This window comes from Streptomyces africanus (assembly GCF_002150735.1).
Lineage (GTDB): Bacteria > Actinomycetota > Actinomycetes > Streptomycetales > Streptomycetaceae > Streptomyces > Streptomyces africanus.
This window is the reverse complement of the sequence record NZ_MUKA01000057.1, coordinates 1-52368: the sequence shown is the minus strand read 5'-3', so window position 1 is coordinate 52368 and position 52368 is coordinate 1. Positions and strand designations below refer to the sequence as shown.

General features: G+C 68.8%; 52 protein-coding genes and 2 pseudogenes. 32 read left to right on the top strand and 22 right to left on the bottom strand.

The features are described from left to right. Positions 1–283: 283 nt before the first annotated feature. Positions 284–502 (bottom strand): annotated as a pseudogene (locus tag CCL05_RS47680) (DUF7848 domain-containing protein); the annotation flags it as partial. A gap of 24 nt (positions 503–526) precedes the next feature. Then, positions 527–889, bottom strand: a pseudogene (locus CCL05_RS46020) (hypothetical protein); the annotation flags it as partial. A gap of 105 nt (positions 890–994) precedes the next feature. Here CCL05_RS46020 and CCL05_RS08400 point away from each other — a divergent pair. Beyond that, positions 995–1954, top strand: a complete 960-nt coding sequence (locus CCL05_RS08400) for a helix-turn-helix domain-containing protein (RefSeq protein ID WP_208641419.1) — start codon at positions 995–997, stop codon at positions 1952–1954. Next, positions 1902–2015, top strand: a complete 114-nt coding sequence (locus CCL05_RS46015; protein ID WP_244204215.1) for a DUF397 domain-containing protein — start codon at positions 1902–1904, stop codon at positions 2013–2015. Before CCL05_RS08400 ends, CCL05_RS46015 begins: the two co-directional genes overlap by 53 nt. Positions 2016–2025: 10 nt before the next feature. Here CCL05_RS46015 and CCL05_RS08390 read toward each other — a convergent pair whose 3' ends face one another. Both CCL05_RS08390 and CCL05_RS08385 read right to left on the bottom strand, forming a co-directional pair. Further along, entirely contained in the window at positions 2026–2373 is a 348-nt protein-coding gene (locus CCL05_RS08390) for a hypothetical protein (RefSeq protein ID WP_086559858.1), read from the bottom strand. Continuing rightward, entirely contained in the window at positions 2370–2951 is a 582-nt protein-coding gene (locus CCL05_RS08385; RefSeq protein WP_208641418.1) for a DUF6232 family protein, read from the bottom strand. The genes CCL05_RS08390 and CCL05_RS08385 overlap by 4 nt, the downstream gene beginning before the upstream one ends. Positions 2952–3208: 257 nt before the next feature. Here CCL05_RS08385 and CCL05_RS08380 point away from each other — a divergent pair, with 257 nt between their 5' ends. From CCL05_RS08380 to CCL05_RS08365, 4 genes are read left to right on the top strand one after another with little or no spacing between them, the layout of a single operon-like run. Next, positions 3209–3724, top strand: coding sequence for a hypothetical protein (locus CCL05_RS08380; protein WP_244204214.1), 516 nt, complete (start codon positions 3209–3211; stop codon positions 3722–3724). Between the two features lie 14 nt (positions 3725–3738). Continuing rightward, complete coding sequence (locus tag CCL05_RS08375) at positions 3739–4752, top strand: hypothetical protein (protein WP_086559856.1); 1014 nt, start codon at positions 3739–3741, stop codon at positions 4750–4752. Then, positions 4749–5219: a hypothetical protein gene (locus CCL05_RS08370; RefSeq protein WP_086559855.1), complete on the top strand. Its 471-nt coding sequence runs from the start codon at positions 4749–4751 to the stop codon at positions 5217–5219. Before CCL05_RS08375 ends, CCL05_RS08370 begins: the two co-directional genes overlap by 4 nt. Before the next feature lie 46 nt (positions 5220–5265). Further along, positions 5266–9708: a golvesin C-terminal-like domain-containing protein gene (locus tag CCL05_RS08365; RefSeq protein WP_086559854.1), complete on the top strand. Its 4443-nt coding sequence runs from the start codon at positions 5266–5268 to the stop codon at positions 9706–9708. A gap of 64 nt (positions 9709–9772) precedes the next feature. On the opposite strand, the gene CCL05_RS08360 is transcribed toward CCL05_RS08365, so the two are convergent. Further along, positions 9773–10357, bottom strand: coding sequence for an SMI1/KNR4 family protein (locus CCL05_RS08360; protein WP_086559853.1), 585 nt, complete (start codon positions 10355–10357; stop codon positions 9773–9775). A gap of 33 nt (positions 10358–10390) precedes the next feature. Continuing rightward, positions 10391–10690, bottom strand: a complete 300-nt coding sequence (locus tag CCL05_RS08355) for a PLD nuclease N-terminal domain-containing protein (RefSeq protein WP_086559852.1) — start codon at positions 10688–10690, stop codon at positions 10391–10393. A gap of 68 nt (positions 10691–10758) precedes the next feature. Here CCL05_RS08355 and CCL05_RS08350 point away from each other — a divergent pair, with 68 nt between their 5' ends. Next, a complete protein-coding gene (locus CCL05_RS08350) occupies positions 10759–12210 on the top strand; it encodes a menaquinone biosynthesis decarboxylase (RefSeq protein ID WP_086559851.1) in 1452 nt (483 codons plus the stop codon). Beyond that, entirely contained in the window at positions 12207–13109 is a 903-nt protein-coding gene (gene mqnP, locus CCL05_RS08345; protein ID WP_086559850.1) for a menaquinone biosynthesis prenyltransferase MqnP, read from the top strand. Before CCL05_RS08350 ends, mqnP begins: the two co-directional genes overlap by 4 nt. Here mqnP and CCL05_RS08340 read toward each other — a convergent pair. Further along, positions 13099–13704: a rhomboid family intramembrane serine protease gene (locus CCL05_RS08340; RefSeq protein WP_086559849.1), complete on the bottom strand. Its 606-nt coding sequence runs from the start codon at positions 13702–13704 to the stop codon at positions 13099–13101. The genes mqnP and CCL05_RS08340 overlap by 11 nt on opposite strands. Positions 13705–13794: 90 nt before the next feature. Between CCL05_RS08340 and CCL05_RS08335 the strand changes: the two genes are divergently transcribed. The 9 genes from CCL05_RS08335 (at position 13795) to CCL05_RS08300 (ending at position 20289) form a co-directional block, all read left to right on the top strand. Then, positions 13795–14481, top strand: a complete 687-nt coding sequence (locus CCL05_RS08335) for a UbiX family flavin prenyltransferase (protein WP_086559848.1) — start codon at positions 13795–13797, stop codon at positions 14479–14481. A 79-nt stretch (positions 14482–14560) separates the two neighbouring features. Further along, complete coding sequence (locus CCL05_RS08330; protein ID WP_020270479.1) at positions 14561–15016, top strand: Lrp/AsnC family transcriptional regulator; 456 nt, start codon at positions 14561–14563, stop codon at positions 15014–15016. Between the two features lie 38 nt (positions 15017–15054). Next, positions 15055–16218 carry an aminofutalosine synthase MqnE gene (gene mqnE / locus CCL05_RS08325; protein WP_086559847.1) on the top strand — a complete coding sequence of 388 codons (1164 nt, stop codon included), beginning with the start codon at positions 15055–15057 and terminating at the stop codon, positions 16216–16218. Positions 16219–16315: 97 nt separating this feature from the next. Further along, positions 16316–16966: a UdgX family uracil-DNA binding protein gene (locus tag CCL05_RS08320; RefSeq protein WP_086559863.1), complete on the top strand. Its 651-nt coding sequence runs from the start codon at positions 16316–16318 to the stop codon at positions 16964–16966. A gap of 16 nt (positions 16967–16982) precedes the next feature. Beyond that, the gene (locus CCL05_RS08315; protein ID WP_086559846.1) at positions 16983–17507 is read left to right on the top strand and encodes a GNAT family N-acetyltransferase; all 525 of its coding nucleotides are present in this window, start codon (positions 16983–16985) and stop codon (positions 17505–17507) included. 107 nt (positions 17508–17614) lie between these two features. Next, positions 17615–17914, top strand: a complete 300-nt coding sequence (locus tag CCL05_RS08310) for a DUF4229 domain-containing protein (RefSeq protein ID WP_086559845.1) — start codon at positions 17615–17617, stop codon at positions 17912–17914. Between the two features lie 141 nt (positions 17915–18055). After that, positions 18056–18157 (top strand): putative leader peptide, encoded by a 102-nt coding sequence (locus tag CCL05_RS47245; RefSeq protein ID WP_425275900.1) that lies wholly within the window; start codon positions 18056–18058, stop codon positions 18155–18157. A 63-nt stretch (positions 18158–18220) separates the two neighbouring features. Then, positions 18221–19522 carry a dicarboxylate/amino acid:cation symporter gene (locus CCL05_RS08305; protein ID WP_086559844.1) on the top strand — a complete coding sequence of 434 codons (1302 nt, stop codon included), beginning with the start codon at positions 18221–18223 and terminating at the stop codon, positions 19520–19522. 77 nt (positions 19523–19599) lie between these two features. Next, entirely contained in the window at positions 19600–20289 is a 690-nt protein-coding gene (locus CCL05_RS08300) for a TetR/AcrR family transcriptional regulator (RefSeq protein WP_086559843.1), read from the top strand. On the opposite strand, the gene CCL05_RS08295 is transcribed toward CCL05_RS08300, so the two are convergent. Both CCL05_RS08295 and CCL05_RS08290 read right to left on the bottom strand, forming a co-directional pair. Beyond that, on the bottom strand, positions 20277–21248 hold the full coding sequence (locus CCL05_RS08295) for a MaoC/PaaZ C-terminal domain-containing protein (protein ID WP_086559842.1): 972 nt from the start codon (positions 21246–21248) through the stop codon (positions 20277–20279). The genes CCL05_RS08300 and CCL05_RS08295 overlap by 13 nt on opposite strands. Continuing rightward, a complete protein-coding gene (locus tag CCL05_RS08290; protein ID WP_086559841.1) occupies positions 21248–22585 on the bottom strand; it encodes a 3-oxoacyl-ACP reductase in 1338 nt (445 codons plus the stop codon). The genes CCL05_RS08295 and CCL05_RS08290 overlap by 1 nt, the downstream gene beginning before the upstream one ends. Positions 22586–22679: 94 nt before the next feature. Here CCL05_RS08290 and CCL05_RS08285 point away from each other — a divergent pair, with 94 nt between their 5' ends. The 6 genes from CCL05_RS08285 (at position 22680) to kstD (ending at position 31179) form a co-directional block, all read left to right on the top strand. Further along, complete coding sequence (locus CCL05_RS08285) at positions 22680–23963, top strand: acetyl-CoA C-acetyltransferase (protein WP_086559840.1); 1284 nt, start codon at positions 22680–22682, stop codon at positions 23961–23963. Between the two features lie 232 nt (positions 23964–24195). Continuing rightward, the gene (locus CCL05_RS08280; protein ID WP_086559839.1) at positions 24196–26115 is read left to right on the top strand and encodes an AMP-dependent synthetase/ligase; all 1920 of its coding nucleotides are present in this window, start codon (positions 24196–24198) and stop codon (positions 26113–26115) included. Between the two features lie 135 nt (positions 26116–26250). Next, positions 26251–27342 (top strand): sugar ABC transporter substrate-binding protein, encoded by a 1092-nt coding sequence (locus CCL05_RS08275; RefSeq protein ID WP_086559838.1) that lies wholly within the window; start codon positions 26251–26253, stop codon positions 27340–27342. Between the two features lie 63 nt (positions 27343–27405). Next, on the top strand, positions 27406–28005 hold the full coding sequence (locus CCL05_RS08270; RefSeq protein WP_086559837.1) for a TetR/AcrR family transcriptional regulator: 600 nt from the start codon (positions 27406–27408) through the stop codon (positions 28003–28005). A 91-nt stretch (positions 28006–28096) separates the two neighbouring features. After that, on the top strand, positions 28097–29308 hold the full coding sequence (locus CCL05_RS08265; protein WP_086559836.1) for an MFS transporter: 1212 nt from the start codon (positions 28097–28099) through the stop codon (positions 29306–29308). Positions 29309–29397: 89 nt separating this feature from the next. Beyond that, the gene (kstD, locus tag CCL05_RS08260; protein WP_086559835.1) at positions 29398–31179 is read left to right on the top strand and encodes a 3-oxosteroid 1-dehydrogenase; all 1782 of its coding nucleotides are present in this window, start codon (positions 29398–29400) and stop codon (positions 31177–31179) included. A gap of 10 nt (positions 31180–31189) precedes the next feature. Here kstD and CCL05_RS08255 read toward each other — a convergent pair whose 3' ends face one another. From CCL05_RS08255 to CCL05_RS08245, 3 genes are all read right to left on the bottom strand, one after another. Next, positions 31190–31849 carry a class I SAM-dependent methyltransferase gene (locus CCL05_RS08255; protein WP_086559834.1) on the bottom strand — a complete coding sequence of 220 codons (660 nt, stop codon included), beginning with the start codon at positions 31847–31849 and terminating at the stop codon, positions 31190–31192. A gap of 41 nt (positions 31850–31890) precedes the next feature. After that, positions 31891–32139 carry a glycine zipper domain-containing protein gene (locus tag CCL05_RS08250; RefSeq protein WP_086559833.1) on the bottom strand — a complete coding sequence of 83 codons (249 nt, stop codon included), beginning with the start codon at positions 32137–32139 and terminating at the stop codon, positions 31891–31893. 127 nt (positions 32140–32266) lie between these two features. Then, complete coding sequence (locus CCL05_RS08245; RefSeq protein WP_003992177.1) at positions 32267–32470, bottom strand: cold-shock protein; 204 nt, start codon at positions 32468–32470, stop codon at positions 32267–32269. 321 nt (positions 32471–32791) lie between these two features. On the opposite strand from CCL05_RS08245, the gene CCL05_RS08240 reads away from it, so the two are divergent. Both CCL05_RS08240 and CCL05_RS08235 read left to right on the top strand, forming a co-directional pair. Further along, positions 32792–33640 carry a menaquinone biosynthetic enzyme MqnA/MqnD family protein gene (locus CCL05_RS08240; RefSeq protein ID WP_086559832.1) on the top strand — a complete coding sequence of 283 codons (849 nt, stop codon included), beginning with the start codon at positions 32792–32794 and terminating at the stop codon, positions 33638–33640. 92 nt (positions 33641–33732) lie between these two features. Further along, entirely contained in the window at positions 33733–35514 is a 1782-nt protein-coding gene (locus tag CCL05_RS08235) for a serine/threonine-protein kinase (protein WP_086559831.1), read from the top strand. On the opposite strand, the gene CCL05_RS08230 is transcribed toward CCL05_RS08235, so the two are convergent. Together CCL05_RS08230 and CCL05_RS08225 are read right to left on the bottom strand one after the other, a co-directional pair. Next, entirely contained in the window at positions 35429–36094 is a 666-nt protein-coding gene (locus CCL05_RS08230) for a hypothetical protein (RefSeq protein ID WP_086559830.1), read from the bottom strand. The two genes, CCL05_RS08235 and CCL05_RS08230, sit on opposite strands and share 86 nt — an antisense overlap. A 4-nt stretch (positions 36095–36098) precedes the next feature. Then, a complete protein-coding gene (locus CCL05_RS08225; protein ID WP_086559829.1) occupies positions 36099–40751 on the bottom strand; it encodes an FtsK/SpoIIIE domain-containing protein in 4653 nt (1550 codons plus the stop codon). Between the two features lie 356 nt (positions 40752–41107). Between CCL05_RS08225 and CCL05_RS08220 the strand changes: the two genes are divergently transcribed. After that, positions 41108–41407: a WXG100 family type VII secretion target gene (locus tag CCL05_RS08220; protein WP_208641417.1), complete on the top strand. Its 300-nt coding sequence runs from the start codon at positions 41108–41110 to the stop codon at positions 41405–41407. A 72-nt stretch (positions 41408–41479) separates the two neighbouring features. On the opposite strand, the gene CCL05_RS08215 is transcribed toward CCL05_RS08220, so the two are convergent. Then, positions 41480–42160 (bottom strand): hypothetical protein, encoded by a 681-nt coding sequence (locus tag CCL05_RS08215; protein ID WP_086559827.1) that lies wholly within the window; start codon positions 42158–42160, stop codon positions 41480–41482. Positions 42161–42304: 144 nt separating this feature from the next. Between CCL05_RS08215 and CCL05_RS08210 the strand changes: the two genes are divergently transcribed. Genes CCL05_RS08210 through CCL05_RS08185 form a run of 6 tightly spaced genes read left to right on the top strand, consistent with a single transcriptional unit; the run spans position 42305 to position 46263 of the window. Further along, positions 42305–42616 carry a WXG100 family type VII secretion target gene (locus tag CCL05_RS08210; RefSeq protein ID WP_086559826.1) on the top strand — a complete coding sequence of 104 codons (312 nt, stop codon included), beginning with the start codon at positions 42305–42307 and terminating at the stop codon, positions 42614–42616. Beyond that, positions 42613–43863 (top strand): putative T7SS-secreted protein, encoded by a 1251-nt coding sequence (locus tag CCL05_RS08205; RefSeq protein ID WP_086559825.1) that lies wholly within the window; start codon positions 42613–42615, stop codon positions 43861–43863. Before CCL05_RS08210 ends, CCL05_RS08205 begins: the two co-directional genes overlap by 4 nt. A 34-nt stretch (positions 43864–43897) precedes the next feature. Then, positions 43898–44491, top strand: a complete 594-nt coding sequence (locus CCL05_RS08200; protein ID WP_086559824.1) for a hypothetical protein — start codon at positions 43898–43900, stop codon at positions 44489–44491. After that, on the top strand, positions 44481–45149 hold the full coding sequence (locus tag CCL05_RS08195; RefSeq protein ID WP_086559823.1) for a hypothetical protein: 669 nt from the start codon (positions 44481–44483) through the stop codon (positions 45147–45149). Before CCL05_RS08200 ends, CCL05_RS08195 begins: the two co-directional genes overlap by 11 nt. Positions 45150–45181: 32 nt before the next feature. Next, the gene (locus tag CCL05_RS08190; protein WP_167409533.1) at positions 45182–45724 is read left to right on the top strand and encodes a hypothetical protein; all 543 of its coding nucleotides are present in this window, start codon (positions 45182–45184) and stop codon (positions 45722–45724) included. Further along, a complete protein-coding gene (locus tag CCL05_RS08185; protein ID WP_143589835.1) occupies positions 45721–46263 on the top strand; it encodes a hypothetical protein in 543 nt (180 codons plus the stop codon). Before CCL05_RS08190 ends, CCL05_RS08185 begins: the two co-directional genes overlap by 4 nt. An 81-nt stretch (positions 46264–46344) precedes the next feature. On the opposite strand, the gene CCL05_RS08180 is transcribed toward CCL05_RS08185, so the two are convergent. The 7 genes from CCL05_RS08180 to CCL05_RS08150 all read right to left on the bottom strand — a co-directional run bounded on the left by CCL05_RS08180 (position 46345) and on the right by CCL05_RS08150 (position 51608). Continuing rightward, positions 46345–47226: a hypothetical protein gene (locus tag CCL05_RS08180; RefSeq protein ID WP_086559861.1), complete on the bottom strand. Its 882-nt coding sequence runs from the start codon at positions 47224–47226 to the stop codon at positions 46345–46347. 137 nt (positions 47227–47363) lie between these two features. Beyond that, positions 47364–48020, bottom strand: a complete 657-nt coding sequence (locus CCL05_RS08175) for a hypothetical protein (RefSeq protein ID WP_086559821.1) — start codon at positions 48018–48020, stop codon at positions 47364–47366. 227 nt (positions 48021–48247) lie between these two features. Beyond that, a complete protein-coding gene (locus tag CCL05_RS08170; protein ID WP_244204213.1) occupies positions 48248–48865 on the bottom strand; it encodes a hypothetical protein in 618 nt (205 codons plus the stop codon). Next, positions 48862–49527: a hypothetical protein gene (locus tag CCL05_RS08165; RefSeq protein WP_086559819.1), complete on the bottom strand. Its 666-nt coding sequence runs from the start codon at positions 49525–49527 to the stop codon at positions 48862–48864. Before CCL05_RS08165 ends, CCL05_RS08170 begins: the two co-directional genes overlap by 4 nt. Next, complete coding sequence (locus CCL05_RS08160) at positions 49517–49945, bottom strand: hypothetical protein (protein ID WP_143589834.1); 429 nt, start codon at positions 49943–49945, stop codon at positions 49517–49519. Before CCL05_RS08160 ends, CCL05_RS08165 begins: the two co-directional genes overlap by 11 nt. Then, positions 49942–51192, bottom strand: a complete 1251-nt coding sequence (locus tag CCL05_RS08155; protein WP_244204212.1) for a hypothetical protein — start codon at positions 51190–51192, stop codon at positions 49942–49944. The genes CCL05_RS08160 and CCL05_RS08155 overlap by 4 nt, the downstream gene beginning before the upstream one ends. Before the next feature lie 131 nt (positions 51193–51323). Further along, positions 51324–51608 (bottom strand): hypothetical protein, encoded by a 285-nt coding sequence (locus CCL05_RS08150; RefSeq protein WP_086559816.1) that lies wholly within the window; start codon positions 51606–51608, stop codon positions 51324–51326. Positions 51609–52368: the final 760 nt, after the last annotated feature.

The following is a 52368-nucleotide window of genomic DNA, read 5'->3' as shown; positions in this document are numbered from 1 at the left end:
ACCCACGCACCGATCGCCGCCAATCCCACCCGGCGTGCTGGCGAGGCGGGAGCGCGTCCCTCATCGCCGAGCGGCCTCGCAGTCGGCCGGAGGGGACGGCTTGCCTGGCCACCGCCTTTCCGGGCCGCTCGCTCGCTTCTCTCCCGTGCTGGAACGGGCTGGGTCAAGGGGCGGCCGCAGGCCGATCGCCGAAGGCGACGCGAAGCGCCCTTGACGCAGGCCGTGGAAGCACGACACTGGCAAAGAAGCGGGCGGCCCCGACAGTTGCTCTCGATCGCCCTCGTCAGCCCTGCCTCTCCAGCACCGCGTAGTCGGCGAAGCTGCGGCGGTAGCGCAGGTGCCGGGTCTCCTGGGTGTGCCTGCGCTGCCACTCCTCCACCTCGGCCGGGGCCTGGCACGGCCCCGAACTTGCCCCGCAGTCCTCCTCCTCTCCCGAGACGCAGTACGCCTGGTACTCCGGCAGCGCCGACGCGTCCTGCACGATCGAGTACGGCACGTACCGGAAGAGCCGCCGCCCCGCCGGTTCCCCGCCGTGCTCCTGCCGCTGGTGCTGGCGCAGGAGCACGTTCGCGTCCGTCACGGCACTCCCGTCGAACGCGGCCCGCGCCTTGTCCCGGCGGACGGCGAGTTCCTCACACGTCGCGCATCCCGGCACGGGCACGGGTGGCCGGCTCGGATCGGCCGACAGCCCGTCCCTGGAACGGTCGTTGGCCGCGCGTACGCCCGCGCTGAGCCGTTCCTCCGGTGTCGCCACCCGGATCCGCTCCGGGTCCGCCTGCCACTCCCGGCCGCCGCCGACCGGGCGCAGCATCACATACGGGCCGGTCCTGTCCTGGTACTCGCCGACCTTGCGCGTCGCAGGGTCGTAGACGAGCGTTCCCGGTTCCATTCCGTGCACCTCCGTAACTCTGGGTGTACCGAGCGTTGCGCAGGGGAACAGTCCGGTTCAATGCTTGGCGTGTGACACCGGTGCACTGTCACGGAGGGGGATGCCGTGAGCCGACGGAACGGCGGGGCGGAGTCAGGGGCGAGCACGGCGGCCGTGTTCGGAGAGGTGCTGCGGCATTTCCGCGAGGCGGCGCTGCTCACGCAGGAGGGTTTGGCGAGGCAGATCCCGTGCGACCGCTCGCACGTGGCGCGGGTGGAGGCGGGCACGAGGGTTCCCCAGGAGAGTTTCGCCAAGAAGTGCGACGAACTTCTTGGCACGGGTGGGGTGTTGCTGCGGTTGTGGGGGCGGATCGACTGGTATCCGCAGGTGGAGCATCCGGATTGGTTTCGGCGGCGGGCCGAGATGGACGCCCAAGCAGTCAAGCTGTACGAGTACCAGGGCATGGTCATGCCGGGCTTGTTGCAGACAGCGGATTATGCACGGGCGTTGCTCTCCCAGAAGGCCAGTGGCGAACTACTCGAAGAGCGGGTGCGGGCTCGCCTGAGTCGACAGCAACGCTTCCTGGCAGAGGACGGCCCGATGTACGTCGCCGTGCTGGACGAGAGCTGTCTGCGTCCTGTGGGTGATGCCGTCGTGATGCGTGATCAGTGCGCGCACCTGCTGAGCCTCGGGCAGCGCCCCAACATCCGCATCCAGGTGGCCCCGGACAGCCGCTTCGACCTGGTCCGCCCCAACAGCGCCATGTCGCTGATCACGTTGCCCAACGGGGAGCAGTGGGTCTACTCGGAGTCGCTGAGTCACGGCTACTTCAACAATGATCCACACGCCTACGCACAACAGAGCCAGGCCTATGATGTGCTCAGGGCTGACGCTCCGTCTGCCCCGGAATCTGCCGCCTTGATCAGGGAGGCGATGGAAGGGTATGGGCGGGACCATGAACAGTCGCGACCTCGGCGCAGTCCCCTGGATCAAGAGCAGCTACAGCGGCAACGACGCCGGCAACTGCGTGGAAATAGCCCCCGTTTTCCCCGACACCGTCCCCGTCCGCGACAGCAAAAGCCCTGACGGACCGGTCCTGCTCGTCACCCGGTCCGCCTGGTCCGCTTTCCTCTCCGGCGTGCGCTGAGGGCGCTGAACTACTGCCCGCCCAGCATCTGCAGGATCCGGTTGGCCGCCTCCGCCACCGGCTGGCCCACGGCCCCGACGGCCGCGGCGATCGCGGCGACAGCCATCAGCGCACGGTGCCGTTCCTCGGGAGGCGCGGCGTCAGCCGACAGCACCGGCAGGGAGTCGTCGATGAGCTGCGCGCTGGGCTGCGGAAGCTGGTCGCGCAACTCCCGGACGCCCTGAAGCAGTTCGGCGATGGCCAGCCGCAGGGTGGGATCCATCGAGTCGCCGGTCGCGCCGTTCTTCACGATGCCCGTGTTGCCGCTGCCGCCGTGCATGTTGACGTTGTCGCCGTAGTAGTAGTTGTTGCCGCTCATGCCGCGATCCCCACGTTCCCGCTGCCGCCGTACATGTTCACGTTGTCGCCGAAGTGGTAGTTGGTGGGCGAGTTGATGGTGAGCTGCTCCACCGTCACCTGGAACTCGGTGTCGGGGTTCTCCAGTGCGCCCGCCACGTAGCCCACGAGCTGGTCGAGGTGTTCCGGGGTCCGGCTGGTGACCATGGCGGTGGACGGGCCGGCCGTCTCGATGGCGAGGACGTAGTGGGACGGCGCCGTGACCACGGAGAGCATGTCGACGAAGAAGTAGATCAGCGCCGCACCGGAGCAGATCCATACGAAGATGATCAGTCCACCGCCGCTGGACGAACTACCACCTTCGTACGGGGACATCCCGCTGTCGCCGGCCTCGTTCGCGAGGGAGATCAGGCCGCCGATGATCGACAGGCCGATGGCCACGGCCAGGATGATCCCGGTGCGTGCGAGGAAGCGGAAGACCGCCTCCTTGCGCTTCGGGCGGAGGGTGAACGTGTACACCCGCGCGATGTTCCGCAGGGGGTAGGCCGCTGCGCCGACCCATAACAGCCGCTTGCTGACGCGCAGTTCGATGTCCGTCATGGCACGTGGCGGGGTGGCGGGCGGGGGTGGGACGTCCCACTGCCCCGGTGGCTGCCCTGTTTCCATGAAGTCCCCCTGGGAGTCGGCGAGTTCCGAGTGACAGCGGTAACTGTCCGAAGACCATTGACGACCATGCGTTGCCCGAGAGCAAGTCGTTTCACCGGGCTCAGCAGGTCTCGATCAGGCAACGTTCATGGTCATGACATCTACTTGGTGTGAAGATCCTCCTCGCATGTGTGACCGATCGAGGAGATGTGATGAGGGGTATCCCCTTCAAGACGAAGATGGCCGCCTGTGCCACCTCATTCGCGGCGGTGGCGGCGGTGATGGCGACCGCCGGTCCGGCGAATGCGGCGGAGTTCACCGTCACGGACAACTGTGACGTTCCGTGGATCAACTGCTCGTACGGCGACTTGTGGCTGTTCTACAACTCGAAGGACATTGCCATCCAGGGCGGCTACATCAAGTCGGCGTACACGACGTTCTACGGCAACGTGTCCGACCACTGGGGTACGAGCCAGTACCAGGGTTCGTCACTGTCGACCTACCGGTACGTGTTCGGCAACGGCGGTAATGGCAACGGCCAGTACATGAAGAACAATTCGGCGTCCGTGCAGAACTGCGCCCGGGACGACAACTACCGCGTGTACTTCAACTCCGGCTACGGCGGCACGTCTCAGTACTTCGCGAAGAACGGCCCTTACGGAGACTGCAACATCACCGACCTGATCTCCGCCCTGAAGAACAACAACGCGTCTTCGCACTTCGCCTGAGAAGGAAGCCCCCCGTGAAGCACATCAAGCAGACAGCCACCGCAGTAGCCCTGGCCGCTTCAGCTCTTCTGATCAGTGCCTGTTCCTCCGGCACGACTCCCGACACCGCGCAGAACGCGGCTGACGGCAGACCGATCGTGAACAAGGAGCACTGGCCCAAGAAGGTCCCCACCAGTGGTCTGGTCAAGGATCTGACCCTTCCGCTGGAGACGTACATGGCCTCCTACGAGGACCAGGTCACCGTCGAGCAGGCCGCCAACGATCTCCAGCAGTCCTGCATGAAGGACTACGGCATCGACCTGACCCTGCCGAAGGCGGGCGCCAACCCGCCTCCCAGCGACAACGACGCCAACATCGAACGCCGTTACGGCATCACCGACCGGGCCGAGGCCGAGAAGTACGGCTACGAGCTCCCTCCGGCGCTGCGGGAGCACACCCAGCAGCCCATGCGTGATCTGTCCGGTGTCGAGGTGGAGGTCCTGACCGGCCACACCAAGCCCGAACTGCCCCAGGCCCCCGAGGGAGTCAAGACGGGAGCGGCGTTCTCCGGCCCCGGCCGGACGAAGCCCGCCCGGGCGGAGTACAACGGCAAGAAGGTGAAGACGGGCGGCTGCATCGGCTGGTCCAAGCAACAGCTCGGCGTGCAGGAGGCCGACCCGATCACCGTGGCGCAGCTCGCCGGGGACAGCCTGGTGCAGTCGATGAAGGACGACAAGGTCGTCAAGGCCATCGCCGCGTGGTCCGCGTGCATGGACGGCAAGGGACACAAGGGACTTGCCGATCCGTACAAGGCGATGGACCAGGGCGTCACCAACGACCAGGAGCCCACGCAGGAGTCCATCGCTCTGGCGGTCGACGACATCGACTGCAAGAAGCAGACGGACCTGGTGAAGATCTGGTCTGGCGTGGAGTCCGCGATCCAGGAGCAGCAGATCGCCGACAACAAGAGCCGCCTGACCCTCATCAAGGAGCAGCACGGCAAGGAAATCGCTGCCGCGCGCCAGCAGATGGCCGCTTCCACCCAGTGAAGGCCGCCGGTGCAGCACTGTGGCTGATGGCGGCGTGTGTGCTGGCCGCCGGGTGCACGAACGACGCCGCCGACAAGGCCCCCGCCTCGCAGCGGCCGGCGACTCCGAGCGCCGAGCAGAGCAGTCCGCAAGCGCGTCCCTCGCCTGTGCCTTCGGTGCACTCCGAAGGCCGCACGCGTGTCCTGGAGTACGGAGACCTGACCGTACGTGCCACGCCGGAAAAGAGCGGTGTGCGTACCGAGATCCAGGTGGCCAACACCAACGAGCGGAAAGCGACGTACTCGGTCCAGATCAGCATCGCGGACGGTAAGGGCTGGACCGCGCACAACCGGTTCTGGCTTCAGGATGTCCCTCCCGGAAAGAGCGGACGGGACGATGCGGTGATCGGCTCGGCAGACATGGGCCCGGTGCCGCAGGTTCCGAAGATCTACGTGGATGAGTTCACCCCCCTCGTCGACCGAAAATAGAAGAGAGAACACCTCTACTGTGCGTATAAGACAAAGACAACGCGCGGTGGTGATAGCGGCAGCGACTGCGCTTCTCGCCTCGTCGCTGTCCATCTCCGCTCAGGCTCAGGGACCGGAGGTCCCCGACAACGCCGTGCAAGGCGGAAAGAGCCTGCCGAAAACTACGAGCAGGCCCCACGAGGTCGGTAAGAAGGACCGCGCCGCCGTCCTGGGTGACAACCACTCTTCTTCCAAGGATGTGGCCCTGTCCACGTCCGGCGACGGCACCGGTTTCCATGTCCTGACAGGCAAGGAGAAAGACGGCTACAAGTTCACCGCTGTAGCCACCTTGCGTGAGGACGGATTCGACGCGGACTCCTGGATCGGTAACGCGTGCGTGACCGGGTCCGGGAAGTACGCGGCCATCGCCTACGCACCCCGGACGTTCACCAACAGGCCCGAGCTGATGGTGCGCGGCGCGTTCACCGCCGTCGTCGACCTGGGCAGCGGCAAGGTCACCAAGCTGCCGTTCACCGCGTCGCTGGCCTACTTCTCCCCGGGCTGCGGCACCGGGGACGACGCGGTGTTCACCCAGCTGAGCCACGACGGGGACGAGGAGCAGAAGACCCGTCTGATCACTGTCGACGCGGCCACCGGCAAACAGTCCAAGCCGGTCGCCTTCCCCGGTCAGGTCACCTCTGCTGTCCCGACCCCGCACGGCATCGTGGCCGGCCACGGCAACAGGCTCGTCCGCATCAACGGGCGGAAGGAAACCGTCCTCGCCGCGACGAAGCATGTGCCCTTCCAGATCGCGGCCGACGGCGGCGGCGGCGTGACCTTCATCGACCGGGGAACCGACTCGAAGAAGACCAAGGCGAAGTCCTGGGCCAAGCGCCTGGACGCGGCCCAGGTCAAGGGCAGGAAGACCACCCCGAGGACGGTGGCCGAAGGACGGCTGAGCGACTGGGACCTGTCCGCCACCCCCGGCGGCACGGTGTTCCTCACGGGCAAGGTCAAGAACACGGGCACGCTGCCGGGACCCGTGAAGAACCCGGGGCATCTCGCCAAGGGTGCCCGCATGTCGAGCCTGGGCCACGCGGGTGTGTCCACCTCGTGGGCGGACGGCAAGACCAGCCTGATCACACCCGAGGACGGCAAGCAGGTCCGCGATGCGCGGATCACCCTGGACGTGGTCGCCACCGGCAAACACATCGAACTCGACGCCACACCCCGGCTGTCCGCCGAGCGGGCGGAGGCCGGAAGCCGGCTCTCCCCGGCTCTGGGCGTCCCGACGGGGAAGGACTCCTCCGCGAAGCCGTCGGTCAGCGGTGACGGCGAGGGCCTGTCCGCGCAGACGCTGCGCACCCAGGCTCTGGCGGCGTCGCCGACCGGTCCGAGCGAGGGCACCGACGAACGCTACTGCGCGGTCGCCCGCAACGACGTCAAGAAGCAGGCGTTCCAGCCCACTCCCCGGCAGGTGGAATGGGCCGTGGACCAGGCCGTCGTCGGCGAGCTGAACTTCTACCGCTCGCCGGACTGGAAGAACACCGGCATGGGCGGCTACCAGCCCCAGGGCCTGTTCCCGCCGGTCCTGCTGGCCGGCGACCCCAACGGCACCCTCGACAACGAGGACCCCGACGTCACCGACCGCTGGCACATACCCTCGCAGGTGATGCTCGGCGTCACCGCGCAGGAATCCAACATGTGGCAGGCCACCCGGTTCGCCGTCCCCGGTGTCACCGCCAACAGCCTCATCGGCAACTACTACGGCACCCAGTACACCGCCGACGGTACCCAGGCCGACCCGTGGCGCATCAACTTCTCCGAGGCCGACTGCGGTTACGGCATCACCCAGGCCACCGACGGCATGCGACTGGCCGGCAAGGAGAAGAAGGGCGAGACGGCCCTGTCCCCGCTCACCCAGGATGCCGTCGCGCTGGACTACACCGCCAACATCGCCTACGGCGTGCAGATCCTCTCCGACAAGTGGAACCAGACCTACCGGGCCGGCATGAAGGTCAACGACGGCCATCCGCAGTGGATCGAGAACTGGTTCTTCGCCCTGTGGGCCTACAACTCCGGCTTCTACGAGACGGCGGACTCCGCCGGGCACAAGGGACTGGGCTGGACCAACAACCCGGCCAACCCGTTGTGGAAGGCCAACCGGATCCCCTTCCTGCAAAGCGCCGCCGACCCGTCCAAGGACGATTACAGCCATGCCGCGCACCCGCAGGACTGGCCCTATGAGGAGAAGGTCCTCGGCTGGGCCGCCCGCCCGATCTCGGCGATGTTCGCTCCCGGCGACTTCAAGCCGGGCTACCTGGCCGCCTGGTGGAACAGCAACGCCTACCGCAGCACCGTCAAGCCGCCGATCGACACGTTCTGCGACGCGTCCAACGACTGCGACCCGTCCAAGATCAGCGACAGTGACTCCAACGACCCCGGCATGGGCGCCTGCAAGCTCGACGCGGGCGACTCCGACACCAATGCGCACTGGCTGCACTGCTGGTGGGACAAGTCGGCCCAGTGGAAGGAGTGCGACCGGCTGGCCGAGTGCGGCCACCAGGTCCACCGCTTCAACACGTCGTACCCGGAACAGCCGGACGCCAACTCCTACCCGCCGCGCTGCAGCAGCGGCCTGCCCTCGAACGCCCTGATCGTCGACGACGTGCCCAACGGCACCACGCCGGCAGGATCCGCTTCACGCGGCTGCGGAGCGGTGAAGTCCGACGGCACGTTCACACTCACCTATCAGCCCAGCGACATCATCGATGCCGAAACCGGCCAGACGATCACCACCTACCCGGGGAAGATCGACACCCACCAGATCGGCGCGGCCTACGGCAACCACTTCTGGTTCACCCACACCCGCTCTCCCGAATCCTTCCCGGCGCCCGGCGACCGGATGAAGGTCACCGGCACCTGGAAGCTCGGCCAGAAGATCACCGAGTACAGCGGCCAGGCCAAGGTCTACGCGCACATCCCCGACCACGGGGCGCAGACCTCCAAGGCCGAGTACCGCATCAAGCACGCACACGGCACCACCGTCAAGGCGATCTCCCAGGACGCCAACCAGTCCAACAAATGGGTCGACCTGGGCGCCTACCGGTTCAACGACAACGTGCCGGAAGTCAGCCTGGACAACTTCAACGGTGGCGACGGCACCAAGGACATCGCCTTCGACGCCATCGCGTTCGTGCCCGGGGACTACGACGATCTGAACGACATCATCTTCCCCGAGGCGGACCCGAACGCGCCCGACGTCGACTTCGTGGCCGCTCAGGACGCCAAGGAAGTCCCGGCGGGCGCCACTCTGAAGGCTTCGGCGGCCGCCGAGCCGGGGAAGCAGACATGCGCGACCGGTCGCGACGGGATCAGCTGGTGCGGCTCCTACGTCCCGTTGGACGAGAAGAAGGCCAAGTCCTCGAAAACGCCCATGAGCGCCACTGCGGCAGCGACCGCGGGTCCCGTCGGATGGTGCTCGAACGTCAATGGCGCGGCCATGCAGACCAGGACGCAAGGATGTCTGCGCGGTCTGCTTCCGCTGACCGCGACACGCGACGGCGTCCCCGTCGGCACCGCGACGATGAAGGTCATCCAGGAGATCAACCTCGACCCCAAGTCCAACCAGTTCACCACGTGGACCGAGCTGTCTCTGGTCAACATGACGGATCTTCCCTCCACCACGCTCACGTCGTTCGCGGAGGAGTGCTGGCCCACCACCGACTGCACCGAAAGCACCGGCCCCTGGACCGGCAGCACCACCTGGACCCGCGGTGACACACACGTCGCCACCCGGACCAACACCTACACCTGGAACAAGACCACGGGAGGCGAAGCGAAGCTGGACTTCACCTGGGACACCACCTGGTCCACACCCAGCGCCGGAGTCCAGGCCGTCCCGAAGTGGAGCAACAGGGCCTTCGATGTCCGCTGCGACAACAAGGTGGGCGGCAACACCGGATGCGTGTTCCCCGACTACACCCCGACGCTTCAACTGAACACGAAGAAGTACCCGGCCGCTGCCGCGTACTACTGGGTGATCATGGAGAAGCTCGCCTCCCACCCCGGTAGCGAGCAGCACAACAAGCCGCTGCACCGCCTGGCGGACGAGGCGAAGGCCAAGGACAACCGGGACAAGATGTGCATGCTCGCGGTCGCGGAGTGGAACCCCCACCCGAACGCGGACGGCACCAGCTGCGACGAGTACCCGTTCGCGAAATCCCGTGAGAGCGGCGGGATGACGCTGACCTCGGGCAAGTACTGCGCGCAGTTCTACGCGGACAAGCAGTCGAACGGCAGCTGGATGCTGGAGCTCGACAACAACTACCCGTATCCGACATGGAACGAGATCTGCGGTCGTGCCGCGGTCCCGGCCAGGCAGAACACGGATGCCGGTGGCGACCTCGGGCGGTTCACGTCCGAGATCCGCCTGCTCGACAATGACGCGTACTTCGTCCAGACCGGGTTCGAGTACTGCGACATCAAGTCGGTCTGCAACATCTCCTGACAGCGGGTCCCACAGCGAAGCGTCCTGCCGGATCACGATCCGGCAGGACGCTTCGTTTCGCGGGTCAGCCCGTGACCCACTCCAGCATGCGCCCTTCATGGACCGACGGGCGACGGCGCGCGGTCGGCAGCCGCAGCGATGCCTCCACCGCTTCGCACAGGTCGGTCAGCATCAGAGTCATGGACGGCCAGAGCCGCAGGTACTCGGGATCGCCGAACGAGATCTCGCCGACCTCTCCGTAGTGGTCCGTACGGTGGTCGACGAACAGCAGATCACCGGTGAGGGCCTGAGCGAAGGGAACCCACCGGGTGTGTGCGGTGCGCCCGACCACTTCTTCCTCGTAGCCTTCCTCGACCGCTTCGTGCGCCATGGAGGAAAGGTTCTGATGCCATTCCAGGATTCCTTCGGTATCCAGAAGGCTGTACCCGAGAAGAAAGGCGCCGGGCGCCATGCTGGATCTGCGCGGCGTGACACCGTCGTGTTCCGAGAGAAGCGACTTCAGGTCACCGTGGAGCGGGAAACCAACTCCGCTCTCCAGCCTGGAGATAGCGACGTCCGACGCTCCTGGGCGGAGCGTGGAATAATCCCCGGGCGCGTTCTGCCGAAGCCACTGTTCAAATCGGCGCCACGGTTCCCGCATGCTGTCCATCCTTGGTGGATCCTCACTGGACGTCGGCGACCCTCAGGGCTCGTCCCGCCTGGGATCGTCGTCCCGCTTCTCCTCGTCGAGGGACTTCAGGAAGTCGGGGTTGTCGTCGGGCGCCACCCACTGCCGGGGCCGCGGACGGCCCCCCGCCGCGGCACCCCGCTTCTTGCCGGCGATCAGCCAGGAGATCGAGCCGACGAGCGGGAACAGCAGCACGAGGATCGCCCACAACGGCTTGGGCATGTGCCGGATCTCGTCGTCCTTCGTGCTGATGCAGTCGATGAACGCGTACACGCTCAGCGCCAGCGGCACGAGGAACATCAGTACCCGGAGCATGCGCGGCCTCTCAGCAAAGCGGGTGGGCGGTTCAGGGCCAGGGTAGCCGCTCGGGGATACTGGACCGCATGGCTTACGACGATCTTCGCTCCCTGCTCAGGGCTCTGGAGCGCGAGGGCGACCTCAAGCGCATCAAGGCCGAGGTCGACCCGTATCTGGAGGTCGGGGAGATCGTCGACCGGGTGCAGAAGGCCGGCGGTCCCGCCCTGCTCTTCGAGAACGTACGCGGGTCGCGCATGCCGCTCGCGATGAACGTGTACGGCACGGACCGGCGCCTGCTGAAGGCGCTGGGCCTGAAGTCGTACGGCGAGATCTCGGAGCGGATCGGCGGACTGCTGAAGCCCGAGCTGCCGCACGGGTTCGTCGGCGTGCGCGAGGCCTTCGGGAAGCTCGGCGCGATGACGCACGTACCGCCGAAGAAGGTGAAGGACGGCCCGGTGCAGGAGGTCGTCCTGACCGGGGACGACGTCGACCTGGACCAGCTCCCCGCTCTGTTCACCTGGCCGAAGGACGGCGGCTCCTTCTTCAACCTGGGGCTCACCCACACCAAGGACCCGGAGACGGGCATCCGCAACCTCGGGCTGTACCGCCTCCAGCGCCACGACCGGCGCACGATCGGCATGCACTGGCAGATCCACAAGGACAGCCGGAACCACTACCAGGTGGCGGCCCGGCGCGGGGAGCGGCTGCCGGTCGCGATCGCCTTCGGGTGCCCGCCCGCCGTCACGTACGCCTCCACGGCCCCGCTGCCCGGGGACATCGACGAGTACCTGTTCGCCGGGTTCCTCGCGGGCAAGCGGATCGAGATGGTCGACTGCAAGACCGTGCCGCTCCAGGTGCCGGCGCAGGCGGAGGTCGTCATCGAGGGCTGGCTGGAGCCGGGCGAGATGCTGCCCGAGGGACCCTTCGGCGACCACACCGGCTTCTACACGCCGCAGGAACCCTTCCCCGCCCTCAAGATCGACTGCGTGACGATGCGGAAGCGGCCCCTGCTCCAGTCGATCGTCGTGGGCAGGCCCCCGACGGAGGACGGACCCCTCGGTCGTGCGACGGAACGCTTCTTCCTGCCACTGCTGAAGATCATCGTGCCGGACATCGTGGACTACCACCTGCCGGAGGCGGGCGGCTTCCACAACTGCGCGATCGTCTCGATCGACAAGAAGTACCCGAAGCACGCGCAGAAGGTCATGCATGCCGTCTGGGGCGCGCACATGATGTCGCTGACCAAGCTGATCGTGGTCGTCGACTCCGACTGCGACGTCCACGACCTGCACGAGGTCGCCTGGCGGGCGCTCGGCAACACGGACTACGCCCGCGACCTGAGCATCGTCGAGGGGCCGGTCGACCACCTCGACCACGCCTCCTACCAGCAGTTCTGGGGCGGCAAGGCCGGAATCGACGCGACGAGGAAGTGGCCCGAGGAGGGCTACACGCGTGACGGCGGCTGGCCCGACATGGTGGAGTCCGATCCGGAGACGGCGGCGAAGGTGGACCGCCGCTGGAAGGAGTACGGCCTGTGACTTCCGCTTCCGCCGCGATCCCGCAGCCGGGACGCACGAAGGCGTTCCTCCGGCTGGTGATGATCGAGCACTCGGTCTTCGCGCTGCCCTTCGCCTACATCGCCGCCCTGACCGCGATGTACCAGTGGGACAAGAACGTCCACTGGGGCCGGCTGCTGCTGGTCACCATCTGCATGGTCGGCCTGCGGACCTTCGCGATGGCGGTCAACCGGATCATCGACCGCGAGATCGACGCCCGTAACCCGCGCACCGCGCACCGCGAGCTGGTGACGGGCGCGATGTCGGTCCGGCACGCCTGGACCGGGGCGCTGATCGCCCTCGTCGTCTTCCTCGGCGCGGCGGCCCTGCTCAACCCGCTGTGCCTGGCCCTGGCCCCCATCGCGGTGATCCCGATGGTGGTCTACCCCTACGGCAAGCGGTTCACGAACTTCCCGCAGGCCATCCTGGGCCTCGCGCAGTCGATGGGCCCGGTCGGCGGCTGGCTGGCCATCACGGGCTCCTGGTCCTGGGACGCGGTGCTCCTCGGTCTCGCCGTCGGCATCTGGATCGGCGGCTTCGACCTGATCTACGCCTGCCAGGACGTCGAGACCGACCGTGAGATCGGCGTCATGTCCGTCCCGGCCCGCTTCGGCATTCCGGCGGCGATCTGGGGCGCCCGGGTCTGCCACACCCTCACGACGGCCCTGTTCGTCTGGTACGCCCTCGCCACCGACGCCGGCGCCTTCTTCTGGCTGGGCCTCCTGATCGTCGCCGCCGCGTTCCTCTACGAACACACCATCGTCCGCCCCCACGACCTGTCCCGAGTGAACCGCGCGTTCTTCAGCGTCAACGGCTTCATCGGCATTGCCCTGTTCGTGTGCGCGCTGCTGGACCTGCTGGTGCGCGGCCTCACTGTGTGAGTGCCGACGGCGTGGCCCGCGGGCGGCGGAGCAGGAACGCCGCCGCCACCCCCGCCAGCAGGCCCAGGAGGTGGCCCTGCCAGCTGATGCCCGTCTGGGTGGGGGCCAGGCCCGAGAGGATCGAGCCGCCCCAGATCGCGGCGATCAGGAGGCCGGCCAGGATGCCCCAGGGGCGGCGCTCGACGAAGCCGCTGACCAGGAGGAAGCCGAAGAGGCCGAAGATCAGGCCGGAGGCGCCCGCCGTGTTGGTGTGCGCCGGGGCTATGAGCCAGACACCCAGGCCGTCGACGAGCACGATCAGCGCGCAGACCAGCAGGAAACGCCGCAGGCCCGCCAGCGCGGCGAGGAAGCCGAGGACCAGCAGCGGCACCGTGTTCGCGGCCAGATGGGCGAAGCCGAAGTGGATGAACGCCGACGGGACGACGTCGACCAGCTCGGACGGCGTGCGCGGCGTGACGCCGAGGCCGTCCAGCGCGTGCCCGCTCAGCACGTCCACCACTTCCAGCAGCCACAACAGCGCCACCCAGGCCAGCATCAGCTTGGCCGCGGCCCTCGCACGGTCGCCCCGTGACGATCCCGCTCCGGCACTCGACATGGCGGCCCCCAGTGCTCGCTCGTCCCTCCGGGGAACGCCCCGCCCCCCTTGGCCGGTTCCCGCCCTGCGACGCCGGATAGGCTCGGTGTTGTGAACCCAGTCAAGCCAGGCGAGACACCGCGTACGCCTTGGATCGTAGGGGTGTCCGGCGCCTCCGGCACCCCGTATGCCGCTGCCGTGCTGCGGGCGCTCCTCGCCGCCGGCGAAAGCGTCGACCTCGTGGTGTCCCGGGCCTCCCGCCTCACCCTGCTCGACGAGACCGGGCTCTCCTTCCGGGACGCCCACTGGCAGGACGACCTGCGGGAATGGCTGTCCCGGGGCGCCGACGGCAAGCCCGGCACGTTCTCCGTGGACATCGGCGCCGTACGGCACTGGAGCGCCGGCGACCTGGCCGCCGGGCCCTCCTCGGGGTCGTACCCCACCAAGGGCATGCTGATCGTGCCCGCCTCGACCGCGAGCGTGGCCGGAGTCGCGCTCGGGCTGTCGAAGGACCTGTTGCAGCGGGCGGCGAGCGTGACCCTGAAGGAGCGCCGCCCCCTGGTCGTGGCCGTACGCGAGACCCCGCTGAACGGCCAGACCCTGCGGCACCTGGTCACCCTCGACGACGCGGGCGCGACCGTCGTGCCCGCCTCACCCGGCTTCTACGCGGGCGCGACGCACATCCAGGACCTGGTGGACTTCGTCGCCGGACGCGTACTCGACGCGGCGGGCGTGCCGCACCGGCTCTACCGCCGTTGGCATGGTGAGCTCGGCGGCGGAGCAGACCGCGCCGAGTGAGCCACATCCCTGCACGGCATCTGTACGTCATCACAACCACAGACTTTTCGGACAACTTCAGCGGAAGGCTTCGATCGCAATGGACGCGGTGGACAGGCAGCTCATCCAGGCCCTGAGGGAGAACGGCCGGGCCTCCTACGCGGAGCTGGGACGCCTCGTCGGGCTGTCGGGACCCAGCGTCACCGACCGCATCAACCGGCTGGAGGCGGCCGGTGTCATCACCGGCTACCGGGCCACCGTCGACGCCGCGTCGCTCGGCCTCGGCGTCACCGCCCTCATCGGCATCTCGCTCTCCGACGCCACGGACCACGAGGACGTGGCCCAGCGGCTGCGCGACCTCTCGGAGATCGAGGACTGCTGGTTCATCGCGGGCGACGACTCGTACATGCTCAAGGTGCGGGCGGAGAACGTGGACGGCCTGGAGAAGATCATCCGGCGGCTGAGCGGTACGAAGGGTGTGTCGCGGACGCGTACGACCATTGTTCTCTCGACCAAGTGGGAGAACCGGGTCGGAGAGCTGCCCGAAGAGGTGTAGGCGTACGGTTGGTCGGGCTGTCGGAGAAAGGTGTGCACATGGATGTCGGGCTCAAGCGCGAGCTGGAGGAGAAGGTCCGTTCCGGTGAGCGGCTGACCCGTGAGGACGGCATCGCGCTGTACGAGTCGGACGACCTGGCCTGGCTCGGCGGCCTCGCGCACGAGGTGCGTACGCGCAAGAACGGCGACGTCGTGCACTTCAACGTCAACCGTCACCTCAACATGACCAACGTGTGCACGGCCTCCTGCGCGTACTGCTCCTTCCAGCGCAAGCCGGGGGAGAAGGACGCGTACACGATGCGCATCGAGGAGGCCGTCAAGCTCGCCAAGGCGATGGAGGGCGACAACCTCACCGAGCTGCACATCGTCAACGGGCTGCACCCGAACCTGCCGTGGCGCTACTACCCGCGCTCGCTGCGGGAGTTGAAGGCCGCCCTGCCGCACGTCTCGCTGAAGGCCTTCACGGCGACCGAGATCCACCACTTCGAGACCATCTCCGGGATGAGCGCGTCCGAGATCCTGGACGAGCTGATCGACGCGGGTCTGGAGTCGCTGACCGGCGGCGGTGCGGAGATCTTCGACTGGGAGGTCCGGCAGCACATCGTGGACCACCGGACCCACTGGGAGGACTGGTCCCGGATCCACCGGCTCGCGCACGAGAAGGGTCTGAAGACCCCCTGCACGATGCTGTACGGCCACATCGAAGAGCCGCGGCACCGGGTGGATCACGTGCTGCGGCTGCGTGAGCTGCAGGACGAGACCGGGGGTTTCCAGGTCTTCATTCCGCTGCGGTACCAGCACGACTTCGTCGACATGCAGGACGGCAAGGTGCGGAATCGCCTTCAGGCGCGGACGCAGATGGCGACGGGCGCGGAGGCGCTGAAGACCTTCGCCGTGTCGCGGCTGCTGTTCGACAACGTGCCGCATGTGAAGGTCTTCTGGGTCATGCACGGGGTGCAGACCGCGCAGTTGGCGTTGCAGCACGGTGCGGATGACATGGACGGGTCTGTCGTCGAGTACAAGATCACGCATGACGCGGACAACTTCGGTACGCCGAACAAGCTGACCCGTGAGGACCTGCTGGATCTCATTCGCGATGCGGGGTTCCGGCCGGTGGAGCGGAATACGCGGTACGAGATCATTCGGGAGTATGACGGGCCCGACCCGGAGCGTCGGGAGTCGCCGCAGCCGATGCGGGTGTGACCGTTTTCGGGTGCGGGTTTGTGGGGGCTGGTCGCGCCCCGCGGCGGAGCCGCATATCGACAGGGTCCCGCGCCCCTGGGTGGGGTACCCGGAGGGCATGGTTAGCACAAAGGCGCCTGAGGACGCCTACACCGCTGAACCGTTCGTTCCTGAGCGCGGGGGGTTGCCCGCTCTGCGGCGGGCCGCTGCCGAGTGTCATGGTTGCCCCCTGCACCGGGACGCCACCCAGACCGTGTTCGGGGACGGGAACAAGGACGCTCGCGTCATGCTCGTGGGGGAGCAGCCCGGGGACCAGGAGGACCGGCAGGGGAAGCCCTTCGTCGGGCCCGCCGGGCGGCTTCTGGACCGGGCCCTGGAGGAGGCGGGCATCGACCCTTCCGAGGCCTACGTCACCAACGCGGTCAAGCACTTCAAGTTCACCCAGGCCGAGCCGCGCAAGCGCCGGATCCACAAGGCGCCCAGCCTGCGTGAGATGACCGCGTGCGGCCCCTGGCTGGCCGCCGAGCTCGCGGTCGTGGAGCCGGAGCTGATCGTCGTGCTCGGGGCCACCGCCGGGAAGGCGCTGCTCGGGTCCTCCTTCCGGGTCACGCAGGTGCGGGGCACGGTGCTGGAGGAGGAGATCCACGGCCGGCCGGAGCGGCTGGTGCCGACGGTGCATCCGTCGTCGGTGCTGCGGGCGGACGACCGGGAGGCGGCGTACCGGGGGCTGCTGTCGGACCTGAAAGTGGCGGCGCAGGTACTGGCGTAATAGCTACAATCTGCGCATGCCCCTTACCTTCACCTTCGATCCTGCCGTCACGCCCGACCTGCGTGACGGCATCCTCGACCTGTGGGCCGACGTCTCCAACGCGGGCGGTGCCGTCGGCTTCGTGCCGCCGGTGACGCCGGAGGACGTCCGTCCCTGGCTGACGCGGCACTTCGCGTCGATGGCGGAGGGGCAGGTCAGGCTGCTCGTCGGGCACGACGAGGAGGGGCGCGTCGCGGCGACCGCGTTCCTCACCCTCAACACGCACCACCTGATGACGCACTGGCTGTGGCTCTACACGGTGATGGTGCATCCGCGTCATCAGGGCAAGGGGTACGGGCGTGATCTGCTGGCGGCGGCCGCCGACGCCGCCCGGGGGCTCGCCGGCATCGAGGCGATCCGCCTCACCTGCCGTGGGGGTCTCGGCCTGGAGCGCTTCTACGAGTCCTGCGGCTACAAGGAGGTCGGCCGCATCCCCGGCGCGATCCGGGTGGCGCCCGGCGACGACCGGGACGACATCATCATGCTGCTGCCGCTGGCCTGAACCCGGCGGTCCCGCACCCCCCTGCGAGACCGGCCGCCCGGCGTGCTTCACTGGACGGTGCCCCTTTGGGTGCGTTCTGGCCGTTCGAACCGGAAGAGTGGATTGAGATGCTCCGCTACACGCTGATGCGCCTCGGCATCTTCGCAGGCTGCCTCGTGGTCGTCTGGGGCCTCGTCTACTCCGGCCTCGCCCCGCGCGGTCTCGGCGCCAGCAACGGCCTGTGGATCGTCATGCTCGCCCTGCTGCTCTCCGCGCCGATCAGTTTCGTCGTGCTGCGCAAGGAGCGGGACCGGGCCTCCGTGCAGATCGTGCAGCGGGTGGACCGGATGAAGGCCAACCTGGAGGCCAACCGCAACCAGGAGGACAGCGCCGACGAGTCGTCCCGGGCGCAGGGGCAGACCTCGTAAGGGCCCCGCACCGGCGTACAGCGCCCCGTTTCCGTACTTGCTCGGAAACGGGGCGCTTTGTCATGTGTGGGTGGGGTCGCGTTTTGGCCTGTCAAAGCCAGGCTTTGGGGTCCTCAAAGTTCAGGTGTTAAGGTCGATGTCATGAAGTCAGCAGTCGCGCCCCCCATGGCCCCGAGCCTTTTGCTCGTGGCGCGCCTGCACGTGGATCTCTGTCGGTGCGCGTCCGCAATCTGCCGTCCCTGACGTAACGCAACCCCCGCCGTCTCCCACGTCAGTCCCTACGCGTCCCCCCAACGGAGCCCGTCCGTGTCCTCACACACGAAGTCCTTCAAGGTGCCCTTCTGGGCCCAGATCATCGCCGGTCTCGTCCTGGGCGTGCTGCTCGGCTGGCTCGCCCGCAGCCAGGACCTGTCCTGGCTGGTCACCACCCTGGAGAAGGTCGGCGACACGTTCATCGGCCTGCTGAAGCTCGCCGTCGCCCCGCTCGTCTTCTTCGCGATCCTGGTCTCCATCACCAACCTGCGGAAGGTCAACAACGCGGCCCGCCTGGCCTCGCGCACCCTCCTGTGGTTCATGGCCACGTCGCTGATCGCGGTGAGCATCGGCCTGGTCATCGGCCTGGTCACCAACCCGGGCGCCGGCACCGGCCTCACCCCCAAGGACGGTGCGAAGCCGGAGGACACCGGCTCCTGGATCGACTTCCTGACCGGCATCGTGCCGACCGACGTCATCACGCCGTTCACCCAGCTGAACGTGTTGCAGATCGTCTTCATGGCCGCCGTCGCCGGTATCGCCGCCCTCCAGCTCGGCGAGAGGGCCCAGCCGATCCTCACCCTCAGCGAGTCCGTGCTCGAACTGCTGCAGAAGGCACTGTGGTGGGTCATCCGGCTCGCCCCGCTCGGCACCGTCGGCCTCATCGGCAACGCCATCGCCACCTACGGCTGGGACCTGATCGGCAAGTACGCGACGTTCACCGCCGACATCTACGTCGGCTGCCTGATCGTGCTGTTCGGCGTCTACCCGACGCTGCTCGCGACCGTCGCCAAGGCCAACCCGGTCCAGTTCTTCAAGGGCGCCTGGCCCGCGATCCAGCTGGCCTTCGTCTCCCGCTCGTCCGTGGGCACGATGCCGCTGACCCAGAAGGTCACCGAGCGGCTCGGCGTGCCGAAGGAGTACGCCTCCTTCGCCGTGCCGTTCGGCGCGACGACCAAGATGGACGGCTGCGCCGCGATCTACCCGGCCATCGCCGCGATCTTCGTCGCCCAGATCTTCGACATCCAGCTGGGCGTCGGCGACTACCTGCTGATCGCGTTCGTCTCGGTGGTCGGCTCCGCCGCCACCGCCGGTCTCACCGGCGCGACGGTCATGCTGACCCTCACCCTCTCCACCCTCGGCCTGCCGATGGAGGGCGTGGGCCTGCTCCTCGCGATCGACCCGATCCTGGACATGATCCGCACCGCGACCAACGTCGCCGGTCAGGCCCTGATCCCGGTCCTGGTCTCCGCCCGCGAGAACCTGCTCGACCGCACGGCCTACGCCACGGCCGACGGCTCCTCCCTGGACGAGCCGCGCGAGGCACAGCACGAACAGGTCCCCGCCGCGGCCTGACGCACCGACGCCCCCTGGCCTGTCCTCCTCCGGTTTCCCGGGCGAGGGCCGGCCAGGGGGACCGTACGCTAAGCGGTATGGGTGCCGTGAAGACCAAGCGGATGCCGCGTGCGGTCCGTGAACAGCAGATGCTGGACGCCGCCGTGCAGATCTTCGGACAGCGCGGGTACATGGCCGCGTCGATGGACGAGATAGCCGAACTCGCGGGCGTGTCCAAGCCGTTGGTCTACCTGTACCTGAACTCCAAGGAAGACCTCTTCACCGCCTGCATCCGCCGCGAGGCCAAGGCGCTCGTCGAGGCCGTGCGCGCCGGTGTCCGGCGCGATCTGCCCGCCGACCGGCAACTCTGGGAAGGGCTCGGCGCGTTCTTCGCGCACACCGCGCGCAACCCGGACGCCTGGGCCGTCCTGCACCTCCAGGCCCGTACGCACGGCGAGCCGTTCGCCGCCGAGGTCGCCGCGATGCGCGAGGAGATCGTCGCGTTCGTGACCCAGCTGATCCTCGCCGCCGCGCGCGAGGCACACCGCGACCCCGACCTCCCGGAACGCGAGGTCGCCGGCCTCGCCGAGGCCCTGGTCGGTGCCGCCGAGTCGCTCGCCGCCTGGGCCAACGCCACCCCGGGCGTCACCGCCCGCCAGGCCGCGGCCACGATGATGAACTTCGCCTGGGCGGGCCTGGGCGATCTGATGGCGGGGCGGCCCTGGTCACCGCCGGAGGAGCGGGCGGGCACGCAGGTGGAGGAGCGGGCGGGGACTCAGGTGGAGTAGACGTCCCCCGACAGGTGGATCCGGTCCTCCCGGCCCCGGAGTTCGAACCGGCCGTCCTGCGCCCCGTACGTCACCGTCCCCGGCAGCAGGACCGGCGCGCGGAACTCCGCGCGTACGTGGCAGGAGTCCGGCGTGCCGTGCGCGGCGAGGCAGCGGGCGACGGTCCACATGCCGTGGGCGATGGCCCGGGGGAAGCCGAACAGGCGGGCCGTGAGCGGGTGGAGGTGGATCGGGTTGCGGTCGCCGGAGGCGGCCCCGTAGCGCCGCCCGACGTCCCCGGCGAGCCGCCACTCGGCGACGGCCGGCAGCGGCTTCCGCATCTCCTCCCGGGGCGTCCCGGCCTCGTCCCGGGGTGCCACGGCCTCGCCCCTGGGCGGACGGGTCCCCTCCCGGGGTGCCCGGGACACGTCCCCGGGTGTACCGGTCGCCTCCCGGGGTGTCCCGGCCGCCTCCCGGTGCTCACCGGCGGGCCCTCGCGTGCGGTGCCGGGCGAGGTAGGTGCTCCTCGACTCCCATACGACGTCCCCGTCCTCGCGCACCTCGGTGACGACCGTTGCCTCCGTGCCGCGCCGGTGGGGCGCCAACCCCTCCACGTACACCGTGAGTTCGTGTGCGCCGGTGGCCGGCATCGCCCGGTGCCGGGTGATCGTGATCGACGTGTGGACGAGGCCCAGCAGCGGCAGCGGGAAGTCCCGGCCGCTCATCAGCCGCATGGCCAGGGGGAATCCCAGCACGTGCGGATACGTCAGCGGCAGCGCGTCCTGACCGGTCGGGAACCCGCAGACCCGTTCGTACGCCGCCAGCCGCGCGAGGTCGACGCGCAGGCCGGGCAGGAGCAGCCGGGTGCGCGGGAACTCCGCGTCGGGGGCGGGGCGTTTGAAGGGGGACAGCAGGGCGCCGCGCGCGAGGAGCGGGGCGAGGGAGGGGGACCCGGTGAGGACGAGAGAGGCGTCGGCCATCACGCCCCCAGCAGGCTCTGGCCGCATACGCGGACGACCTGCCCGTTGACCGCGCCCGAGGCCGGGTGCGCGAGCCAGGCGGTGGTCTCGGCGACATCGGCCGGCAGGCCGCCCTGCGCGAGGGAGTTCATGCGGCGGCCCGCCTCGCGGATGAACAGCGGGACGGCGGCCGTCATCTTCGTCTCGATGAAGCCCGGCGCGACCGCGTTGACCGTCACGCCGTGCTCGGCGAGCGCGCGCGGCGCGAGGGAGCGGACCAGGCCGACGATGCCCGCCTTGCTCGCCCCGTAGTTGGTCTGGCCCGCGTTGCCGGCGATCCCCGCGATCGAGGCGGTCGCCACGATCCGGCCGCCCCGGTTCAGCGTCCCGGCCTTCAGCAGCGCGTCCGTCGTGCGCAGCACGCTCGCCAGGTTCACCTCCAGCACCGGGATCCAGCGCTCGGCGGGCATGTTCACCAGGCGCCGGTCCCGTGTGATGCCCGCGTTGTGGATCAGCAGGTCCAGACCGTCCGGCAGGGCCTCGGCGATCCGCGCGCCCGCGTCGGCGGCCGTGATGTCGAGGAGCAGCGCGGTGCCGCCGAGCCGGTCGGCGACGCGCCGGGCGTCCTGCTCGGCCTGCGGTACGTCGAGGACGACGACCCGGGCCCCGTCCCGGGCGAGCGTCTCGGCGACGGCTTCGCCGATGCCGCGCGCGGCGCCGGTGACCAGGGCGGTGCGACCGGCGAGGGGGCGGTCCCAGTCGAGGGGGGTGGCGGGCTCGTCGTTCGGGGCGGTCCCGCCCGGCCCCGTCTCACCCGCCCCGGTCTCGATCACCTGCCCGCTCACGTACGCCGACTTGGGCGACAGCAGGAACCGGAGCGTGGACTCGGCGGCCGAGGCGTCCGTGAGCCGGACCAGGTTCACGGTCCTGCCCCGGCCGATCTCCTTGCCCAGGGAGCGTGTGAAGCCCTCCAGGGCCTGCTGGGCGGCGGCCTGGTGATGGTCGGCGGGGTCGAGCGGCGCGCCGAGCAGGACCACGCGCCCGCTCGCGGCGACCGACCGCACGACGGGATGCAGGGCCGCGTGCACCTCGGCCAGGCCCTCGACGTCCCGTACACCGGTCGCGTCCAGGACGACGGCCGCCGCCCGCTCCGAGCCGGCCGGGCCGATCCCCGTACGGGCGAGGACCGGCGCCAGGTCGAGTCCGGACCGGGCGGCGGTGAGGTGGCGGAGCCCGCCGTCGAGGGCGGGCCGCTCGGGGGACCAGCGGGTCAGCGCCGCGGGCTGGGGCAGGCCGAGCCGGCGGGTGAGGAAGCGGCCGGGCGCGGTGGCGGTGAAGCTCAGATAGCGGTCGGCCATGGCGACTCCCAGCTCGGATGACTGCTCACATGTGCTTACTCTGGAGTAAGGTTACCGCAGGTAAGGCTACGTCACAGGCGAGGAGCGGGTCGAGATGAGCCTCCAGAAGATGTCGGTGCGGCGTGTGGCGGTCGTCGGCGGAGCGCGCATCCCGTTCGCCCGCTCCGACGGCCCCTACGCCACCGCCTCCAACCAGGAGATGCTCACCGCCGCCCTCGACGGCCTGGTCGAGCGGTACGGGCTCCAGGAGCCGGGCGCGGTCGGCGAGTTCGTGGCCGGCGCGGTCCTCAAGCACAGCCGCGACTTCAACCTGGCCCGCGAGACGGTCCTCGGCTCGCGCCTGCACCCCACCACCCCCGCCTACGACATCCAGCAGGCCTGCGGCACCGGACTCCAGGCCGTCATCGCCGCCGCCAACAAGATCGCCCTCGGCCAGACCGAGTCGGCGGTCGCGGGCGGCGCCGACACGGCGAGCGACGCGCCCCTGGGTGTCAACGACACCCTGCGCCGCATCCTCCTGGAGGCACGCCGCGCCAAGTCGCTGAGCGGGCGCGTGAAGGCCCTGGCGAAGGTGCGCCCGGGCCACCTCGTCCCCGACATCCCGCGCAACGCCGAGCCGCGCACCGGCCTGTCCATGGGCGAACACGCCGCCGTCACGGCCCGCGCCTGGGGCATCGGCCGCGAGGCGCAGGACGAACTGGCGGCGGCCAGTCACCAGCGGCTGGCGACGGCGTACGAACGCGGCTTCTTCCAGGACCTGGTGATCCCCTTCCGGGGCCTGGCCCGCGACCAGAACCTGCGCCCCGGCTCGACCGTGGAGAAACTCGCCGCCCTCAAGCCGGTGTTCGGCCTCGACCGCCCCGACCCGACCATGACGGCCGGGAACTCCACGCCGCTGACGGACGGCGCGGCGACCGTGCTGCTGGCGAGCGAGGAGTGGGCGAGGGAACGCGGCCTGGAGCCGCTGGCGTATCTCACCGCGTACGAGACGGCGGCCGTCGACTTCGTCGGCGGAGACGTCGCCGGCGGTGAGGACGGGCTGCTCATGGCACCCGCGTACGCCGTGCCGCGCATGCTGGAGCGGGCCGGACTGGGCCTCGCCGACTTCGACCTGGTGGAGATCCACGAGGCCTTCGCCTCCCAGGTGCTGGCGACGCTCGCGGCCTGGGAGAAGCGGGGCCTGGGCACGGTGGACCGCGCCCGGCTGAACGTCGCGGGCTCGTCCCTCGCCACCGGCCATCCCTTCGCCGCCACCGGCGCCCGGATCGTGGCGACCCTGGCCAAGCTGCTCACCGAACGGGACGCGCCCGCCCGCGGGTTGATCTCCGTCTGCGCGGCGGGCGGGCAGGGCGTGACGGCGATCCTGGAGCGGGCCTGAGGGCGGCTGCGTACCGAACCTGAAGGTCCCTCACGTAACCCCCGAGAATGCACAGGCCTGGCTCCGGACCATCCCCGAACCCGCACAAACCCGCCACGTGCGGCCCGTACGATCCCGTTCCTACCGTCAGTAACCCCTTTCTGGGGGGTTCAGCCGGTTGAGCGCCTCGGCGTGCGAGGCACGTACGTCATGCAGCAAGCAGTTCCTTCGCTGCGCGCCCCAGGAGCCGCCCGTGTCCACTGCCCATCCCTCCTCCGCCTACGGCGACATCTACGGCGGACCGGTCCTGGTCGCACCCGAGACGCGGCGGCTGGACGGGGTCGTGCGGGAGGCGTCCGTACCGCCGCTGGCGCCGCCGTGGACCCACGGGTCGCTCGCCGACCTGCCGTTCGACAACGCGAGCGGCGGCCCGGACGCCGTGGCGCTCAGCCGCAAGGACGCCGACGGGCGCTGGAGCGACGTCACGGCGGCCCGGTTCGCCGAGCAGGTGCTGGCCGTGGCGAAGGGGCTGATCGCCGAAGGGCTGATGCCCGGCGACCGGATCGCGGTGATGGCCCGCACGATCTACGAGTGGACCGTCCTGGACTTCGCGGCCTGGGCGGCCGGTCTGGTCACCGTCCCCATCTATCCTACGTCGTCCGTCTTCCAGGCCCGCTGGATCCTCCAGGACTCCGGCGCGGTCGCCCTCGTGACCGAGTTCGCCGGGCAGGCCGCAGCCCTCGGCCCGGAGCGCGAACGCCTGCCCGACCTGAGGCACATGTGGGTCGTGGAGAAGGGCCACATCGACCGGCTGGCCGAAGCCGGGGCGCACCTGACCGACCAGGAGGTCGAGGTGCGGCGGGGCATGCTGGGGCCCGACACCCTCGCCACCCTCGTCTACACCTCCGGCACCACGGGCCGCCCCAAGGGCTGCGCGCTCACCCACGGCAACTTCTTCGCCGAGGTCGACAACGCCATCGAGCTGCTCTACCCCGTCTTCCGGGCCAAGACCAGCGAAGAGGCCTCGGTCCTGCTGTTCCTGCCCATGTCCCACGTCTTCGGGCGCATGGTGGCGATCGCCTGTATCCGCGCCCGCGTACGGCTGGGCCACGCGCCCAGCATCAAGGCGGAGAACCTGCTCCCGGACCTGGCGAGCTTCCGGCCGACCTGTCTGCTCGCCATCCCGTACATGCTGGAGAAGGTCTTCAACGCGGCCCGCGCCAAGGCCGAGGCGGGCGGCCGGGTGACGTCGTTCGACCGCGCGGTGGCGGTGGCGCGCCGCTACGGCGAGGCGATGGAGGCCCGGCAGACCGGCACCGGCCCCGGCCCCACCCGCGCCCTGAGGACCGCCCGCGTCTTCTACGACCCCCTCGTCTACCGCCGGATCCGCAACGCCATGGGCGGCAGGGTCCGTTACGCCATCTGCGGCGGCTCTCCCCTGGGCCGCCGCCTCGCCGCGTTCTACGCCGGAGCCGGCATCGAGATCTTCGAGGGCTACGGCCTGACGGAGACCACGGGCGCGTCGACCGTCACCCCGCCCCTGAAACCCCGCCTGGGCACGGTCGGCTGGCCCCTGCCCGGCACCCGCGTCCGGATCGCCTCCGACGGCGAGATCCTCCTCGCCGGCGACCACGTCCTGCGCGGCTACTGGGACCCCCAGGCCGGCGGCGTCGTCCCCGCCGCCCCGGACGGCTGGCTCGCCACCGGCGACATCGGCGAACTGGACGACGAGGGTTATCTGACGATCACCGGCCGCAAGAAGGAACTGCTGATCACCGCGGGCGGCAAGAGCGTCGCCCCGGCGCCCCTGGAGAACTGGCTGCGCTCCCACCCGCTGATCTCCCAGTGCATGGTCGTGGGCGACGGCCGCCCCTTCGTCTCCGCCCTGATCACCCTGGACCCGGACGGCATCACCCACTGGCGCCAGATGAACGGCAAACACCCCGTACCGCCCACACTCCTCGTCGACGACGAGGAGCTCCGCGCCGTCCTCCAGCGCGCGATCGACGAGGCCAACAAGATGGTCTCCCGCCCGGAGTCCATCCGCCGCTTCGCGATCCTCCCGGAGGACTTCACCGAGGAGGCGGGCCATCTGACCCCGTCGATGAAGCTGCGCCGCGGGGCGGTGATGCGCGCCTTCGCGGCAGAAGTAGAGGGTCTGTACACGCGGTGAGGCACCTTTGCGATCTCTTCACATGGGGTTCTTGACGTCGCAAGGCGTCTGCCCGTTGGCTTTCTGCACCGCGTCGCGATGCTCCCCCATCGGAAGGCACCACCAGTGAAAGCGCGTACCACCCCTCGGCCCGCTGTGCGTCCCCTCTCCATAGCCCTGGCGGTCACCGTGTCGGCCCTGTCCCTGACCGCCTGCGGCGGCGGGAGCGACGACTCCGCGGGCGTGAAGAAGGGCAACGACATCACGGTGGGCCTGCTGCTGCCCGACCGGGACACGGCACGCTTCGAGAAGTTCGACTACCCCCTGATCAAGAAGGAGGTCGCCTCCCTCACCGAGAACCAGGGCAAGGTCGAGTACGCCAACGCCGAGGCGAGCGTGTCCAGACAGAGCGAGCAGTTCCGGAAGATGATCGACGACAAGGTCGACGTCATACTGGTGGACGCGCTGAACTCCAAGACGATCGCCCCGGATGTGCAGAAGGCCAAGGACGCCGGCATCCCGGTCATCGCCTACGACCGGCTCGCCGAGGGCCCGATCGACGCGTACGTCTCCCACGACAACGAACTCGTCGGGCAGGTGCAGGGCCGCGCCATCGTCGGGGAGCTCGGTGACAAGGCCAAGACGAGCAAGGTCGTCATGATGAACGGCGACCCCGCCGACCCGAACACGGCACGCTTCAAGGACGGCGCGCTCAGCGAGCTCCAGGGGCAGGTCGACATCGTCCAGCAGTACGACACCAAGGAGTGGAAGCCCTCGATCGCCAAGGCCCACATGAAGAAGGCGATCCAGAGCGTCGGGCTGGACGACATCGCCGCCGTCTACTCCGCCAACGACGGCATGGCGGGCGCCGTCATCGAGGCGCTGGAGGAGGCGGGCGCGACGAAGATCCCGCCGGTGACCGGGCAGGACGCCAACCTGGACGCGGTCCAGCGGATCGTGTCGGGGGAGCAGTACATGACCGTGTACAAGTCGTTCCTGCTGGAGGCGACGAACGCCGCGAAGATCGCCGTCGCCAAGATCCAGGGGCGCTCGATCGAGTTCGCCGCGCTGACCCGGGACACGGTCGACAGCCCCACGCAGAAGAACATCCCGGCGATGCTGGTGCCGGTGGTCGCCCTCACCAAGGACAACATCAAGGACACGGTGATCACGGACGGGGTCTACACCGTGAAGGACATCTGCACGGCGAAGTACAAGGCGGACTGCGCGGCGATCGGCCTCGACTAGGCCGGCCCGAGAGCCTTGGAACCCGTATTGGAACCTTCAGTTCAAAACTGTTAGCGTGCTGCCATGGCCCGGCCGAGGATGTTCGACGAGGAGCGGGCCCTGGACGCGGCGGTGCGCGTGTTCTGGGAGCGTGGCTACGAGGCCACCTCCACTCAGGACCTGTGCGACGCCACCGGTCTGGGGCGCAGCAGCATCTACAACACCTTCCAGAGCAAGCACGCGCTGTTCGAGCGGGCCCTCGCCCGCTACCTGGACACGATGACGGTGACGCAGACGGCCGTCCTGGACGACATGGAGCGGCCGGCCGCCGACCGGGTGCGCGCACTGCTCGCCCTGGTGGTCGAGGGCGAGGCGGAGTGCCGCGAGGGCTCCGGGCGCGCCCTCGGCTGTCTGGGGGTCAACACCGTCGTGGAGCTGGCCGGACGCGACCCCGCGGCGGCCGCGCTGCTGGAGCGTGACACCGTCCGACGCCTGGCCGCCTACCGGGCCGTGATGGAAGCCGGCCGGCGCGACGGCAGCATCACCTCCTCGCGCGACCCGGAGGCACTGGCCCGTTTCCTCAACGCCACGGTCGCCGGTCTGCGCGTCTCCAGTCAGGGCGGCGCGGGCCCAGCCGAGTTGGCGGCGATCGCCGAGACCGCGATGGACGCGCTGACCCCCTGAACCCGGCGCCTTCGCGGCCCTCGGGCTTTCGCGTGCCCAGGTTTTGAACCGACCAATACAAAACAAGCAGCCGAAGACAAGGAGCCCCACCGTGCCCCGTGCCGTATACATCCTGGCGTTCGGCATCTTCGCCATGGTGACCAGCGAGTTCGTGGTCGCCGGGCTGATGCCGCAGATGGCGGAGGGGCTGCACGTCACCGTCCCGCAGATCGGGTACCTGATCACCGCCTTCGCCGTGGCCATGGCGGCCGGCGGCCCGTTCCTGACCATGGCGGTGGCCAAACTCCCCCCACGTACGGCGCTGCTGATGCTGTTCGCCGTCTTCCTCGCGGGCAACGTCCTGGCCGCGACCGCACCCGGCTACGCCGTGATGACAACCGCCCGCGTCATCACCGGCGTGGCCTCCCAGGCCTTCTTCGGTGTCGCCGTCTCGCTGTGCGTGCAGCTCACCCGCCCGGAGGTGCGCGGCCGGGCGATCGCGGTCGTCATGAACGGGCTGATGCTCGGCACGCTGCTCGGACTGCCGCTGTCCACCCTGGTCGGTGAACGGTTCGGCTGGCGCGCGGCGTTCTGGGTGATCTCGGCGCTGGCACTCGTCGCCGCGGCCGTGACCCGCGCCGGTGTCCCCCCTCTTCAGCGGGCGGGAAGCGACGGCTCACTCCGCGAGGAACTCGGCGTCTTCCGCAACCCGAAGCTCTGGCTGGTCCTCCCCACCAGCACGCTGATCATCGGCGCGACGTTCTCCGCCTTCAGCTACTTCAACCCCATCCTCACCGAGGTCACCGGCTTCTCCACCGGAACCGTCCCCGCCCTTCTGATCGCCTACGGCGCCACCACTGTTCTCGGCAACACCGTCGTCGGCCGCCTCGCCGACCGGCGGACCGTGCCCGTCCTCGCTGTCGGCCTGCTGCTCAACGCGCTGTTCCTCGCCGGGTTCGCACTCCTCGCCGACATGCCCGCACCCGCCGTCGTCTGCATGCTGGGCATCGGGCTGGTCGGCGTCACCATGAACCCGGCGATGGTCACCCGCGTCCAGCGGACCGGCAACGCCGGCCCCCTGGTCAACACCGTCCACTCCTCCTTCATCACCCTCGGTGTCATCCTCGGCTCCTCGCTCGGCGCCGTCGCCATCGACACCTGGGGCCTGCGGGCCACCCTCTGGCTCGGTGCCGCCATGGCGGTCCTCGGGTTGACGACCCTGCTGCCCGAGCTCATCCCCGGGCGGCGGGGAACGCCCTCGGAGGCGGCTCGCCCCGCCCGGCGTCCGGCCCGCGCAGGCTCCCCCTCCCGGGAGCGGATCTGAACTCGCCCCGCCTGCACGGCTCTTGACTTCGCAAGGCTCTCGCGCGACATTCCCCACCCCTTCGCGTTCCTCTTCGGGCTGGAGTGGCCATGACCAAGAGCACGAACTCCGTCGGGACTGCCGGGCCGCCGTCCCGAAGACGCGTGCTGGCCGGTGCCGCGGGTGCCGGCCTCGCGGTCGCCGCCGGAGTGCAACACGGCGCCCACGCGGCCGACTTACCCCCGCTCGGCACATACGACGTCGTCGTCATCGGCTCCGGCGCGGCCGGCATGACCGCCGCGCTGACCGCCGCCGGGCAGGGCCTGAGCTGCGTCGTCGTGGAGAAGGCCCCGACCTTCGGCGGCTCGACCGCCCGCTCCGGTGCCGGGATCTGGATCCCGAACAACCCGGTGATCCTCGCGGCCGGCGTCCCCGACACCCCGGCCAAGGCCGCCGCCTACCTCGCCGCCGTCGTCGGCCCGGAGGTCCCCGCCGACCGGCAGCGCGCCTTCCTCGCCCACGGCCCGGCGACGATCTCCTACGTCATGGCCCACAGCCCCCTGCGCTTCCGCTGGATGGAGGGCTACAGCGACTACTACCCCGAGCTGCCCGGCGGCCTGCCGAACGGCCGCTCCATCGAGCCCGACCAGCTCGACGGCACGCTCCTCGGCGCCGAACTGGCCCGGCTGAACCCGCCCTACCTGGACGTCCCCGCCGGCCTGGTGGTCTTCGGCGCCGACTACAAGTGGCTGTCTCTCGCCGCCGTGAACTCCCGGGGCGCCGCCGTCGCCGCCCAGTGCCTGGCCCGCGGCACGAAGGCCGCGGCGCTCGGCCAGAAACCCCTGACGATGGGCCAGGCGCTGGCGGCGGGCCTGCGAGCCGGACTGCGTTCCGCAGGCGTTCCGGTATGGCTGAACACGCCCCTGAGCGACCTGCACGTCGAGAACGGCAGGGTCACCGGAGCCGTCGTCACCCGCGACGGCAACCCGGGCCTGATCCGCGCCCGCCGCGGCGTGATCGTCGGCTCCGGCGGCTTCGAGCACAACGCGGCGATGCGCGACCGCTACCAGCGCCAACCCATCGGCACGGAGTGGACGGTCGGCGCCAAGGAGAACACCGGCGACGGCATCCGGGCGGGGGAGCGGCTCGGCGCGGCGCTCGACCTGATGGACGACGCGTGGTGGGGCCCGGCGATCCCGGTCCCGGGCCGGCCGTACTTCTGCCTCGCCGAACGCACCCTCCCCGGCGGGCTCCTGGTGAACGGATCGGGCCGGCGCTTCGTCAACGAGGCCGCGCCCTACAGCGACGTCGTCCACACCATGTACGACGTCCACGACACCGACCCGGCCATCCCGTCCTGGCTGATCGTCGACCAGAACTACCGCAACCGGTACCTCTTCAAGGACGTCCTGCCGGCCCTGCCCCTGCCCGACGCCTGGTACGACTCGGGCGCCGCGCACAAGGCCTGGACCCTGGACGCCCTGGCCACGTCGATCGGCGTCCCGGCGGCGGCCCTGCGCACGACCGTCGACCGTTTCAACTCCCTGGCACTCCGGGGCGAGGACCCCGACTTCCACCGGGGCGACAGCGCCTACGACCACTACTACACGGACCCGTCGGTCCTCCCCAACCCCTGCCTGGCGCCCCTCTGGCTGCCTCCCTTCCACGCCTTCCGCATCGTCCCCGGCGACCTGGGCACGAAGGGCGGCATGCGGACGGACGCCCGCGCCCGCGTCCTGCGCCCCGACGGCTCGGTGATCCCGGGCCTGTACGCGGCGGGCAACGCCAGCGCGGCGGTGATGGGCCACAGTTACGCGGGCGCCGGCTCGACGATCGGGCCGGCGATGACGTTCGGGTACATCGCGGCGAGGGACATCGCGGGGGTGCTGTAGGCGGGTACCGCTAGGACACCGGCTCGGGGGGCTTGCGGGCGATCAGGCACGCCTGGCGGACCGGCTCCCCGAGTTCCTCGTCGGGCTCCCGGACGGTCCGGGAGCGCACGACGAAACCGGCGGCTTCCAGCAGGGCGGCGATCCGCTCCGGCTGCCGCCGCCGGAAGGTCAGCGCCACCCGGTGCCCGAAGGCCTCCTCGTAGTGGCGGGGTTCGTCACCGGCCTGGAAGCCGAGGAGCAGATGTCCTGAGGGCCGCAGGACCCGGAAGAACTCGGCGAAGACGTCCGGCAGCCGGTCGAGCGGGGTGTGGATGGTCGAGTACCAGGACACGACACCGTCGAGCGAGGCGTCGGCCAGGTCCAGCTCCAGCATCGACCCCTGCTCGAACCGCAGACCGGGATGCTCGCGCCGGGCGATCGCGAGCATCGACTCCGACAGGTCAAGCCCGAACACGGACAGCCCCCGCGACGCCAGATACGCGGTCACCCGCCCGGGCCCGCACCCCAGGTCGGCGACCTCGCCCCCCTCACCCACGAGCTCCGCGAAGCCGTACAGCAGCCCCAGGTCCAACGGCATCGCCACGGGCGGCTCGCTGAAGCGGACGGCGTAGTCCTCCGCCACGGTGTCGTAGAAGACCCGGGTCTCGTCCACAAAGTCGAGGTCAGTCATCCTCCGACCCTATGGCGGGGCACTGACACCGCAGGGGGCTTCTACGGCGTCCCGTCTCCCCGGTCCTCGTGCGTCCGCCGCGCTGCGCGGCCCGCCCCCGCGCCGATCGCCGTGCCCAAGCCGAGACCGAGGGCCAGGCCGAGGCCGATGTTGTCGAAGACGGTCAGGCCGAGGACGAGTCCTGTCGCCGTGCCGAGGGACAGGCCGAGGGACAGGCCCAAGGCCAGGCGCTTGTCTGCGGGGGTGCCGCTGCCTTCCCCGTCGTTCTCCGGGGCTGGGTCGCTGTGCATCCGGGCATCCTCTCAGGGGCCACAGGATCAGGGGCCAGAATTCGCCGGAAATTCACGGAAGGGCAACGGCGAACAAAAGGCAGGAGCCCCGCCGCCTGACGGCGCGGGGCTCCTTGGGTACTACTGATCAGACCGGCGTGACGTTCTCAGCCTGCGGGCCCTTCGGGCCCTGCGTGACGTCGAAAGACACCTGCTGGTTCTCCTCGAGAGAGCGGAAGCCGCTCGCGTTGATCGCGGAGTAGTGGACGAAGACGTCGGGGCCGCCGCCCTCCTGGGCGATGAAACCAAAGCCCTTTTCGGCGTTGAACCACTTCACGGTTCCGGTAGCCATAAGCCCTCCTTGGGCCCAAAAGGGTTGCCCTGCTCCAGAACCAGCAAGTGTGAAGATTTGAATTCTGCACAACTGCATACGTCTGAGAATGACGAGAGCCCGCGGTCACATGCTCCGCAGGCTCTGTACTGCAAGGGAAACCAAACTGCAACTTGCGACGAGCCTAGCACGCAGGCCCCGGAATGCAATAGGGGTCAAGATCACGTCACCCGAATGTTTGAACCGGTACCGCCAACTGGCGGTGAAGGCTCCGGCCGCCCCTCCCGGGCCCACGGCGGGGCCGGGCGCGGCCCCGTACGCCATGAGGGCTAGCCTCACGATGTGGACAATCCTCGCACCCGGCCGCGCGTCGGCCACATCCAGTTCCTGAACTGCCTGCCCCTGTACTGGGGGCTCGCCAGAACGGGCACGCTCCTCGACTTCGAGCTCACCAAGGACACCCCGGAGAAGCTCAGCGAGAAGCTGGTGCAGGGCGATCTCGACATCGGTCCGATCACCCTGGTCGAGTTCCTCAAGAACGCCGACGACCTCGTCGCCTTCCCCGACATCGCCGTCGGCTGCGACGGCCCGGTCATGTCCTGCGTGATCGTCTCGCAGGTCCCGTTGGACCGGCTGGACGGCGCCCGCGTCGCCCTCGGCTCGACCTCCCGCACCTCCGTCCGCCTCGCCCAGCTGCTCCTCGCCGAGCGCTACGGCGTCCAGCCGGACTACTACACGTGCCCGCCCGACCTCAGCCTGATGATGCAGGAGGCCGAGGCCGCCGTCCTCATCGGCGACGCGGCCCTGCGCGCGAACATGCTCGACGGGCCGCGCTTCGGCCTGGACGTGTACGACCTCGGCGCGCTGTGGAAGGAGTGGACGGGCCTGCCGTTCGTCTTCGCGGTCTGGGCGGCGCGCCGCGACTACGCGGAGCGCGAGCCGGTCATCACACGCAAGGTGCACGAGGCCTTCCTCGACTCCCGCAACCTCTCCCTGGAGGAGGTCGGCAAGGTCGCCGAGCAGGCCGCCCGCTGGGAGGCCTTCGACGAGGAGACCCTCGCCCGCTACTTCACGACCCTCGACTTCCGCTTCGGCGGCCCGCAGCTGGATGCCGTCGCCGAGTTCGCCCGCCGGGTCGGCCCGACGACCGGCTTCCCCGCGGACGTGAAGGTGGACCTGCTCCAGCCGTGAGCGAGCCCGCGCTCCCGCACTACTCTGCTGGGAGTGCGCGCGTACGGGGTCCGGCGAGGGCCTGCGGGCGCCTACGGGGGAGGGGTGACGCCATGCGGCCGCTCGAAGTCGACGAACCCGCCGTTGTGGGGCCCTACCGGCTGCTCGGCCGGCTGGGCTCCGGCGGCATGGGCCGGGTCTATCTGGGCCGCAGTGCCGGCGGCCGCACGGTCGCGGTGAAGATCGTCCATCCGCACTTCGCGCTGGACGAGGAGTTCCGGGCCCGCTTCCGCCGCGAGGTCGAGGCCGCGCGCCGGGTGGGCGGCGCCTGGACGGCACCCGTCCTGGACGCGGACCCGGACGCGCGGGTGCCGTGGGTGGCGACGGCGTTCGCGGCGGGCCCCTCGCTGTCGGCCGCGGTCACCGAGGGCGGAGCGCTGCCCGCCCACACCGTGCGGGTGCTGGGGGCGGGGCTGGCCGAGGCGCTGGCGGCGGTGCACGAGCTGGGCCTGGTGCACCGCGACGTGAAGCCGTCGAACGTGCTGCTCACGCTCGACGGGCCGCGGCTGATCGACTTCGGCATCGCGCGGGCCACGGACGGTACGGCGTCCCTGACCTCCACGGGCGTGTCGATCGGCTCGCCCGGCTACATGTCGCCCGAGCAGATCCTCGGCAAGGGCGTGACGGGCGCGGCGGACGTCTTCTCGCTCGGCGCGGTCCTGACGTACGCGGCGACCGGCGAACCGCCCTTCCCCGGGGACTCCTCGGCGGCCCTGCTCTACAAGGTCGTCCACGAGGAGCCGGAACTGGGCGGGCTGGACGGGCCGTTGCGGGAGCTCACGGCGGCCTGCCTGGCGAAGGACCCGGACGCGCGGCCCGCCCCGGCCGAAGTGGCCCGGCGGCTGGCACCCGAGGGCACGGCCCGGCTGGTGGCGGGCGGGTGGCTGCCGGGGGCGCTGGTGGAGCAGGTGAGCCGCAGCGCCGTTCAGTTGCTGAACCTGGAGGCGACGGGGCCGGGGGCGGCCGGGGGCCCGTCGGGACCGATCGGTTTCAGCAGCCCGTCCGTGAGCGCGGCGGAGGCGGTGACGCCGGCGGATACCGGGACGCCGGCGGGGAGTGTGCCGCCGGCGGAGAGGGTTCTGCCGGGGAAGGCAGGGGGTTCGGCCGGTGTGTTCGGGCCGCCGCCGGTGATGCCCACGCCGGCCGGGCCCGCCTCCGCCGCCGTACCCGCCGCCGTACCCGCGCCCCGGGACGGCGGTCCGCAGGACGACACCGCCGCCCCGTCGTCCGCCGGCCGGCGCCCCGGCAGGGTGTCCGTCTCCGTGGCGGCTACGTCCGCGCAGGAGGGCGGCGGCCGGGTGCGGAGGCTGAGCTGCACCGTGGCGCTGGCGGTCGCCGGGGCGATGGCGGCCGTGACGATCGGCTCGGTGTTCGTGTTCGACCTGCTGCCGGGCCGGACCTCCCACGACGACGACACGGGCGGCTCAGGCGCGGCGGGCTCCGACTCTCCCCCCGCGGCGACCGCGAGCCCCGCCCCTTCCGGCGCCGTGCCCGCCGCGTACCTCGGCACCTGGGAGGGCCAGGGCAGCGCCCTCGACGGCAGGCTGCCCCTCGGCACGTTCCGGATCACCGTCGAGCGGGCCGCCGTAGGCCAGGAGCTGGGCCGACTCCGCCAGACCGACCAGATCGGCGGCGTCTGCGTCGACGTACTGACCCTGAAACAGGTGACGAAGAAGGAGCTCGTCGCGACGTCCGTGGGCGCGAAGACCAACCACGGCGGCTGCAACCCGGCCCGTACGACCGTCCACCTCATGCCGGTGGGCGACGACCTCCAGTACCGCTCGGAGAGCGAGGAGTCGGGCCGGCCTCAGGCTCGGATGTCGAAGGTGCGGTAGCGGACGATCTGCGGACGTGCCGGGCGAACAGGCCGATGAGGAGCGTGATCACCGCAAGGGTGGCGGCCAGGCCGACGGCCCACAGCCACGGGTAGTGCACATGCACCCAGCAGGGGCCGCCCTCGCGGTAGCAGTCGTAGTCCCAGTCGCGGCGGCGCCTGGGCCGTACGGTCGTGCCGATCACCCCGGCGACCAGGTACCCCGCGGCCAGCCCGGGCAGGGAGGCGATCGCCCAGGCCAGCGAACGCGGCTTGCTCTTCTTCCAGTCCATCAGGACCAACGGCCAGACCCAGGCGATGAACACCAGAGGCACGAGGGCACCGACCGTGCCGGCGAAGGCGTACGCACCGCCCGGCCACGCGGGAGCGAGATCGCCCCACAGCTCGTGGCCCCAGTACATGTCGAAGAGGACCAGCGGCATCAGCAGGACGACGAAGCCGGGGAGCACGACGCAGGCCCAGGCACAGCCCCAGTCCCGCTTCTTCGCCTCATCGGCGTCCGGTCGGCCCGGCCGGTGCTCGTACCGCAGGGCGGCCCCCGCCGCCTTCCTCCGCTTCGGCTTCGCCGAACGTCCGCTCAACGCCTCACCCCGGGACGACCACCGTGCGCAGCTCCCCGTCGCCGAGGTGGAGCATGCCCTTGCCGGGGGCGACCTGGCCGCCGACCATGCTGCGGTTGAGGCGGACGCCGATGAGGTCCCCGCTGGAGGAATCCTGCGGGGAGAGCAGGATGCCGCGGCGGGCCTTCTTCGCGTCGACCTGCCAGCCGGAGAAGCCGCTGCACACGTCCTCCTCGTCACCGGCGATGACGAGGGCGAGGCCGCGTTCGGCGCCGCGCGAGACGAGCTTCTTCAACTGGCTCTCGGCGTCGCAGTCCTCCAGGATCTCGCCGTCGTCGATGAGCACGGCGATCGGCTCCTCCAGGGACGCCTGGTCGACGAGCTCCTCGAACTCGTCCTCGTCGATGTCGTCGCCGGTGAAGACCTTCAGGACGCCTTCCGTGCCGTCGAGCCCGCGCAGCGGCGACTGGCGCGGGGCCGCGACGACCAGGCGGGTGCCCTGGGCCAGGAAGGAGTGCGCGAAGTTCAGCAGGACCGTCGAGCGGCCCGACTTGGCCGGGCCCGCGACGACGAACGCCGGTACGCCCTGGGCCAGATCGGGGCCGAAGCCGATGATCTCGTCGCCGCCGATGCCGACCAGCCCCCACAGGCGCGAGCGGGACGCGTCCGGGTCGCGCAGTTCCCAGGCCTCCGGGAAGGAGATACGGCTGGGCAGGCTGTCGACGCGGAACGGGCGGCGCGAGCGCGGCACTTCGGCGTCGCGGGCCGTGGCCGCCTCGCCGATCGCCGACAGCGCCGCGGCCTGTCCCTGGCCGCTGGTGTCCTCGGCGAGCAGCGCGAACTGCGTCTCCGTACCGAACTCGTTGCGGAAGGCCCGCCCCGGCGGGATCTCCTCCGGCACCTTGCGGGCCGGGATGCCGAGCGCCGAGAAGTCGCTGCGGTCGGCCAGCCGCAGACCGTACTTGTCCTCCGTGAGGGTCGCGATACGGCCGACCAGCAGGGTCCGGTCACCCGTCAGGACCAGGTGGATGCCGACGCTCGCGCCCTCGCGCATCATCGTCTGCAACTCGTCGGTGAGCGAACCGTGGTCGATCTCGCCGAGCGTGGGCACCCAGCCCTCCCAGCGGTCCAGCAGCACCACGATGTGCGGCAGCCGCTCGTCCTCGGAGACCGAGGCCCGCTGCTCGCCGATGTCCGCGAAGCCCTTGTCCGACAGCAGGTCCTGGCGGCGGCCCAGCTCGCCCTTGAGCCGGTTGACGAGCCGTACGACCCGCTCGGTCTGGTTACGGCCGACGACCGCACCGCAGTGCGGCAGCCGGGTCAGCGCGTTGAGCGCGCCGTTGCCGCAGTCGATGCCGTAGAGGTGCACGTCGGCGACGGAGTGTGTGCGGGCGATGGAGCCCGCGAGGGTGCGCAGCACCTGGGAGCGGCCGCTGCGCGGGGCACCGCCGATCATCAGATGGCCGAAGGACGAGAAGTCCACGACGACCGGGCGGCGCGACTGGCTGGCGGGCAGGTCCTCGATGCCGTACGGGGCCGGCGGCAGCGTGCCGGCGCCCCCGGCGAACGCGGGCACCTCGATCTCGTCCAGCAGCAGCGTCTCGTCGAGGGCGGGCAGCCACGGGCTGTGCTGGGGCGGGATGCCGAGCGAGCTGTTGGCGTCCCGGATGGTGTCGACGAGGACCTTCAGGTCGGTGATCTCCTCGTCCTCACGGGCCTCGGCCTTCGGCTTGACCAGCGCCGCCCGGCCCAGATCCTCCCAGGTCAGCGGCCCCACCCAGGGCATCAGCACCGCAGGGTCGGCGGCACCGGGCCGACGACCGCCCACGCGTCCGGACTGGAAGGGCACCAGCGAGGCGTGCCCGAGCCGGGCGTAGGCACGGCCCGGGGTGTTCTTGGAGATGTGCCCGGCCTCGGGCGAGTCGATGACATCGCTCGACTCGCCGCCGTCCGTCACGCGCAGCGCGATACGGAGGTTGGTGTTGGCGCGGATCTCCGGGGAGACGACACCCGACGGCCGCTGCGTCGCCAGCAGCAGGTGAATACCGAGGGACCGCCCTCGCTGGGCGATGTTGACCAGGCCGGTGACGAAGTCGGGCAGGTCACGCACCATCGAGGCGAACTCGTCGATGACGATGAGCAGTCGGGGCACCGGCTGGTGCGAGGGGTCCCGGCGCACCAGGTCCTGGTAGTCCTCGATGTCCTTGGCGTCGGCGGCCGCCAGGATGTGCTCGCGCCGGTGCAGCTCGGCACCCAGCGACTCCAGGGCCCGCTCCACCAGATGGGCGTCGAGGTCGGTCACCATGCCGACCGTGTGCGGCAGATGCACACAGTCCTTGAAGGCCGCGCCACCCTTGTAGTCGACCAGCACGAACGTCATGTTCTCGGGCGTGTTCGCCACGGCCAGCGCCGCCACGATGGTCTGCAGCAGCTCCGACTTACCCGAACCGGTCGTACCGGCGATCAGACCGTGCGGACCGTCCTTGCGGATGTCGATGCCGAACGGCCCGTCGTACGACTCGCCGATGACGGCCAGCGTCGACTGCCCGCCCATCCGCCACCGCGCCACGATCGCGTCACTCGTCGGCGGCTCCAGCTGCAGCACGTCCAGCAGTCGGCTGGAACCCGGCAGGGCCGAGTCCTCGGTCTCACCGCTGATGTCCCGCAGCGGCGACAGCGCCCGGGCGAGCCGCAGGCACCAGGCGGGCGAGACGAAGTCGGGCCGTACGTCCTTCAGCCGCTCCGCCCCGGCCTCCTCCACACGCAGCCGCAACTTCTCGGTGCGGCCGGCCTGTTCGGGCTGCTGGTCGGTGGTGTGCCAGGCCTGGAAGGAGGGGAAGGCACCGGCGACCTGCTGGGCCTGTTGCTGGACCTGCTGGGCCTGCTCGTACTCCTCGGCCTTCGGCTCGGCGACGACGTACGCCTGGCACTCGCCGGGCAGGAACCGCTCCTCGGCGTCGAGGCAGATGGCGAACATGGACACGGAGGGCCCCTCGCGCAGCAGCCGCACCACACCGGGGAGCGAGCGCAGCCGCCGCGACCCGTCCCACACGACGACGATGTCGGGGTCGCTGAAGCTCGTACCACCCTGCGACTTGTTCTGCTCGGCGGCCTTCTTGCGCGCGTCGAGGATCTGCGTCAGCTCGCCGATGCGGGCGCCGACCGTCTCGGCGTCGGTCCCGATGAGCACGTTGACGTCCTGCCCGCCGGACGGCCGGGCGTGCGGCAGCCAGCGCACCCAGTCCCAGGACTCCTGCGCGGCGTTCTCGCTCAGCACGTAGAACTGCACGTCCATCGGGCTGTGCAGCGCCGCGGCCTGCGCGACGGCCCACCGCCCGAGAGCACGGGCGGAATCCCCGGGGCCGGCCATGCCGATGACACCGAGGGTGCGCAGGTGCAGCGCGACCGGGGCGTCCTCGATCTTCCAGGTGACATGGCGGCGGTGGTCGTCCTGCTCGGGGTCGTCGAGCACGACCTCGGAGGGCAGCTGCCCCGTGCCGACCCGCAGGAGGAGATGGTCGCGGTCGGCCCGCCGCCGCTCCCACAGACGCGTACGCGGCCCGGTCCCCAGGGCGAGAACGGTGGCCGGGTCGGGTATGGCGTGCCGCCGGTCGTTCCGCTCCGCGACCAGCGCGTCCTGAGCGTCCTTCTCGATCCGCTCCTTCTGCTCCTCGTACTCCTGGACCTGCTTGGCGTGGGACTTACGCCCGTGCTTCTTGTCGTTGTAGTAGTTCGCGAAGAGCAGGATCGGCGCCAGACCGGCCATGATCAGGTAGTACCAGCGCTGGAAGATCAGCACCGACACGACGGCACCGACGAGCGGCGTCAGCGCCATCAGCCAGGGCAGCGGCCGGGCCTCGTACTCACGGGGCGGCGAGGGCAGCCGGAAGCTGGTCTGCCGCTCGGGCGGACGCAGCCGCGGGGGGCGGTTGTAGTCGAGCCCGATGCCGTCGTCGGACCACTTCAGGGCGGCGTTGGGGGGCGTGTACCGGGTGAGTTCGAGCAGGGTGTTGCCGATCCCGATCTGAGCCCCGAGGGGCCAGTCGGTGGGCCCGCCCTTCTCCTTCCCCTCTTTCTTCTCCTGCCCCTTCTTCTTGCCGCTCTTCTTCTCGCTCTTCTTCTTTTCGCCCTGGTCGTCTTCCTCGTCCTCGGCGAGGGACTTGCCGTCGAGGGTGACGAGGTCCTTGTCCATGTGCACGGCGACCTGGCAGGTGCCGTCGGTGGCGACGGAGAGGGTCAGGGCCCGGGCGTCGACCTCGGGATCGTCGATCCGGACGTACGAGGCGGCCCCGCTGCCGATGTCGTACCGCCCGACGCCGAGCCGGTGCACGAACCCCGCCGCGGGCCCGCCCACGACCCGGAGCTCGACGAGCCCGGTGGGCTCACCGGGCAGACACCCGGAAGGATCCTGGAGGCTGACGACGGCGCCGTCGCGCAGGGGCGATCCGACGACGGTGGCGTTCGGATCGACGGCGTACCCGTCCACGTACACGAGGGGCGCGTTGTTGGCCGGCACCTGCCGGTGCTGTCCCAGCGGGATGATCTGCGCGCCACTGTGCCCGACCTGCTTGGCGAGCTCCAGCGCGATGTCCCCCACGGTGGACTCAGGATCGGCATCGAGCACCACGTCGGCGGTACCACCGCCGTACGGGTCGACGACGGTCAGAGTCAGGCGCACGACTAGTCCTCCCCGTGCCACTGGGCCGGTGTGGCCGCGGTGGTTGTGTGGCGGCTGTCCCGTCCGCATCAGTCACACGGGTCACAGCCGTAAGGGACGATATCCGCTCGGTGCGGCGGCGGGGCAATGGGGAGGCGCCGTGACGTTCCCTATGGCAACGTCGTACACGACTTCATGACCGCTCGTTCACAATCCGGGGTTTGGCACCAAAGGCCACACCCGTAAGCTGCTGACGCAAGAGCGGACGATCACACCGGTTGCCACGTGCGACCGCCAACTCGGCCGGAAGGCCGATGAGTCCGCAAACAGGGAGCCACGGGGGTTGGCCCTGCGGCGTTGTGAGAGGGAGCGGCTTCATGGCCAAGGACCTTGATGTCACATATCAGGACATGCGGGAAGCTGCCAAGCATGTCGTGAAGGAGAAGGAAAAGCTCCAGGAGAAGCTCGAGGGCCTTCGCAAGTACATCAACAACCTCGTGCAGTCCGGCTACGTCACGAAGTCGTCGTCGAAGGCGTTCGACGAGAACTTCGACGAGTTCGTCCGGGGTACGAAGGAGACGCTCGACGGTCTGGACGGCATGGGGGACTACCTGACCATGGCGGCCGACAAGTTCGAGCAGATCGACGAGGAGCTGGCGAAGCAGGCTCGCAAGTAGGGGCCAGGTGTTTGTCCGGTGCCGGCGGCGGAGGCTGCCGGCACCGGACAGGCGTCCGGTCGACGGGGTGTGTCAGCTGTCGGGGAGAGGCTGCCGGAGCAGGTAGGTGTGGAGATCGCTTCGGGGCTCCTCCGTGTCGACGCGCAGCCAGGATCCGTCACGGAAGCGGATCAGCACGATCCTCGTCTCGAATGCCCCGGAGAACGGGTCGACGAGGATCGCCTCGGTGGCGGGAAGGCGGGCGACGACCTGCATGTGCTTCTCCCTGCCCACGGTGACGCGCTGCGGCGGAGCCGCAAGGACGATCCCGTCCTCGCTCGCCAGGACCAGCCGTTGATGGTGAGTGGAGTGGCTGTACCAACGCAGCAGGAACTGCCCGGCGTTGCCGTCCCAGTTTCCGTCGAAGACCTGGTCGAGCCCCTGCTGGGCGATGAGGGCGTCCCGGCGTTTGTCGTCCTCGTCCTTGACCCGCAGCCGTTCCTTCTCGTCCTTCGTGGCAAGGGACCGCTTGATGGCTTCTTCCCCGTTGGACAGCAGGGTCAGCAGCATGAGGACGGGCATGAACGGCACGGCGAGCACCGCACCGACCATGCCCAGCGGGCGCAGCCTGGCAGGACGGAGCCGGGGATGGCCGGCAGCTTGGAGCACCTCCGCGGGCGGCTGCGGGATCTTGTCGATCGTGCACCATTCCGCCGCTTCGGCATGGACGCCGAGGCGGTCCGCCAGCACGCGCTGCTTGCCCCTACGTGTCACGTCAAGAATCTCCTTGCCGGCGCGGAAACGGGATCGCTGTTCCGCGAGCGTATCCCGTACGGCACGTCATGAGGAGTGACGGCATCCGCAACTCTGCCCGCGCTCGCCGGATCCACCGAGAACGTCCATAGAGAGGCATGAACCATGGGGGACCACATCAAGGCGGATCTTGCCGCCATCAAGCAATGTTCACGGGATCTGGGAAAGATTCACGGTGAATTCGAGCGCAACGGCAATCCCGCCGACGAGTACGGCCAGGCTGTGGGGCACGGCGGCCTCAAGGACGCCTTCTCCGAATTCGGGGACACCTGGAAGAAAACGCGGAAGAAACTGATGAAGGAGCTTGAGCAGCTGGCCGAGTTCACCTCGTCCGCCGCCAAGGCCTACGACGAGGTCGACCAGAAGCTGGCTCAGGCCATCCGGGATGCCAAGGCGAACAGCAAGGGGAAGAAGTGAGCAGGACGGACGCCGACTGGCCGCCTCTGTGGAACGACGACCCGACGCCGGGTGACCCGGAGGAAGTCGCCGAACTGGGACGCAAGTTGCGCAAGATGGCCGACATGATCGACGAGCAGTCGAGGGTCATCAAGGAGCTTGCGTCCGTCGAGGGCTGGGACAGTGAGGCCGGCAAGGGCTTCCACGAGCTGGCCGGCGGTACGGCGGACAAGCTGAAGAAGTCCTTCGAGCGCTACGACGAGGCGGCCAAAGCCGTCGGCGAGGATGTGCGCGAGGGGAGTTCGGACAAGTTCGCCAGTGAAATGCGCCGTGCCCAGCGGAAGGCGGACAAGGCGCTGAGCGATTACCGCGAGGCAGAGCGCGACCACGACCTCGCGGATCGCGAGGTGAAGAAGTTCACCGACAAGTATCCCGCGCAGCCTATTCCCCCCGCGGAGAAGGACGAGTACGACCGCTGGGTCAAGAAACGCACTGAGGCCATGCATCGCATCGGCGACGCCCGGAAGGCCGTGAAGGACGCCCGGGAGATCTACGACGATGCCGGGGACAAGGCCGCTCGTCACATCAGGAACGTCGTGCACCATGACGCGGTCAGGGATCCCGGCGGCTTCATGAACTTCCTGGCGGACTGGGCGGACATGCTGTCGAACATCTCCGCCGTCCTGTCCGTGCTTGCGGTGATCTGCGCATTTGTTCCGCCGCTGCAATTCCTGACTCCCATTTTTGCGACCCTGGCCGTACTGTCCAGCGCCGCCGCACTAGCAGGCCATGCGTACGACATGTCTGTACGCGGAGGGAAGGTCGACTGGCTGAAGCTGGGCACCGATGCGCTGGGAATCCTGCCCGGGATGGGCGCACTGAAGGGGTTCAGGGCCCTCACCGGCCTCAAGGGACTGGCGAAAATCAAGGCATTTGGAAGCCTGAAGACGTTCGGATCGTTCAGGGGCATGGCTGCAATGGACGGTATTGGCCACGCCTTCCTGAACGGGGTCGGTGTCACCGTGGCCAACAAGATCCTGGGCAGGGTGGCGCGCAAGGAACTTGTTGACGGCAGGAAGGTCACGGGGCTGATCAAGGGTGCGGGCCTCGGGAGCGCCTTGCACAGGATGCTGAGCGGTGAGAACGGCGAAAAGACCGGGTACCAGGAGCCGGCAGAGGCCACCAAACCCGCTCCTTCACCGTCGCCCTCACCCGGGCCCGCCCCGAGCGTCTCACCCACATCCTTCAACGCGGCCCTGGCGGCGTAGCCCACCAAGGGCCTGTTCAAGGAAGGCGGAAATCATGGACGACGAGCAAGAGCTGGGGCAGTGGGAGTTCATCGGCCGCCGGGGCGGTGATGTCGTCACCTTGGTCAGCGGTTCGGTGATCGCGGCTGTCCCCGAGGCGAACCGGGCCGCAGAGGAGGCGCGACGGGAGCTACGGTTCGACTTCTTGGACGACCACGCCGTGCTGTCGCTGCTGCGTCGGCGTCACGATGACGAGCAGGACATGTTCAAGGCCGGCTTCGCGCATGGAGTGCCCTTGGCACTCGTCGGCTTCGGGGCGGTGCTCTACTGGGGCGGTGTGGCGCTGTACTGGGAGAGCCCCGCTGCACGCACGACCTATCTGGCGGTCGCCGCGATCGTCCTGGTGACGCAGCTCTTCTTCTTCGTACGAAGTGCCCGGTCGCACTGGGGTGATCCGGTCCGGCAGAACCTGCGGGCGCGGGCGCGAACCTACCGGGAGATCGCACACATCGCTCGAAGGGGTGGCGCCGATATCCCGGCCTTCTACCCGCACTACGGCCCCTACCCTTTCGCTGCGACATTCCGTCCCGAGGCGGACGACACCGAGCAGCGTCATGTGCGCGAGAGTGAAGGTTCAGATGACCACTGACACCGTCGGCGAAGCCCAGCGCGGCCTCACGGGAAGCGACGGCGTAGAGGTTCGCTGGATCATGCCCGAAGGTTTCTTCGAGCTGCCCTTCGAGGCGGATGACCTGGACGAACTCGCCGACAAGTTGGTCGGGTTGGCCAAGCAGACGCTGCCGCGTGCCGATGAGGAAGTCCAGCTGCAATGGGCTGCCATGTGCGCCGCGAACTACGACGAGTTCATCGAGGCGGGCGTACAGTACGCCGGCTTTGTCACGACGGAGGTCGACGACGTCCGCTGCACGGCCACGGTGAACGTCAGCCTCATGGATCTGGACGAACGCGCGGGCAAGGACCCAGCGGGCTTCATCGCGACCACGTTGCGGCACCTGGAACTCGGACAGGTCGGCGAAGTGCAATTGCCCTGCGGCCCAGCGGTGACGTGCGTCGGCAGTCGGCCGGGCAGCGTCGACGCCGGCCTGACGCAGTCGGGCCGGGACGAGCCGATCTGGACGTCCTTCATACAGGTCCAGATCCCGCTGACCAACGGGACCGTTCTGCTGCTGGAGATGGGCACACCGACGGTCGAAGGGTGGGACGTTTTCTCCGCCATGTTCGCCGGTGTCGTGAAGAGCGTCCGCTTCTTCGACGCCCACGGAGCTCCCCTGGTGATGCCGGGGTGAATGAGTCTCCACAGGACGAAGCCTCATCACGGGTGGGTGTCCCGCGGGACTACAAGCTGCTGGTTCCACGGGAGTGGTTCCGCATCGACCTCATGCAGGACCGCTGGCGCGCTCAACTGAAGACGTTCGTGGACCGGCAGGCAGAGGGCCGGAACGTTCCCGCGGAGCTCACACAGAAGGTATGGGCCACCCTGCGCAACACCGCGGAAGCCGGCCGGGCACGTGGGGCCATGGAGTTCTTCCTCCTGACCACCTCACGGGACGGCGGCCTTCCGGCCTCGCTCCTCGTGTCCTTGATGCCGCTGGGCGACACCCCGGCTGATCCGGAAAAATACGCGGCATGGCTTGAGCTGCGGGAGCCTGACGGCCCAGGACGGCGGCACGTGTCGGTGGTGGATCTCCCCGCGGGTGCTGCCGTGCGTGTTCTCGGTACCACGACGCTGAACGTGCATGCCCTGATGCCCGGCGGGGTCGGCTACCTGACGCTCTCCTTCTCGGCCCCGCTCACCGGGATGTCCGGCCCGATGGGGCGGTTGTGTGATGCCATCGCGGGATCTCTGCGGTGGGTCGTATGACGCGGGCAGGAGGTCTGCGAAGCGGCCTGGGAATGGTCGGGGTGATTCTCGGGCTGGTCGTCGGCACAGGTGTGATCCTGCTGGTCATGGGCCTGGTGAAGCGATTCGCCCGTGAGGCGGTTCCAGTGTTGGTGGACCTGCCCGGGGGCAGCTGGGCGGTCGGTGGCGGCCTCGGCGTGGTCACCGTGCTCGGGGTGGCCGGCTGGCTGCGGTGTGCCTCCGGGCCCTCGGATCGGACCCGCCTGGCGCGAGGGCTGCACGCCGTGGGCACGGCGGTCTGCTGCGCCGCGGCTTTCGGGCCGTTCTTCCTGCTGCTGAGCGGACTGCCCGGCAGGAACTGCCGGTCCGAGAGTTGTGCTTACATCCCCGGGACCGGCAGCGCGTTCCTGGCCTACGTCCTCAGTGCCGGTCTGGTGGGTTGGTTCGTCCACCGCTGGACCGGCGCGCGGGCCGCGGAGCGGGCGGCCGTGGAGCGGGAACGGGTGCGGAGGCTTCGGAAGAAGGGGAAGGGGAAGAGCCGGGCGGCGCGGCAGCGGTAGCGCACGGGATCTACGCCGGGTGGGTTCCCCTTGCCTCCGTCTCGAATGTCTCAGCGAACAGGTGGCTCGACCTACGTGCCGTCACCTGTTGACGGACTGGATCTCCTGGACGGTGACGTCCTGGTCGTTGCCGAAGGTGCCGTTCGGGAGGTCGCCGCCGGCACCGCCGGTACCGGTCCAGTCGATCTCCCAGGTGATGGTGGCCCGGAGCTTGTACGTGCCGTCGCCGGAGGAGCGAAGGTACTTGACCCCGCACTGCGGTGTCTCGTCGGACTTGCCCTTGGCGTAGGGCTCGCCGATCGACCCATCGTCATTGATCGTGCACTCGCCGGAGGCTGGGTAGGTCTCAGCATCCTGGGTGCCCGGCTCTAGCTTGAGGGAGACCGGCTTGGCGGTGGTGGTGGCCTGGATGTTGAGCCCGGCCACATTGAGCGCGGCGGTGACAGACACCTCCTTGAACCTGGCTTTGTCCAGCCAGGCCCAGGTGGGGAGGTTGACCTTGGTGGTCGTCTCGGGGGCGAGAGTTACCTCGGTGGTCGGCAACTGGATGCGGTTGTAGGCGAGTTCGGCGAGGACTCGTGGAGTGACCGCGTTCTCGACGGGCGGGGCAGCCCCGTTCTCGACCCAGAAGGGCTGCTTGTCGCAGAGCTGGGCCTCGGGCTCGGTCCAGCGGGCTTCGTCGCGGACGGCGACCCACCAGTTGCCCTCGTCCTTCTGGTCGAGGTTGTAGTTCTTGTACTTTCCGTCCTTGTACTCGTTGCGGAACATACCGACGGAAGCTTTGGCATAGCTGTGCTGGCCTGGAGTATTGACCGTTTCGTCGTACATGTTCTCGACGTACTTCGAGAATTCCTCCGCGGAGCGCGGTTCGTACCAGCACGCGGGTGGGTCCCAGTTGCCTACAGGGGCGACGTTGCCCTTGCTGCCGCCACCACCCGGAGTGGCGCCTGTGAATCTGATCATGGAAACGAGGTCGCTCCCGGACCTGTTGCCACTGGTGTCGACCTCGGCCTCGGACGCGCCGGGGCCCTTCGCCTCGGCGGTGCCGGCGATCGCCCCGAAAGCCACGACGAACGCACTCGCTGCGGTGACGCCACGGGTCAGGATGCGCACGTCTTGTCCCCTCTCTTCGACAGCACCTCCGTGGTCTGCCAGACCCCCTTGCTGTTCTTCTTCAGTTGCGTGCTGTACGTGACGTACGGGCTCTCACCGGAAGGCGACTTGTCCACCTTGCCGGTCTTGCGGTTCTTGTTGTAGGCCTTGCTCTCATCAGCGCAGTAGACGACGGCGGCCGTGTCGCTGTCGGCGACCTTGACGTTCGGGTTGAAGTAGCGCGTAACACCCGTCCACGTGAGGTCCTCGTCCAGCCAGGACTGAACCCATTTCTGCGCGCTCACGAGCGCTTTGCCCTGGCGGTAGTACGCGAGCGTCGCCGAGTTCGTGTCGCCCCGCAGGATCGCATCGTCCACTGCGTTCACCGTCTGGGCCACGTCGGACAACACCGTGTCCTCGGTCGGATCGCCTGTCTTCCAGTTCTCGAACCTGTTCTCCACGCCCTTGGGGAACGTGATCTTGGGCCTGCCGCCGGGATCAGATGCACTGGCGCCAGGTGAAGCCGAGGCCGCCTTGTCGCCCGTATCGGCCCCTGCGATCTTGTCGTTGCTCTTCGAGGTGTCGTCCCCGCTGCCACAGGCTGTCAAGAGCAGAGCTGCTGTCGCAGCCAGCGCGGCAGCGACGGGCAAAGGGCGGCGCTTCACAGTGGTTCTCCCCGTGAGACAGAAAGCGAGTCAAGAGCACAGACGGTATCGGTGAGGTCCATGGTTTCGCCAGAGCGAACTTCACTGCGAAGAGGGCAATCTTGGGCGTATGCGACCCCGAGGTAGCCGGTCTGTGGCCTGATCGTAAGGCAACGGGCGAGGAGCCCAGCGATCTTGGTGCGTTCCGCTGGGCCTCTCTCGTCAGTCGTCAAGAGCCCGCCAGTTGCTCAGGGATCGTAGATCGCGAGCGAGTGCGCCAACTGCTCCAGATCCTGGGCCGCTTGCAGGATGCGGGCGACGTCCTCGGTAGCCGTCCACATCACGACATCGGCGCCATGTTCCTCTACACGCCACGCGTAACGCGCGCAGGCGACGAGATGGGGCGAGGACTCGTGGTTCATGTAACGGAAGGTGGTCAGGCCCTCGCCAAGCCTCTTGGCTTTGAAGCGCTTGACGATTGGAGGCTCGACCGAGTTGGGATCCTCCGCCATGCTTAGAGCACGCAGCGTTTCCTCGCGGGGACCCGACGACGGACCGATCGCCGCGAATACGGGCAGCGGCAGGTCCGTGGGGTGGTCGCGGTGAAGGAACAGCCAGTGATCCGTGCCGGGCGGGGAGAAGGCCTCGGCGCAGTGTGCAAGGGTGCCGGCGACGAAGTCGATGCCGTTTGGCCCTGGATTCAGTTCGCGATCCAGCCAGAGATCTTTGGCTTCCTCGCGGCACCACTCATGGATGTCGTCCCATTCCTCGAACGGGCCGATGGCTCCGTCACGTGGCGGGATCACCGTCCATGGGTAGGGGTCGATGTACTCAATATCGATCACTGGGAAGAAAGGCTCACTCACGCACGCCTCCAGCGGAGAGTTGCCATGACTGCGTCGAACCATTCGACGAGGGCGTCGGCCAGTTCGTCCCGCGGATCGCCACCGCCGACCGTCGAAAAGGCAGCAGCGAACCAACGGTCTGGATCGTCCGGCACGGCCACGACGTACTCCACGCGGCGGGAACCGAGATCTGCGCCTTGATCGGGGTCGGCGTCTGCGATGTGCTCACGGCGTACGGCGAGAGCTCCGTCGAGTTCCCCCGAACTCAGGTCGGCGTTGTCGGTCCCGTCGCCGGAAAGCAGGTGCACGGCCACATTGGTCGGCTCCTGGTGAGCAGCCTGCTCGCGGCGGCGGGGGAGGAGCGTTTCCGACACGATGATGGAAGCACCTAGATTGACGTCGCCCGCGGACCTCACAGGCAAGTACAGGTCGAGGGCGTTGCCCTCCTGTACCCGACTGACAGCGGCACGGAACCGGCGTTCCAGCTCGCGCTTGTACGGGCCGACCTTGTCCTCCGGCGAACCGGGCGGGATACGGCCGAAGGCTTCGTCGAGAATTCGGCGCACGGCTTCCTCAGTGCCCTGCCGCAGTGGGATCTGGGCCCAGTCATCCGGGAGGATGAGGCGGTAGCCGGTCACGGGTGCGCTTGCTGAGGTCGCTGACTCGGTCTGTTCAGTGGGCATTCAGGCGTTCCTTGCGGTTCAGCCACCAGATCCCCAGAAATGTTCCCAACGAGGCGGCGACAGCGATCCAGAGCACCCATCCACCTTGGAAGACAACGAAAGCCGTCGCGTAGAAGAGGTAGAGACCGGCAGCCGACTTCAGGTAGATGGCGTCATACGACAGCAGTTTCCAGTCGCCCGGGCTGCGATAGAGGAAGAGCAGGATGAGCGGGGTGAGAGCACACAGGGACCACTCCCAGGTCGGCAGTTCAACCACCGCGTCTCCTAGGAAGTCCTTGGTCGCCGGCCCAGCCAGCAGGCGCACGATCGCCACAACCAAGATGATCTTCAAGGCCGTGAGCGACCTGTCGATGCGCCTCTGTTTCAGCCCGGCATTTTCCCCGGCACCCGTTTTTCTCGTCATCTCGTTTCTCTTCACCACTGCCCCACCGGTGCCTCCATGCGCCCCTTCATCCTGTCGTACTCGCCGCCCGAGACATCATTTCCGAACTTGTCGCCGAGGTCGAGACCGGTGCCGACCGCCCACGAGCCCTGTAGCATGTTCTGATGGCGCTGAGCCTGGGCAGCGTTGTCCGCGAGGGTGGGATTGTCGGGGTACTCGTCTCGCCACTTCTTGATGTCCTTCATCTGCTGGCTGAGCTTCGCGTCGCCGATGGTGCCAGCCTTGTCCCGCAGCGTGGCTTCGGGCAGCTCGGCGTCCCGTACCTCGTCGGCTGCCTTCTTGCCGGCCGCTCGGTTTTCGGCCTCCATGCGCAGCTTCCTGGCACGCGCCGCCTTACGGTTGCTGCTTGACGTACCTCCGCGCTTCCGAGCGGCTCTCGCGGCAGTCTTGCGCGCTCCGGCATTTGCGGCGGCTGCCCCTGTCTTGGCGCTATCGTCAGCCAACCCCGCCGCCGCCTTGCGTGAACTTTGTTGCAGCGCCTTGATGGCCTTGGCCGCCTTGAGGCCGTTGCGTGCCATCTTGAGCGCACCGATGTCCATGACTACGTCGAACCACGAGCCGTTTCCCGTCGCTGCCAGGGTGATGTGGGACAGCGTCACCGCGATGGTCAGACCCAGTGCGACCCACCCCACTACAGGGATGAACATGGCGACGATCCCTGCGGCCGTCGCGAGCCAGCTGAGGCGTTCAGTCCAGTCCTTGAGCCACTCGGCGTCGGCCACCCAGGCCTTGAAGTCGGTCCACCAACTGTCCTTCATGTCATCGTCGATGGAGGACCGGATTTTTCCCGCGAAGTGGTTGGAGCGCTCCGTATAGTCGCCTTCCGCGGTGTTCAGTCGCTTGCGCGCCTCTTCGAGATCGTCCTTGGCTCTCTTGAGCGCCGGATCTTCCTCCGGCGAGGCGTCGGACTCCTTCTCCTTCTTCTTGTCCGGTGTCGACTTTTCATCAGCCTTTGCGGCGTGGCTGTCGATCACGCGCTGGGCGTCTTTGGAGTCCCCGAGGGCCTTGTCGGCCTTATTCTGAATCTCCTCAAGCTCATCCGCCCAGCTGGAAAGGTGGCCTTTCACCTCGCGGTACCGGTCTTCTGCCTCGTCGAGCTTGCGCCCAAGCCCGCGAGCCTCCTCGCCCAGCTTCTCGGCGTACTTGCCCTTGAGGTTGTCGGCTTCGGCCATCGCGGTGAGTGCTGCGGCCTGCGTGCGCAGATACTCCGCGATCTTCTTCATGTGCTTTACTTGGCCGCGAATTCCCTCCGGATCCCCTGGTACGGGATCGCTTTCGCGCAGCGGATGCCAGTCCTTGGGTCGTGCCATTCAAGTCCCCCAGTAAGCGTGATCTAGGTATGTAAGGGAAACGCCTACTTCTTCTTGCCGGCTTTGGCCAGGTCGTCATCGAGGCCCTTGAAGGCGTCTCTGGTGCCCTCTACCATTTTTCCTACGGTTTCCAGAGATTCGAGCAGGCGCTTGCGGTTTTCATCCCAGTTATCGATGAAGTCGGTCATGGCATCCTTGAGTTCCGGGGCGCCGACCACCGACTTGATGTCGTCCTTCCACTCACCCAGGTTCTTGAACTCAGTCTGAATCGCCTTGAGTTGCTTCGCCGACGTGCTGAGAAGGTCGAAATCGACGACCAAGTCCGACATGTACCACCCCGTCTTCGTTGTAGTTAGTGTTCGTTTTGGCGACGGCAAAGAGACTGTCATGGCAGGCCCTGCATGTGGCATGAGTTCCGTCAAGAGTATTGACAATATCGGTGAGGTCGCAATCGACGCCAGGATCGAACTGCCAGGCTAAAGCGGGTGTTTCTGTCAAAAAAGGGGCGAAGCGGGTCAGGCTTGTTGTGTGCACCACTGCTGTACTCGACGACGATCCGAGCGGTGCCAGGCGTCGCACCCGAAAACACACCCTTGTCGTCCGACAGCCCCCGCAATCGTCGACACCGACTGCATACGCTGCCAGTGGTCTACTACCGTCTCGTGCTCTGCAAGGCAGCCGCCGCTAGCGTCTGGCGGTCGGCCGCTCTATCTCTCCTCTGGCTGGTCATGGGGGTGTCTTTGACCAAAGCCACCATCGGTGGCCAAGACCTTGAATCCTTGGCGCGGCTCGGGCTTGGAACGGCTGCCGTCTGCTCGTGGCTTCTCTTGGCTGAGTGGTTGGCGCCCTGTGAGGTTGCGGCTTCCGACGAACCAAGCCGGTGGACGTTTCGAGGCCCGGCCTACCAGTGGAAAATGCTGTTAGAGCCATGCAATTGGCAGCCCGTAACTACACTCGCCGCCCATGCGTACCGCCACCCCCACCAAGCCCTGGCAGTCAAGAAGAGGCGATGTCTCCCGACGAAGCGGTGAGAACAGCTTCTGGGCAGGTGACGGACCCTGACTCCCACCCCGGCAACCCCCGCCACCC

Excerpts from the sequence above, each read along its gene's own strand:
- CCL05_RS08390 (WP_086559858.1), bottom strand. The coding sequence starts at position 2,373 with ATGAGCGGCAACAACTACTACTACGGCGACAACGTCAACATGCACGGC.
- CCL05_RS08385 (WP_208641418.1), bottom strand. The coding sequence starts at position 2,951 with ATGACGGACATCGAACTGCGCGTCAGCAAGCGGCTGTTATGGGTCGGC.
- CCL05_RS08380 (WP_244204214.1), top strand. The coding sequence starts at position 3,209 with ATGAGGGGTATCCCCTTCAAGACGAAGATGGCCGCCTGTGCCACCTCA.
- CCL05_RS08360 (WP_086559853.1), bottom strand. The coding sequence starts at position 10,357 with ATGGACAGCATGCGGGAACCGTGGCGCCGATTTGAACAGTGGCTTCGG.
- CCL05_RS08355 (WP_086559852.1), bottom strand. The coding sequence starts at position 10,690 with ATGCTCCGGGTACTGATGTTCCTCGTGCCGCTGGCGCTGAGCGTGTAC.
- CCL05_RS08350 (WP_086559851.1), top strand. The coding sequence starts at position 10,759 with ATGGCTTACGACGATCTTCGCTCCCTGCTCAGGGCTCTGGAGCGCGAG.
- CCL05_RS08340 (WP_086559849.1), bottom strand. The coding sequence starts at position 13,704 with ATGTCGAGTGCCGGAGCGGGATCGTCACGGGGCGACCGTGCGAGGGCC.
- CCL05_RS08330 (WP_020270479.1), top strand. The coding sequence starts at position 14,561 with ATGGACGCGGTGGACAGGCAGCTCATCCAGGCCCTGAGGGAGAACGGC.
- mqnE (WP_086559847.1), top strand. The coding sequence starts at position 15,055 with ATGGATGTCGGGCTCAAGCGCGAGCTGGAGGAGAAGGTCCGTTCCGGT.
- CCL05_RS08320 (WP_086559863.1), top strand. The coding sequence starts at position 16,316 with ATGGTTAGCACAAAGGCGCCTGAGGACGCCTACACCGCTGAACCGTTC.
- CCL05_RS08315 (WP_086559846.1), top strand. The coding sequence starts at position 16,983 with ATGCCCCTTACCTTCACCTTCGATCCTGCCGTCACGCCCGACCTGCGT.
- CCL05_RS08310 (WP_086559845.1), top strand. The coding sequence starts at position 17,615 with ATGCTCCGCTACACGCTGATGCGCCTCGGCATCTTCGCAGGCTGCCTC.
- CCL05_RS47245 (WP_425275900.1), top strand. The coding sequence starts at position 18,056 with ATGAAGTCAGCAGTCGCGCCCCCCATGGCCCCGAGCCTTTTGCTCGTG.
- CCL05_RS08300 (WP_086559843.1), top strand. The coding sequence starts at position 19,600 with ATGGGTGCCGTGAAGACCAAGCGGATGCCGCGTGCGGTCCGTGAACAG.
- CCL05_RS08295 (WP_086559842.1), bottom strand. The coding sequence starts at position 21,248 with ATGGCCGACGCCTCTCTCGTCCTCACCGGGTCCCCCTCCCTCGCCCCG.
- CCL05_RS08290 (WP_086559841.1), bottom strand. The coding sequence starts at position 22,585 with ATGGCCGACCGCTATCTGAGCTTCACCGCCACCGCGCCCGGCCGCTTC.
- CCL05_RS08285 (WP_086559840.1), top strand. The coding sequence starts at position 22,680 with ATGAGCCTCCAGAAGATGTCGGTGCGGCGTGTGGCGGTCGTCGGCGGA.
- CCL05_RS08270 (WP_086559837.1), top strand. The coding sequence starts at position 27,406 with ATGGCCCGGCCGAGGATGTTCGACGAGGAGCGGGCCCTGGACGCGGCG.
- kstD (WP_086559835.1), top strand. The coding sequence starts at position 29,398 with ATGACCAAGAGCACGAACTCCGTCGGGACTGCCGGGCCGCCGTCCCGA.
- CCL05_RS08255 (WP_086559834.1), bottom strand. The coding sequence starts at position 31,849 with ATGACTGACCTCGACTTTGTGGACGAGACCCGGGTCTTCTACGACACC.
- CCL05_RS08250 (WP_086559833.1), bottom strand. The coding sequence starts at position 32,139 with ATGCACAGCGACCCAGCCCCGGAGAACGACGGGGAAGGCAGCGGCACC.
- CCL05_RS08245 (WP_003992177.1), bottom strand. The coding sequence starts at position 32,470 with ATGGCTACCGGAACCGTGAAGTGGTTCAACGCCGAAAAGGGCTTTGGT.
- CCL05_RS08235 (WP_086559831.1), top strand. The coding sequence starts at position 33,733 with ATGCGGCCGCTCGAAGTCGACGAACCCGCCGTTGTGGGGCCCTACCGG.
- CCL05_RS08220 (WP_208641417.1), top strand. The coding sequence starts at position 41,108 with ATGGCCAAGGACCTTGATGTCACATATCAGGACATGCGGGAAGCTGCC.
- CCL05_RS08210 (WP_086559826.1), top strand. The coding sequence starts at position 42,305 with ATGGGGGACCACATCAAGGCGGATCTTGCCGCCATCAAGCAATGTTCA.
- CCL05_RS08200 (WP_086559824.1), top strand. The coding sequence starts at position 43,898 with ATGGACGACGAGCAAGAGCTGGGGCAGTGGGAGTTCATCGGCCGCCGG.
- CCL05_RS08195 (WP_086559823.1), top strand. The coding sequence starts at position 44,481 with ATGACCACTGACACCGTCGGCGAAGCCCAGCGCGGCCTCACGGGAAGC.
- CCL05_RS08185 (WP_143589835.1), top strand. The coding sequence starts at position 45,721 with ATGACGCGGGCAGGAGGTCTGCGAAGCGGCCTGGGAATGGTCGGGGTG.
- CCL05_RS08180 (WP_086559861.1), bottom strand. The coding sequence starts at position 47,226 with ATGATCAGATTCACAGGCGCCACTCCGGGTGGTGGCGGCAGCAAGGGC.
- CCL05_RS08165 (WP_086559819.1), bottom strand. The coding sequence starts at position 49,527 with ATGCCCACTGAACAGACCGAGTCAGCGACCTCAGCAAGCGCACCCGTG.
- CCL05_RS08155 (WP_244204212.1), bottom strand. The coding sequence starts at position 51,192 with ATGAAGAAGATCGCGGAGTATCTGCGCACGCAGGCCGCAGCACTCACC.
- CCL05_RS08150 (WP_086559816.1), bottom strand. The coding sequence starts at position 51,608 with ATGTCGGACTTGGTCGTCGATTTCGACCTTCTCAGCACGTCGGCGAAG.